Genomic DNA, 48,420 nt, shown 5'->3' on the forward strand with positions numbered 1-48,420 from the left:
CGGAAGTTAAGCTCTCTAGCGCCGATGGTAGTTGGGACCTTGTCCCTGTGAGAGTAGGACGTCGCCAAGCAACTAAAAACACAAGTCTTTTGACTTGTGTTTTTTTCTGTTTTCAAACAGTACGAAAAAAGAAGTAATGGTAATACAAACACGTTGCCCAAGGGTTAATCATATTATATAAGAGATGGATGTATATTTTTCTGTAAATTGTTAAGGAATAGAAGTATAAAATATGTCCATTTAAATAGGGAGGGAAGGTTATGAAAGCACAAAATGAAGTTTGTATTGTTTGTGAGACAGAAAGAAAAGAAGGGATATATGTTTATAATAATTTAATATGTTATGAATGTGAAAAGGATATGGTGAATACGGAGACAAATGATCCGAAGTATATATATTATTTAAAACAGCTTCGGAAATTAGAAGTATCATATTTTTAAATAGGCATATGCCTATTATTTTTTTTGTTCTGTATAATAGAGGAAGAATGAACTAATAAGGAAGAGATATAAATGAATCAAAATCGCATACCTTTATATGAGGCATTAACAGGGTTTAAAGAAAGAGAGCCGTTATCCTTTCATGTTCCAGGTCATAAAAATGGTTTAAACTTCCCTCAGGAAGCTGTAGGGGAGTTTAAAGATATACTATCTATCGATGTAACTGAGTTGTCAGGGTTAGATGATTTACATAGTCCGTTTGAATGTATAGATGAGGCACAACAGTTATTAGCTGATGTATATGGAGTGAACAAAAGTTATTTTTTAATTAATGGTTCAACGGTAGGGAACCTAGCAATGATTTTGTCTTGTTGTGGAGAACATGATATTGTTCTTGTACAAAGAAATTGTCATAAATCAATTATTAATGGTTTAAAATTAGCGGGCGCAAATCCAATTTTTTTAGATCCATGGATTGATGAAGCTTATAATGTACCAGTGGGAATTCATGATGAAATTATTAAGGAAGCAATTGAAAAATATCCAAATGCTAAAGCACTCATTTTAACGCATCCTAATTATTATGGTATGGGGATGGATCTAGAGGCAAGCATCGCTTATGCACATGCACATAAAATCCCTGTTTTAGTAGATGAAGCACATGGAGCCCATTTTTGTTTAGGGGGAGCATTTCCAAAGTCAGCATTAGCATATGGTGCAGATATTGTAGTTCATTCTGCACATAAAACATTACCCGCGATGACAATGGGGTCCTATTTACATATAAATAGTCGCTTAGTGAAAGAAGAAAAAGTTTCTACCTATTTAAGTATGCTACAATCTAGTAGTCCATCGTATCCAATTATGACTTCTCTTGATATTGCACGCTTTACAATAGCACGTATAAAAGAAAAGGGACATGATGAAATTGTCGAGTTTTTACGGGGATTTAAAGACGAATTGTGTTCTATTCCACAAATAGCTATTTTACAATATCCATTACAAGACGAGTTAAAGGTTACTGTACAGACACGTTGTCAGTTATCAGGATACGAATTACAGTCTGTATTTGAAAAGGTCGGTATATATACAGAAATGGCGGATCCATATAATGTCCTATTTATTTTGCCCTTGCAAGTAAATAAGGAGTATATGAAGGCTATAGAGATGATCCGAGAGGCATTGCAATATTATGAGGTGAAAGACAAGAAGGAATCTATTCGTTATACTTATAAAGGAGAATTTTCTCCTTTACCGTATACATATAAACAACTGGAAGGATATGAAACAAAAGTAGTATCTGTAGAAGAAGCAGTTGGGATGATAGCGGCAGAAATGGTAATTCCGTACCCACCTGGAATTCCATTGATTATGTATGGAGAAAGAATTACTTCAGAACATAAAGAGCAAATTATGTATTTAGAGCAATCAGGCGCTCGTTTTCAAGGTAACACGAAATATATGAAAGTGTATGATATAGAAAGTAGGTTTTAGAATGAAGGGATTATTTGTAACAATTGAAGGTCCAGAAGGTTCGGGTAAAACAACGTTAATTAAAAGTTTATTGCCATACTTTGAACAAAAAGAACAAAAGGTAATGGCGACGAGAGAACCAGGTGGCATTGCAATTTCAGAGGATATTAGAACAATTTTACATAAACAAGAATATACGATGATGGAGGCCCGTACAGAGGCGCTTCTGTATGCTGCTGCGCGTAGACAACATTTGGTGGAAAAGGTTATGCCGGCACTTAACGAGGACTACCTTGTATTATGTGATCGTTTTATAGATAGCTCTTTAGCGTATCAAGGATATGCAAGAGGATTAGGTATGGATAAAGTATTTGAAATAAATCGTTTCGCAACAGAGGACTGTATGCCTAGTTTAACGATTTACCTAGACATTGAACCAGAGATTGGTTTAGCTCGCATTGAAAAAGATGCAGGACGTGAAGTGAATCGATTAGATATGGAAGATATCTCTTTCCATAAACGTGTCCGTGAAGGATATTTACAAGTTGTAGAACGTTTCTCAGATCGTATTGTATTGGTAAATGCTGATCAACCAATGGAAAAACTTATAGAAGAAGTTGTTCAGATTATAGAAGATAAATTGTTATAATAGAAGGAAAGAATGAAATAAGTGAGGTATGCATTATGACGAAGACGTGGGAGCAGCTTTCTGCTATACAACCCATCGGTGTAAAAATGTTGATGAATAGCATTGCAAAAGAGCGTATATCCCACGCTTACTTGTTAGAGGGAGGGAAAGGGACTGGAAAGTTTGCAACGGCAATTCAAATGGCAAAGAGTTTCCTCTGTTCTGGGCGGAATGGGGTAGAGCCTTGTCACATATGTACAAATTGTAAGCGAATTGATTCAGGTAACCACCCTAACTTACATATTGTAAAACCAGACGGATTATCTATTAAGAAGCAGCAAATTCATGATTTACAAGAAGAGTTTTCAAAAACAGGATTAGAAGCAAATAAAAAAGTATATATTATTGAGCACGCAGATCGTATGACAGCAAATGCAGCGAATACACTTTTAAAATTTTTAGAAGAACCAAGTAGTGATACAACAGCTATTTTACTTACTGAACAAAGTCATCAAATTTTAAATACGATTTTATCTCGCTGTCAAGTTGTTACATTTAGACCGTTACCTACGGAATCTTTAATTAGAAGATTACAGGATGAAGGTATTACGGCATCTTTATCGACACTTGCTGCGCAACTCACGAATAGTTTTGATGAAGCTTTAGCTTTATGTAGTGATGAATGGTTTGCACAAGCACGAGCTTTAGTGATAAAATTATGTGAAGCGCTCGAAAAGGATAAAGCCTCTATTTTTTTTGTACAAGAAAAATGGGGGAAACACTTTAGAGAGAAAGAACAATTACAGCAAGGTTTAGATATGTTGCTCCTTATTTATAAGGATTTATTATATGTTCAACTTGGAGAAGAAGATCGTCTTGTTTTTCATGAGCAGAAAGAGATGTTTGAATCTTTCTCCTATGCTCAGAAGCGCATTGTATCAGCTCTCTTTAATATATTAGAGGCAAAAAATAGAATCAACGCTAATGTAAATGCGCAGCTTGTGTTCGAACAGTTAGTGTTGCGGTTGCAGGAGGGATGACCGTTTTGTATGATGTAGTAGGTGTTCGCTTTAAGAAGGCCGGAAAGGTGTATTACTTCGATCCGAATCAGTTCGATATCTCTGAAAATGAGTTTGTAATTGTAGAAACAGTAAGAGGTATTGAGTACGGAAAAGTAGTTATTACCAAAAAGCAAGTTGATGAAAACGACGTTGTATTACCGCTAAAAAAGGTTATTCGTATTGCAAATGAAAATGATCGTACCATTGTTGAAGAGAACAAACATGCTGCGAAAGAAGCATATCAAGTTTGTCAGCAAAAGGTAGTAGAGCATAATCTTGATATGAAACTTGTAGATGTAGAGTATACGTTCGATCGCAATAAGATTATTTTCTACTTTACTGCGGATGGTCGGATTGATTTCCGCGAACTAGTGAAGGACTTAGCGGCAATTTTTAGGACAAGAATTGAACTAAGACAAATTGGTGTTCGTGATGAAGCGAAGATGCTTGGTGGTATTGGTCCATGTGGTCGTATGCTTTGTTGTTCTACTTTTTTAGGAGATTTTGAACCTGTATCCATTAAGATGGCAAAGGATCAAAATTTATCATTAAATCCTGCAAAAATCTCTGGTTTATGTGGTCGCTTAATGTGTTGCTTAAAATATGAGAATGATGAATATGAGGCAGCAAAGGAACAACTTCCTGATTTAGATCAACGTATACAAACCCCGCATGGTACTGGCCGTGTTATCGGATTAAATATTTTAGAAAGATTAATTCAAGTGGAACTAGTAGACAAGGAACGGATAGTAGAATATACGTTAGATGAGTTAGTGAATAAAGGGGTCGTTTCGAGTCAAACCACAGATTAATGAGGTGGGTGCTTGTGGAGAAAAAAGATATTTTTGCATCGGTTTCTAGTATGGAAGAGCAAATTGGACATTTATACAAACAGTTGGGAGAATTAAAACAACATCTTGCAGAGTTGTTGGAAGAGAACCAACATATAAAAATGGAAAATGAAAATTTGCGACACCGCTTTGAAGAAGTGCAGATTAAGGAAAAACAAAAAACTCAAAAACGTAAAGAAGTGAAGCCGAAGACAACTGATATTGGCGAAGGCTACGATAATTTAGCAAGGCTATATCAAGAAGGTTTTCATATTTGTAATCTGCATTATGGAAGTGTACGTAAAGAGGGAGATTGTTTATTCTGCCTGTCATTTTTAAATAAAAAGTGAAATTACCTTTCCAATGATAATTGGAAAGGTAATTTTTTATACATGAGAGTAGAATGAAATATGTTTTTTTATTAGTAGAAGAAGAAATAGGGTAGGTTAAGTGTAAGAAAAGGAGTAACATATGAATTTATATGAAGATGAACGTTTAGATTACTTATTAGCGCAAGATATGAAGATTGTACAAAGCCCATCAGTATTCAATTTCTCGTTAGATGCTGTTTTACTTGCAGACTTTGCTTGGGTGCCGATTCAAAAAGGTAATGTACTTGATCTGTGTACAGGTAACGCAGTTGTCCCCCTTTTATTAAGTACAAGAACAAAGGGAAACATTACAGGTGTAGAAATTCAAGAACGTTTATATGATATGGGAATCAGAAGCGTTCAATACAATAAGTTAGAAGAAAGAATTCACTTAATACATGGGGATTTGAAAGATATGCCGGAGAAACTTGGACGTCATCAATATGATGTAGTTACATGTAATCCCCCTTATTTTCAAACACCTGCAACTTCTGAGAAAAATATGAATGAACATTTAGCGATAGCTCGTCATGAAATTATGTGTACATTAGAGGATGTTGTATCTGCAAGTAGTCAATTAGTAAAGCAAGGCGGGAAAGTAGCATTTGTACATCGTCCAGGTCGTTTGCTAGATATTGTTACATTAATGCGTAAATACAAAATTGAACCAAAGCGTGTACGATTTGTTTATCCTAAGGCAGGGAAAGAAGCGAATACATTGTTAATTGAAGGGATTAAGGATGGAAACGCAGATTTGAAAATATTGCCACCCCTTTTTGTATATGAAGAAAATAATGAATATACAAAGGAGATTCGTTCAATTTTATATGGAGAAGAATAAGCATTGTTTTTATGTAGTAGAGTGCTCTGACGGAAGTTATTATGCAGGATATACAAATCATATAGAGAAGCGGATTCAGACCCATAATAGTGGAAAAGGGGCTAGGTATACGCGTGCTAGACTTCCTGTTGTTTTAAAATACATAGAATTTCATGAAGATAAGCGTACAGCTATGCAAGCAGAGTATTATTTTAAGCAGTTAAATAGAAAACAAAAAGAAGAATATATGCAAAAAGGAGAACGCTATGTGGCAACAAAAAAGCTTTCAACAAAATGAAAAGGGAGTTTTATATTTAGTACCAACTCCTATTGGAAATTTAGAAGATATGACATTTCGTGCAATCCGAATTTTAAAAGAAGCTGATTTAATTGCTGCTGAAGATACGAGACAAACGAAAAAACTTTGTAATTATTTCGAAATTGAAACCCCCGTTATGAGTTACCATGAGCATAATAAGGAAGTAAGTGGTAAGAAAATATTAGGGAAGTTAGACGAAGGAAAGACTGTAGCACTTGTTAGTGATGCTGGTATGCCTTGTATTTCCGATCCAGGTTACGATATTGTTGTAGAGGCTGTAGCAGAACAGTATCATGTAATCCCGCTTCCTGGGGCAAATGCAGCCCTTACAGCATTAATTGCATCAGGTCTTGAAACAAAACAATTTTATTTCTATGGATTTTTACAAAGAAATAAAAAAGAAAGAAAAATGGAGTTAGAGAAGCTTCGTTATGTACAAACTACAATGATGTTTTATGAAGCGCCCCATCGTTTAGATGATACTTTAATCTCGATGCAAGAAGTGTTGGGAAATAGAGAAATTGTATTATGTCGAGAGTTAACGAAAAAATTTGAGGAATTTATTCGTGGAACAGTTGAGGAAGCAATTGAGTGGACGAAACAAAATGAAGTTCGTGGCGAGTTTTGTATTTTAGTAGCTGGTTCAACGGAAGAACCTACCCCAGAAGAACAATGGTGGGAATCTATTTCTGTATATGATCATATTGAACATTATATAAACGAAAAAGGTATGAATTCAAAAGAGGCAATAAAAACAGTCGCTAAAGATCGAGATTTGTCGAAACGCGATGTATATCAAATCTATCATGTCGATAAAAAATAAGCTTCTCATAATTGAGAAGCTTATTTTGCTGTTTCGATATAATCTTGAAGTTCGTTTAAGATTCGCTCAGCGCCTTCTTTGCTTAAGATAATTTTACCTTCAGCTAGAGATAGGTTACCATCAGATACTTCACCAGTTACTTGGCAAGTCATGTTTGGCTTATATTTTTTTAAGATGATTTTCTCGTCATCAACGTAGATTTCAAGAGCATCCTTTTCTGCAATACCTAAAGTACGGCGTAATTCGATTGGAATTACTACACGACCTAATTCATCAACTTTACGAACGATACCAGTAGATTTCATAATTCTTTTCCTCCTAAAGAAATAGTTTATAAGTTTCGAGTCTATTTTCTAGATTCGTCATTTTTCGACAAAATACCCTATGGACATATGATACCAATCATTTACATTTCCGTCAATTCTTTAATTCTATATTTTTTAAAAAGATTTATAGATTTCTTACTTCTTATATATAATAGAATGAGAGTAATTTCTACTATTATTTAACTTTATTTTCAGAAAAATTTATAGATTGTAAGTAAGGACTGTATATTTTCTTGAAATATGAGCAATAGATGATAAAGATATTAAGTATTAACTCATTTTTATCCCACTATTTTCCAAGCAGTAAGATTCTAAATTTAAAATTTGGGTGGAGCAAAGAAGTTAAGTTGGAGTCGGATTGCTCGTAAAAGCCTGATTGGTGTGGGCTAATAATCCGCAGGAGTGAACACCCCCACACAGATTAAAGTTTCACTTTATATATAAGTTTTTGATATACTATTTATAAATACATATGAGGTTATCCGGGAGGTCCAAAACAATGACAGAGGAAAATAAGTCCTTTTATATTACTACCCCAATTTATTATCCAAGTGGAAAATTACACATTGGACATGCTTATACAACAGTAGCAGGAGATGCGATGGCACGATATAAGCGTATGCAAGGATACAGTGTTCATTATTTAACAGGAACTGATGAGCATGGACAGAAGATCCAAAAGAAAGCAGAAGAATTAAATGTTACACCACAAGCATATGTGGATAACATTGTTGCAGGAATTAAAGAACTTTGGGAGAAAATGGATATATCTTATGATGATTTTATTCGTACAACTGAAGATCGTCATAAAGATGTTGTTGAAAAAATCTTCAAGCAACTAGTAGATCAAGGTGATATTTATCTTGATGAATATGAAGGTTGGTATTCTGTACAAGATGAGACATTCTATACAGAGCATCAATTAGTAGATCCAATTATGGAAGGTGAAAAAGTAGTTGGAGGAAAAAGCCCAGATAGTGGTCATGATGTAGAACTTGTTCGTGAAGAATCGTATTTCTTTAGAATGGGTAAATATGTCGACAGACTATTAAAATTCTATGAAGATAATCCACATTTCATTCAGCCTGAGTCTCGTAAGAATGAGATGATTAATAACTTCATTAAACCAGGCCTAGAAGATTTAGCTGTTTCTCGTACTTCATTTGACTGGGGAGTTCGTGTTCCAGGTAACCCGAAACACGTTATTTACGTATGGGTTGACGCATTATCTAACTACATTACAGCATTAGGTTATGGAACAGAAAATGAAGAGATGTATAAGAAATTCTGGCCAGCTGATGTACATTTAGTTGGAAAAGAAATCGTTCGTTTCCATACAATTTATTGGCCAATCATTTTAATGGCATTAGATTTACCTCTTCCGAAAAAAATCTTTGCTCATGGTTGGATTTTAATGAAGGATGGAAAGATGAGTAAGTCAAAAGGAAACGTAGTAGATCCAGTTACTTTAATCGATCGTTACGGATTAGATGCATTACGTTATTACTTACTTCGTGAAGTTCCATTCGGATCTGATGGCGTATTCACACCAGAAGGATTTGTGGAGCGCATTAATTTCGATTTAGCAAATGACTTAGGTAACTTATTAAATCGTACAGTAGCTATGATTGATAAGTACTTTAACGGAGAAATCCCTGCATTTAAAGAAAATGTAACGGAATTCGATGAAACGTTAGTAACGTTTGCAAAAGATACATTGAAAAAAGTAGAAGAGGCAATGGAGAATATGGAATTCTCTGTAGCGCTAAGCTCAATTTGGCAATTGGTTAGCCGTGCAAATAAATATATTGATGAAACACAACCGTGGGTATTAGCGAAAGATGAGAATGATCGTGAAAAATTAGCTTCTGTAATGGCTCACTTAGCAGAGGTGCTTCGTCAAACAGGTATTATGCTTATGCCGTTCCTAACAGTAGCACCAAGTAAGATGTTTGCTCAGCTTGGACTTACTGAAGAGGCACATAAATCTTGGGAAAGCCTATCTACAATTGGCTGTATTCCAGCTGGAACAAAAGTAGAAAAAGGAAACCCGATTTTCCCGCGTTTAGAAATGGAAGTAGAAGTAGGGTACATTAAAGAACAAATGAAAAGCTCTGCTCCTAAAGTAGAAGAGAAAAAAGAAGAAGAGCCGAAAGCAGAAGAAATTACAATTGATGATTTCTTTAAAGTAGAATTACGCGTAGCTGAAGTACTATCAGCTGAACCTGTGAAAAAAGCAGATAAGTTGTTAAAAATTCAGCTGGATTTAGGTACAGAAAAGCGTCAAGTTGTTTCAGGAATTGCAAAATTCTATTCGCCGGAAGACCTAAAAGGTAAAAAGGTTATTTGTGTAACAAACTTAAAACCTGTAAAATTACGCGGTGAATTATCACAAGGTATGATTTTAGCGGGTGAAGAGAATGGCGTATTGTCATTAGCATCAATCGACCAAAATCTACCAAATGGTACAAAAATCAAGTAATTAAGACAAGAAAAGAGATGTTTCACGTGTAACATGTGTGAAGCGTCTTTTTTCTTTTTACACTCTCTATTTTTGCATTAAAATTATAGTATTGTTATCGTTAAGTTATTAAAGAGCTTATTTTTTAGAATAAACTTGATTTCAATATAAAAGGAGTTATGTATTATGTTGTTTGATACACATTCACATTTGAATGCAGAGCAATTTGAAGAAGATTTGCAAGAGGTTATTGCACGAATGAAAGAAGCGGGAGTTACCTATACAGTTGTTGTTGGTTTTGATGAAGTAACGATAAAAAAGGCGATTGAATTAGCTGAAACTTATGATTTTATTTACGCTGCGGTTGGATGGCATCCAGTTGATGCAATTGACATGACAGAAGAACATCTAGCTTGGTTAGAAGAACTTGCTTCTCATCCTAAAGTCGTTGCACTTGGAGAGATGGGATTAGATTATCATTGGGATAAGTCTCCAAAAGAAATACAGAAGGAAGTATTCCGTAAACAAATTGCATTAGCTAAAAAAGTGAAATTGCCGATTATTATACATAACCGCGATGCAACTCAAGATATTGTTGATATTCTAGAAGAAGAGAATGCAGCTGAAGTGGGAGGCATTATGCATTGCTTTAGCGGCAGCGTAGAAGTAGCAGAGCGATGTGTTGATATGAACTTTTTAATTTCATTAGGCGGACCAGTTACATTTAAAAATGCTAAGAAGCCGAAAGAAGTTGCTGTGGAGATTCCATTAGAGAAATTGTTAATAGAGACAGATTGTCCATATTTAACACCACATCCATTTCGAGGAAAACGAAATGAACCGAGTTATGTAAAACTCGTAGCAGAAGAAATTGCGAATTTAAAAGGAATTTCTTATGAGGAAGTAGCAGAAATAACAACAAAAAATGCAAAAGCTTTATTTGTTGTTGAATAAAAAGGAGTGGGAGAACCCATTCTTTTTTATTTTTGTGAAAAAATAAGGGCGAATGAGGAAGTGTTACAATAAGGAGAGAGAACAAAGTTTTGGACATTCTATTTTTTAAAATGTAAGAATGGGGAAAATAATAATGGAAAAGTCGTCATTTTTTTGTTTTACTAAGTAGAGACGAAACGAGTGTGGAGGCAAGCATGAAAATTAAAGAGATTATCGTTGTAGAAGGTAAAGATGATACAGTTGCGATTAAGCGTGCTGTTGATGCGGATACAATTGAAACGAACGGTTCAGCAATCGGTGATCATGTTATTGAGCAAGTTAAATTAGCGCTGCAAAAACGGGGCGTTATTATTTTCACAGATCCGGATTATCCTGGAGAGCGTATTCGAAAAATTATTTCTGATAAGGTGCCTGGATGTAAACATGCTTTTTTACCGAAGGAAGAAGCACTTGCCAAAAGGAAAAAGGGTGTCGGGATTGAACATGCTTCTAATGAATCAATTCGCCGTGCTTTAGAGAATATACATGAAGAAATGGAAGCTTACACAAGTGAAATTAGTTGGAGCGATTTAGTCGATGCAGGCTTAGTGGGCGGAGAAATGGCAAAGAGTCGCAGAGAAAGAATGGGTAAGCTATTAAAGATTGGTTATACAAACGCAAAACAGTTACATAAACGTTTACAAATGTTTCAAGTTTCAAAAGAATCTTTTGCAGAAGCTTATAAGCAAGTCATACAGGAGGAAAGAAAATGAAGGATATCGCAACGCCAAATCGTACGAAAGACATTGTTGAAAAGTATGGATTTTCATTCAAAAAAAGTTTAGGACAAAATTTTTTAATTGATACGAATGTATTAAATCGTATTGTCGATCACGCTGAAATTGGTTCAGAAAGTGGTGCAATTGAAATTGGACCAGGTATCGGTGCGTTAACAGAACAATTAGCGAAGCGTGCTAAAAAAGTAGTAGCTTTTGAAATTGATCAGAGGTTATTACCGATTTTAGATGAGACGTTAGCTCCATATAGCAACGTTACAGTTATAAATAAAGACGTACTAAAGGCAGATGTACATGAGGTGTTTAGTGAGCAATTTGAGGAAGGGCAAGATGTAATGGTAGTAGCGAACTTACCGTACTATATTACAACGCCAATTTTATTTAAATTGTTGGAAGAGAAATTACCGGTTCGTGGATTTGTTGTTATGATGCAAAAAGAAGTTGGAGATCGTTTAGCTGCTAAACCTGGAACGAAAGAGTATGGTTCTTTATCCATTGCTATTCAGTATTATACAGAGGTGGAAACAGTTATGACTGTACCACGTACAGTGTTTGTGCCACAACCAAATGTTGATTCTGCGATTATTCGTCTCCTAAAGCGCCCGAAACCAGTTGTAGAAGTAACAGATGAGACATTCTTCTTTGAAGTAGTACGAGCAAGTTTTGCACAGCGTCGTAAAACTTTAATGAATAATTTATCAAATAATTTAAATGGTTTCCCGAAAGATAAAGAGCTGTTGGATCGAATTTTAACAGAAGTGGGAATTGATCCAAAACGAAGAGGCGAAACGCTATCTATCGAGGAGTTTGCAACATTAAGTAATGCATTAGTTCTTCATAAATTGTCATAAGAATAGAAAAGGGACAGTTCAACTTGAACTGTCCCTTTTGTCACCTTTCCTCTCCTACATTCATACTTTAAAAACAGGTAAGATGGCCTAACGAGTTTGGAGGTAGGAGAATGGCTTTACATGTTGGAGAATTAGTGGAACGATATTCTCATAATAGGGATATCCTTTTTCGTATTATAGAAATAAAAGGCGAGATAGCTATATTATTTGGAGAGGAAATTAGACTGGTGGCAGATGCGCCACTTGAAGATTTAATTAGTATAGATCAACGAGAGCATAAAAAAAGAGCGAAGCGTGAGAAAGAAACGATGGAGCGTACGTATCGTTTGTTTCAACAAGATTATGTATTAATGAAACAAAGGCATGAACACACTTCAACGGGTGGATATACAAGTGAGGTGAATTATTTTCAAATGCCAGGACGTGTATTGCATATAGATGGGGACCCGTTATATTTGCGCAAGTGCTTAGACTTATATAATAAAATTGGTGTTCCTGTACAAGGTATTCATTGTAAAGAAACAGAGATGCATGAAAAGGTAGTAGATTTAATAGATCATTTTCGTCCAGACATTTTAGTTATTACGGGGCACGATGCATATACAAAATCAAAAGGGGTAAAGGGAGATTTAGCAGCATATAGGCATTCAAGGCATTTTGTACAGGCTGTTCGAGAAGTGAGAAAAAAATATCCATCATTGGATCAACTCGTTATTTTTGCTGGGGCATGCCAATCACACTTTGAAGCATTAATTCGAGCGGGTGCTAACTTTGCTAGTTCACCATCTAGAATTAATATTCACGCACTAGATCCTGTATATGTGGTTGGTAAAATTAGTTTTACGTCATTTATGGAAAGAGTAAATGTATGGGATGTTGTACGTAATACGATTACCGGCGAAAAGGGACTTGGCGGGATTGAGACGAGGGGGATTTTACGAACTGGATTACCCTTTCAACATTATGAAGAATAAGCAAGGTACATATGTATCTTGCTTTTTTGTATGGGAAGGATTTAAATCAGCTTGGATAAAAAGAGACAAGAACGCGCAGACTACATAATGATACTTTTACAATATAGTATTTCTTCTATCTATTTGAACGCATGATGCTTTTATAATGATATTGTCTGTGAGTTGCGGTTAATAATTGGGATAGATATATCGTGTTTTAAGTGTTCAATCTAAATTACAGCGAGGTGTAACGAAGTATATGTCAAAACGTTTAGATGAAATTAAAAGCGAATTAGATCACCATCTTGGACAGAGACTGATGTTAAAGGCAAATAGTGGGAGAAGAAAAACAGTAGAACAATCAGGTGTACTTGCAGAAACGTACCGTTCTGTTTTTGTTGTACAATTGGATCAGCAAGAAGATGCGTTGCAACGTGTATCATATAGCTATGCGGATGTTTTAACAGAGACAGTAGAGTTAACGTTTTATGGTGAACCTCATAATGAAGTGATTTTATAATTCATGTATCGTTACATATATTCCCACAAATGAAAAGCTATATTATTTTGCATACTAATTATACCGTAGCAAAATAAGGAGGGACTCTGCATTGAGTAGACGAAGAGGTGTCATGTCAAATCAATTTAAAGAAGAGCTTGCAAAAGAGCTAGGCTTTTATGATGTTGTTCAGAAAGAAGGCTGGGGCGGAATTCGTGCGAAAGATGCTGGTAACATGGTGAAACGTGCTATAGAAATTGCAGAACAGCAATTAATGAAACAAAACCAGTAGTTGTAAGATACTTTCTATGCTACGGTAGCCGAGGAGTGATTCCTCGGCTTTTTGTACTCGAAAAGGTGCCATCATTTTACATAAGTAGTTTCATTCTGAATGCTTTTCGTTATAATTAGGGAAGTGTCATCGTCTTACTATAAATTTATGGTAAAATAAACGATAAAAGATTGAGTACATAGAGTGGGTGAATAGATTGAAGCTACTAGTGAAAGCACCAGCAAAGATTAATCTGTCGTTAGATGTACTGGGAAAAAGACAAGACGGATATCATGAAGTGAAAATGATTATGACAACAATTGATTTAGCGGATCGTTTAGAACTAATGGAATTAGCAGAAGACCGTATTGAAATTTTATCCCATAATCGGTATGTCCCAGACGACCAAAGAAACTTAGCTTATCAAGCAGCGAAATTATTAAAAGAGAAGTTTAATGTGAAAAAAGGCGTATCTATTACTATTGAAAAAACGATTCCAGTAGCAGCTGGATTAGCAGGTGGAAGTAGTGATGCAGCAGCGACATTACGTGGCCTTAATAAATTATGGAATTTAGGGCTTACAATTGATCAGTTAGCAGAGCTTGGCGCAAAAATCGGATCAGATGTATCGTTTTGTGTATATGGTGGGACAGCAATTGCCACTGGAAGAGGAGAGCAAATTGAGCACATAAAAACTCCACCTTCTTGTTGGGTTATTTTGGCAAAACCCCATATTGGTGTATCTACTGCTGATGTGTATGGAAATTTAAAGTTAAATCGAGTTACACATCCAAATGTAGATAAAATGGTTAACGTCATAAATGCTGGGGACTACAAAGGGATTTGTGATACTGTTGGTAATGTTTTAGAAGATGTAACGTTTGCGATGCATCCTGAAGTTGCACGTATTAAGGCACAGATGAAGCGATTTGGTGCGGATGCCGTATTAATGAGTGGAAGTGGCCCAACCGTATTTGGTCTTGTGCACCATGATTCGCGAATGCATCGTATATATAACGGATTAAAAGGATTTTGTGAACAAGTATACGCAGTACGTTTATTAGGAGAGCGAGAAACGCTTGAATAAAGACGTATAATACGTTATGATTTGTTTAGAATATTCGTGATTTGAGGTGAGAGTATGAAAATTAGACGAAGTACAAGATTAGTCGATATGACGTATTACTTGTTACAAAACCCTCGTCAGCTAGTTTCTCTCACTTTTTTTGCTGAAAGGTATCAATCAGCTAAGTCTTCCATTAGTGAAGATTTAGTTATTATTAAGCAAACGTTTGAACAACAAGGGGTCGGCACATTGCAAACGGTACCAGGAGCAGCAGGAGGAGTGAAATATATACCATATATAAGTGAGGAAGAGGCAGATCTAATTATTGGTGAGCTTTGTAGCTTATTTGAAAATCCAGATCGTATTTTGCCTGGTGGTTACTTATATATGACAGATCTTTTAAGTAATCCTCGCCATATTAATGGCGCAGGTCGTTTGTTTGCTTCTGTTTTTGCTAGGCAATCAATTGATGCGGTTATGACGGTGGCAACGAAGGGGATTCCACTTGCTTATGCGGTGGCAAATTACTTAGATGTACCGGTAGTAATTGCAAGGAAAGATAATAAGGTAACAGAAGGCCCAACTGTTAGTATTAACTATGTATCAGGTTCTTCTAAGCGAATTCAAACAATGACGTTAGCAAAGCGTAGCCTTCCAGAGGGATCAAATGTTTTAATTATTGATGACTTCATGAAAGCTGGCGGGACAATTCAAGGTATGATGAGTATGTTAGAAGAGTTTAAGGCTAATGTTGTTGGTATTGGTGTATTAGTAGAATCCACGGATATTGAAGAACGACTAATTAATAATTTTGTATCATTAATTCGTCTATCAGAAGTTGATGTGAAAGAAAAAGCGATTCAAGTGGAAAAGGGAAATTATTCACTGGCACCATTTGATGAAGGGCTTGTAGAGGCTGAGTAAAAAGGTAAAGCAGATCGCTTTATCTTTTTTTTATTCTATTTATAAATTATAAAATAGATGGACAAACTGCTTTTCGTGCACTATTTTTAAAGAGTAAAAATAAATAATAAAAGGGTGAAAAAATATGAAAGTTGTTCAAACAAGCAATGCACCACAAGCAATTGGACCATATTCACAAGGGATTATTGTAAATAATATGTTTTACAGTTCAGGACAAATTCCGTTAACTGCAAGTGGAGAGCTTGTAGCAGGAGACGTGACAGTACAAACAGAGCAAGTATTTCAAAATTTACAAGCGGTATTAGAAGAAGCAGGTGCTTCATTTGATACAGTAGTAAAAACAACAGTATTCTTAAAAGATATGGATGATTTTAATGCTGTTAATGAAGTATATGGCTCTTATTTCTCTACTCATAAGCCAGCTCGTTCTTGTGTACAAGTAGCAAAATTACCGAAAGATGTTTCAATTGAAATCGAAGTAATTGCCCTAGTTAAGTAATCCTTTGTAAGCGATAACCTCCACTAATCTCTATATTCAATTACATTAAAAATTTTTATCTTAAAAATTTTTAAAAAATTAAAGGGAAAATAGAAATTTTGTGGAATTTATACAAATATATCGCTTATTTAGAAAAGGGTGGTGAACACAAGATGGAAGTGACTGACGTAAGATTACGCCGCGTAAACACAGAAGGCCGCATGAGAGCAATTGCCTCTATTACTCTAGACCATGAATTTGTTGTTCATGATATTCGTGTAATTGATGGTAATAATGGATTATTTGTAGCAATGCCAAGTAAACGTACTCCAGATGGAGAATTCCGTGACATTGCACATCCAATTAATTCTAATACACGCTCTAAAATTCAAGATGCGGTTTTAACAGAGTATCATCGTTTAGGCGAGTTAGAAGAGGTTGAGTTTGAAGAAGCGGGTGCTTCGTAAAATTCGAATGAAAAGGGCTTTTTAAAGAAATCCCTATAATTTTGCAACAAACTCCTGTAAGCATTTACAGGAGTTTGTTTTTTTTTGTGTGGTTTTATCTATTTCGTACGGAAAATTCTGAATTTATTAAAGTGAAGAGGAAAACTTCTAATTTTTTCAAAATCATTTTAAATAGTATAGCTTATTTCTTAAAAAAGATACTAAAGAGTAAAACATCGTATAAGAATTATGGTAAAATTTAATAGTTAAAATGTGTTTCTTGAAATATATGATGATTTAGGATAATATCGTTAATGGATAAATAGGTTGCGATGGAGGGTCTATATGTCAAACAGATTTGCAGTGATTCTAGCTGCAGGCAAAGGCACACGTATGAAGTCTAAGCTATACAAAGTGCTTCATCCTGTATGTGGAAAACCTATGGTACAACATGTTGTCGATCAAGTAACGCAATTAGGATTGCAGAAACTTGTAACAGTCGTAGGACATGGTGCTGAAATGGTACAAGAACAGCTAGGAAACGTAAGTGAGTTTGCATTACAAGCAGAACAACTTGGTACAGCACACGCTGTCGATCAAGCTGCAAGTGTACTTGCAAATGAAGAAGGAACAACTTTAGTTATTTGTGGTGATACGCCGCTAATAACTGCTGAAACGATGGAAGCATTGCTTCAGCAACATAAAGAAGCAGGGGCAATGGCAACGGTGCTAACAGCTTACATAGAAGAACCTGCTGGATATGGTCGTATCGTTCGTAATGAGAATGGTCATGTTGAAAAGATTGTTGAGCATAAGGATGCAAATGAGAAAGAATTAGCTATTAAAGAAATCAATACAGGTACGTATTGTTTTGATAATAAAGCTTTATTCGCCTCACTTTCTAAAGTTTCAAATGATAACGTACAAGGTGAATATTACCTGCCAGATGTTATTGAGATTTTAAAAAATGAAGGTCATATCGTATCGGCTTATCAAACAGAGCACTTCGATGAAACGTTAGGTGTTAACGACAGAGTCGCTCTATCGCAAGCGGAAATTATTATGAAAAACCGTATCAACCGTAAAAACATGGTAAATGGTGTTACAATTATTGATCCAAGTAACACGTATATTTCTGCTGATGCAATTATCGGTAGTGATACAGTTCTTCATCCAGGAACAATTATTGAGGGGAATACTGTAATTGGTTCTGATTGTGAAATTGGACCGCACACAGTAATTCGCGATAGTGAAATTGGAGATCGTACGACAATTCGACAATCTACTGTACATGATAGTAAACTTGGTACAGAAGTATCGGTTGGTCCATTTGCACATATTCGCCCAGATTCAGTTATTGGAGATGAAGTACGCGTTGGAAACTTCGTGGAAATCAAAAAAACTGTTTTTGGTAATAGAAGTAAAGCTTCACACTTAAGTTATATCGGGGATGCACAAGTTGGAGAAGACGTGAATCTTGGTTGTGGTTCAATTACGGTGAACTATGACGGTAAGAATAAATTCAAAACTGTGATTGGTAACGGGGTATTTATTGGATGTAATTCAAACCTTGTCGCTCCTGTAACAGTTGAAGATGGTGCTTATGTGGCAGCAGGCTCTACAATTACAGAGAATGTTCCATCAAAAGCATTATCTGTAGCACGTGCACGTCAAGTTAACAAAGAAGACTATGTTGATCAATTGCTGAATAAGAAAAAATCATAATGTGGAGGGTTAATCTAGATGTCGACTCAATATCTAAATTCTAATTTGAAAGTATTCTCTTTAAACTCTAATAAGGAACTTGCTGAGCAAATTGCAAAGCACATTGGAGTAGGACTAGGAAAATGTTCTGTTGATCGTTTTAGTGATGGAGAAGTTCAAATTAACATTGAAGAAAGTATCCGTGGTTGCGATGTATTCATTATTCAATCTACAAGCTTCCCAGTAAACGAACATATCATGGAATTACTTATTATGATCGATGCATTAAAACGTGCATCTGCAAAAACAATTAATATTGTTATTCCTTACTATGGTTATGCGCGTCAAGACCGTAAAGCGCGTTCTCGTGAACCAATTACATCGAAACTTGTAGCAAACTTGCTTGAAACAGCAGGTGCAACTCGTGTAATCACTCTAGATTTACATGCTCCACAAATTCAAGGGTTCTTTGATATCCCAATCGACCACTTAATGGGTGTACCGATTCTTTCAGATTACTTTGAAACAAAAGGTCTTAAAGATATCGTAATCGTGTCACCAGACCACGGTGGGGTAACTCGTGCTAGAAAAATGGCAGATCGCCTAAAAGCACCAATCGCTATTATTGATAAGCGTCGTCCTCGTCCGAACGTATCAGAGGTAATGAACATTATCGGTAATATTGAAGGTAAAACAGCAATTTTAATTGATGACATCATTGATACAGCTGGTACAATCACATTAGCAGCAAACGCTCTTGTTGAGAACGGTGCTTCTGAAGTATATGCTTGCTGTACACACCCAGTATTATCTGGTCCAGCAATTGAGCGTATCCAAAACTCAAATATTAAAGAGTTAGTTGTAACGAACTCTATCGTATTACCAGAAGAGAAGAAAATCGACAAAGTACATGAACTTTCAGTTGCTCCACTAATCGGAGAAGCAATCATTCGTGTATACGAAGAAGAATCTGTAAGTGTATTATTCAATTAATTGGATAGAATGAGACGTAACCAAGATTGGTTACGTCTTTTCGTATCGAAAAAAGAAAGTAGTGGTACAAGAATGAAATTGATAGTAGGACTTGGGAACCCAGGTAGAGAATATGAATTAACAAGGCATAATATTGGATTTATGGCGATTGATGAACTTGCAAAGCGTTGGAATATTTCTTTGAATGAACAAAAATTTAAAGGAGTATTTGGTGCAGGATTTGTTAATGGAGAAAAAGTAATCTTATTAAAGCCACTTACATATATGAATTTATCTGGGGAAAGTATTCGACCACTCATGGATTACTATAAAATTGATGTTGAGGACTTCGTTGTTCTGTACGATGATTTAGACATCCCTGTAGGTAAATTACGCCTTCGTATGAAAGGTAGTGCTGGTGGACATAATGGTGTGAAATCAACAATTTCACATTTAGGAACACAAGAGTTTCAACGTATCCGCATGGGAATTGATCGTCCGAAAAATGGCATGAAGGTAGTAGATTACGTATTAGGACGTTTTACATCGGAAGAAATTCCTGATGTGAGTTATTCTATTGAAAAAGCAGCGGATGCATGTGAAGAATGGTTAAATAAACCTTTTCTTCAAATCATGAATACCTTCAATAGTTAAGGGTATGATTGGGAATATTTTGTCTTGTTTTTACCCATACTAGTAGTAATTGGATTTTTAGGAGGCTAGTATGGAAGGGTATTATTATTGCAGACATTGCGGGAGTAATGTAGGCTCCGTTACTGCAGAAAAAGTGTATAGCGACGTTTTATTTCAACTAACAGAGCAAGAAGTAGTAGAGATGATTCATTTTCATGAGAATGGAAATATATATATAAAAACGATTTGTGAATCGTGTCAAGAAACGCTCGCATCTTATCCTGAGTATTATGAATATGAAAAATTTCTGCAATAAAATGTTGTCGCTTTGGCATGTCCAAAGCATTTTTCTGTTTTCTTTTTCCAAAATATTTGCATAAAATATAGTGGCTTGCTCTTTATGTTGAGAGGGGTTTTGAAAATGATAGGTTTATTAGAGCAATTTTATAAAAATGAAGAGATCCAATCGGTTATTAATGGACTAGAAGATGGTTTAAAAGAACAACTTGTATCAGGTATGGCAACCTCTTCTCGTTCGTTATTAATGGCGGCCTTATATAAAAAAACAAAAAAATCACAACTTATTGTGACGCATAATTTATATCAAGCACAAAAAGTGCATGAAGATTTAGTGGCGTTACTTGGTGAAAAAGATGTGTGGTTATACCCAGTAAATGAATTGATAGCATCAGAAATTGGTGTTGCAAGCCCAGAATTGAAGGCGCAACGTATTGAAGTATTGAATCGTTTAGCGGCAGGAGAGAACGGGATTATTGTAGCGCCAGTTGCAGGACTACGCAGATTTTTACCAATGAAAGAGTTGTGGAAGCAAAGGCAAATCGAAATCAATCTAGGGCAAGAGATTGATTTAGATACATTCTTGCATACTTTACATCATATTGGTTATGAGCGTAAGTCGATGGTAGAAGCTCCTGGGGAATTCAGTTTGCGCGGGGGAATATTAGATATTTACCCATTAACTGAAGAGTTACCATTTCGTATTGAATTTTTCGATACAGAAGTTGATTCTATTCGATTATTTGATGTGGATGAACAGCGCTCTCAAGATAAAAAAGAAAGTGTTAGATTTGGTCCAGCAACAGAGTTTTTATTTTCACAGGAAGAATTGAAGTCGGGAATTGAGCATCTTGAGGAAGGCTTGACTAAGACGATGCAAAAACTTTCCGATGATAAATTGAAGACTACAGTGCTTGAAACGGTAAGTCATGAAATTGAGATGTTAAAAAACGGGCAAAGTATAGAACAGATGTTTAAATATTTATCTATTTTCTATAAAGAACCTGCTAGTCTGATAGATTATTTACCTGAAGATGGTATTGTGGTTTTGGATGAGATTTCTCGTATTCAAGAAACGGCATCACATCTTGAAACGGAAGAGGCGGAATGGTATATATCACTTCTTGGTGAGGGAACAATTATTCAAGATTTATCTTTCTCACACTCGTTTGAGGAATTTCTTCATCATAAAAAAAGAAGTTTTGTATATTTAACGTTATTCTTACGTCATATAGCACATACACATCCGCAAAATATTGTGAATGTGACATGTAAAACAATGCAAGATTTCCATGGGCAGATGCAGTTGTTGAAAACTGAAATTGATAGATGGAACGAAGGGCATTTTACGACTGTTGTGCTCGGCACAGATGATGAACGTGTAAAAAAACTACAACATATTTTAAGTGATTATGATATTGAGGCAGATATCGTAGAGGGCACAGATATATTATTGCCTGGAAGGTTGCAAATTGCTGTAGGTGATTTACATGCAGGATTTGAAATGCCGATGCAAAAGCTTGTTGTTATTACTGAAAAAGAGCTTTTTCATAAAAAAGTTAAAAAATCACAACGTAAGCAGAAGTTATCTAATGCTGAACGTATTAAAAGTTATTCGGAATTAAAAGTTGGAGATTATGTAGTTCATGTAAATCATGGTATAGGTAAATTCTTAGGTATCGAGACACTAGAAATTAATGGTGTTCATAAAGATTACTTGAATATTAAATATCAAGGTAATGATAAGTTATACGTTCCAATTGAACAAATTGACCAAGTGCAGAAATATGTAGGATCTGAAGGTAAGGATCCTAAAGTTTATAAATTGGGCGGAAATGATTGGAAAAAGGTCAAAACGAAAGTTGAAAAATCTGTACAAGACATTGCGGATGACCTAATTAAACTATATGCTGAGCGCGAAGCTTCAAAAGGTTATGCATATACACCAGATACGGCAGAACAACAAGAATTTGAATCTTCTTTCCCATATCAAGAGACAGAGGATCAATTACGTTCTATTGACGAGATTAAGAAAGATATGGAACGTGGACGTCCGATGGATAGGCTTCTTTGTGGTGATGTAGGATATGGAAAGACGGAAGTAGCTATCCGTGCGGCATTTAAGGCAATTATGGATGAAAAACAAGTTGCAATTTTAGTGCCGACAACGATCCTTGCACAACAACACTATGAAACAATTCGAGAGCGTTTTCAAGATTATCCAATCAATATAGGATTATTAAGTAGATTCCGTACGAGAAAACAGCAAAATGAAACAATTAAAGGCTTAAAAGATGGTACGGTAGATATCGTAATCGGAACGCATCGTATTTTATCTAAAGACGTTACTTATAAAGATTTAGGTCTTCTTATTATTGATGAAGAACAAAGGTTTGGTGTAACGCATAAAGAAAAAATTAAACAATTAAAAGCAAATGTTGACGTGTTAACATTAACGGCAACTCCGATTCCGCGTACACTCCATATGTCTATGCTTGGTGTGCGTGACTTATCTGTTATTGAGACACCACCAGAAAATCGTTTCCCAGTCCAAACGTATGTAGTAGAGTATAATCCAGCGTTAATGCGAGAAGCGATAGAACGAGAGCTTGCAAGAGGTGGGCAAATTTACTTCCTATATAATCGTGTGGAGGATATCGAAAGAAAAGCAGATGAAATTTCGATGTTAGTTCCAGACGCGCGTGTAACGTATGCACATGGGAAAATGAACGAAGGTGAATTAGAGTCTGTTATGCTATCGTTTTTAGAAGGGCAGCATGATGTTCTTGTAAGTACAACAATTATTGAGACGGGTGTAGATATTCCGAATGTAAATACGTTAATTGTATTTGATGCAGATCGTATGGGATTATCGCAGCTGTATCAGCTTCGTGGTCGTGTTGGACGTTCTAATCGTGTTGCATATGCATACTTTGCATACAAACGAGATAAAGTGTTATCAGAAGTTGCAGAGAAGCGTCTGCAAGCCATTAAAGAGTTCACAGAGCTTGGGTCAGGTTTCAAAATTGCGATGAGAGACTTATCCATTCGTGGTGCAGGTAACTTGTTAGGAGCCGAACAGCATGGATTTATTGATTCTGTCGGATTTGATCTATATTCTCAAATGTTAAAAGATGCAATTGAACAGCGTAGAGGAACAGATGGGGTTGAAAATACAGTTAATGTTGAAATTGATTTAGAAGTAGATGCATATTTACCAGATGCTTATATTTCAGATAGTAAACAAAAGATTATGATGTATAAACAGTTTAGAGGTGTTTCTGCAATTGAGGATATTGAAGAGTTGCAGGAAGAGATGATAGATAGATTTGGTGATTACCCGCAAGAAGTTGGTTACTTATTGCAAATTGCAAATATTAAAGTATTGGCAATGAAAGAACAAATTGAGTTAATTAAGCAAAATAAATTTGAAGTGACAATTCTGTTCTCAGAACAAGCAAGTCAAAATATTGATGGCGGAAAATTATTCATGCTTGGAAATAGTTTTGGACGTATGATTGGTCTAGGAATGGAAGGATCGCAATTGAAAATCGTTATGAAAACAAATGGTTTAGAGACATCGAAGTGGTTAACAATTGCTGAAAATTTATTAAAAGGCCTACCAGATGTAAAAAAAGAAGTCATAAATGCCTAATATAAGATAAAAAAATACAATTCGGCGTGCATAGAAGAACTAATGTGTAAAATACTATGTCTAACAGTTGGTGATTTTTACATGAACAGGTAAATTCACCACTTTGATCATCAGTAGAAAGTGAGGCAGCATTAGAATGAAAGCAACTGGAATCGTACGTCGAATTGATGATTTAGGTAGGGTAGTAATCCCGAAGGAAATTCGTAGAACTTTACGTATTCGAGAAGGAGACCCACTAGAAATATTTGTTGATCGCGATGGAGAAGTGATTTTGAAAAAATATTCTCCAATTAGTGAACTAGGTAATTTTGCAAAGGAATATACGGAAGCTTTATACGATAGCTTAGGACATAATGTGCTTGTATGCGATCGTGATTCTGTTATCGCAGTAGCAGGCGTATCTAAAAAAGAATACTTAAATAAAAGTGTTGGCGATTTAATTGAGAAGACAATGGAAGAGCGTAAGTCTGTAATTATGACAGATGAAAGCGAAATTTCAATTATTGATGGAGTAACAGAAAAAGTGAGTTCCTATACAATTGGCCCGATTGTTGCGAATGGGGATCCAATTGGAGCTGTTGTTATCTTCTCTAAAGAGGATATTATAAGTGAAGTAGAGCATAAGTCAGTAAATACAGCTGCAAGCTTTTTAGCGAAACAAATGGAGCAGTAAGGCTATATCGAATTTTAGAAGTAGCAATCTTTCCTAATTATGATATTTCTTTTTGAGAAATCAAATATTTGGAGATATATGTATATTGAATGAAGGTAGCGCTTTGCTACCTTTTTTCGTTGAACATTTCTAGCGTTGCACGAACGTATTATTACTCGTGTAGGCAAGGAAGCTTGTCCTTTTCTTTATGATATAATACGAGGGGTGAGAATAGAAAAAGGAGTTTTCTTGTATGGAATCGAAGAAGTATCAAGCCTTTTGGCGTGGGGCTATTATATTAACAATCGCAAGTTTTGTTACAAAGGTATTAAGCGCTTTTTACCGTATTCCATATCAAAATATAGCGGGTGATATTGGTTTTTATATTTACCAACAAATTTATCCGTTTTATGGATTTTGTTTAATTTTAGCTACTTATGGGTTCCCCATTATAATTTCAAAAATGGTTGCGGAACGATTAGAGCGAGGGAAACAACAAGAAGCAGAAGAAATTATCTGTGTATCTTTTTGGTTTTTATTAGGAATTGGTTTCGTAGGCTTTTTTACATTGTTTTTTGGTGCCGAAACAATTGCAGCAGCCATGGGTGATATACACTTAGATAAGTTATTACGTGTTATTTCATTTTCATTCATATTGATGCCGTTTTTATCTGTAGCAAGAGGATATTTTCAGGGGTTCAATAATATGATGCCAACAGCTGTTTCGCAAGTGATAGAACAAACAATTCGTGTTTCTATTATTGTATTTTTATCTCTATTCCTAATTGCTCGCGGATTTGATTTATATACAGTCGGTGCAGGTGCTATGTTAGGTTCAATCGCAGGCGGACTAATTGGGATTATCGTACTTGTACTTTATATGCGTCATGACTTTCGTTCTATATTTTTCAAGAGTGTAAAGAGAATTAAGGGAAAAAAGAGGATCATTAAAATTCTGTTTTGGCAGGGATTGGCGATTTGTGTTAGTAACTTAGTACTTATTTTTATACAAATGGCTGATTCCATTTCCTTCTATTCCTTACTTATTGGGGCAGGAGAGCAAGCTGAAAGTGCAAAGGTATTAAAAGGTGTTTACGACAGAAGTATCCCGCTTATGCAATTAGGTACTGTCGTGACAACTTCTTTCTCATTGTCACTTATTCCAATTATTACAGCGGCGAAGGAAAGAGGAGATCTTTCCTTTATTCGAGAAAAGGTAAAGTTAGCAATGAAAATAACATTTGTTATTGGATTTGCAGCTGCCATTGGATTAACTTGTATTATTCAGCCTACGAATATTATGTTGTTTGAAAATAGTGATGGGTCAGATGTTTTATCCATTTTATCTTTATCTATTTTATTTAGTTCATTGTCGATTACAACTGCTTCTATTTTGCAAGGGTTAGGACAAACATTAAAACCAGCAATATTCGTTATATTTGGGGGTTGTTTAAAGTTAGCTTTAAATTATACATTAATGCCGTATTTTGGTGTGAAGGGAGCTGCAATTGCAACACTAGTTGCGTTAATTGTAATTTCTGTGCTAAATAGTGCATTACTTATGCAAGCTGTATCCGAATCGCTTATCGATAAGCGTAATATGTTAGGTGTAGTTATTAGTGGTATCGGTATGGGGTTTGTATTAATAATATTTATACGTTTGATGCAAATGTCTGGATTAGTAATTGATACAAGGCATAGAGGAATTGCAACACTTGAGGCATTGTTAGGTGTAGCTATCGGTGGATTAACATATGTGTTTTTAATTTTAAAATTACGTGTATTTACAAAAGCGGAAATAGGAACCGTTATGAAAAGAGAGAAAAAAGAAGGTTCATTGAAGAAGAGTGGATAGAGGTGGCAGGTTGTGAGTGGAATCATTACTATTTTAGGATTAGGTGCTGGTGAGTTAGATCAGTTAACGATGGGTGTATATCGAAAAATAAAAGAAGCAGATCACATGTTTGTTAGAACGAAGGAACATCCCGTTATAGAAGAGTTGGAGAAAGAAGGTATACAATATACAGCCTTTGACAGTATATATGAAGCGCATGATACATTTGAAATTGTATATGAAACAATCGCGAATACATTGTTAGAACAAGCTGAAGGCACAGAAATCATCTATGCCGTGCCAGGGCATCCGCTTGTAGCGGAAAGAACGGTTCAGCTACTGTTGGAAAAAGGTGAAGTAGCGAATGTTGAAGTGCGCATTGAAGGTGGACAAAGTTTCCTTGATCCTATGTTTGCGAGTCTAAAGATTGATCCGATTGAAGGATTCCAATTAATTGACGCCACATCATTTGAAAGAGGACAATTAGAATTACGTCAACATTTAATCTTTTGCCAAGTATATGACGCATTCGTTGCATCTGATGTGAAATTAACATTAATGGAGATGCTACCAGATGATTATGAAGTGTATATCGTAACAGCTGCAGGGACTTCATTTGAACAAGTTAAAAAGGTGCCGTTGTACATGTTAGATCATGAAACAGAGTTGAATAATTTAACGAGTGTATATGTACCACCAGTTAAAGAACGTGCGTCCTTGTATCAACAGTTTGATGTGCTTAGAGAAATTATTGCGGACCTTCGTGGACCGAATGGTTGTCCGTGGGATAAAAAGCAAACACATCAATCTTTAAAGAAGTATTTAATTGAGGAAGCTTATGAAGTGTTGGAAGCAATTGATGAAGAGGATGATGATCACTTAGTAGAAGAACTGGGTGATATATTATTACAAGTTATGTTGCATGCTCAAATCGGGGAGGATGAAGGTTGGTTCTCTATAGATGATATTATTCGAACTTTATCTGAGAAAATGGTTCGCCGCCACCCGCATGTATTTGGGAATACGGATGTAAATAATGCCGATGAAGTAATTGCCAATTGGGAAGAAATTAAAAAACAAGAAAAAGGATTCGTGAAAGAATCTGTTTTAAATGGGGTTCCAAAAAGTTTGCCACAGTTACTACGCGCCTATGAAATCCAGAAAAAAGCTGGCAAAGTTGGTTTCGATTGGGTTGATGTACAACCGATGATAGAGAAAGTCTTAGAAGAATGGCAAGAGTTCCAACAAGAAGTTACAAATATGGATGAGGCGAAAATGTTAGGTGAATTTGGCGATTTACTATTTGCGTTTGTGAATATAGCTCGTCATTATAAAATAGATCCCGAAGAGGCGTTACGTTCAACGAATGAGAAATTCGTCGGTCGTTTCTTATACATGGAAGCAAAGGTAGCTGAAATGAATAAAGAGATGCAAGATTTATCATTAGAGCAGTTAGACGTTTTATGGGAAGAGGCAAAACAAACAGAGCGTTAATAGGGGGATTTGATATGCGTCTAGATAAGTTTTTGAAAGTATCACGTTTAATTAAAAGAAGAACATTAGCGAAAGAAGTAGCTGATCAAGGAAGAATATCAATTAATGGTCAAGTGGCAAAAGCGAGTTCAGATGTAAAAGTAGCTGATGAATTAACAATTCGTTTTGGTCAAAAAATAGTAACTGTAAAAATAAACGAATTGAAAGAAACGACTAAAAAAGAAGATGCAGCAAATATGTATAGTTTAGTTCGCGAAGAAAAAGTAAAGGCTGAAGAAGGCTTGTTCTAAAATCAATTATCCCTTCATACATTACTATTAGCTAGTATAAATCTATGGGGGGATTTACGTGGATAATGGTTACTCACCTATGTCTTCTAATCAACAAAATGTTTCGGTAGAGCATGATATTATTATGCGTGGCAGGCGTGTAATTGATATTACCGGTGTAAAGCAGGTAGAGAGTTTTGATAGCGAGGAGTTTTTACTTGAGACCGTAATGGGTTTTTTAACAATTCGTGGTCAAAATTTGCAAATGAAAAATTTAGATGTAGAAAAAGGTGTTGTATCGATTAAAGGGAAAGTTCATGAGATGCTGTATATTGATGAGAATCAAGGGGAGAAAACTAAAGGATTCTTTAGTAAGTTGTTTAAATGAGCCTAACAATTCAGTTGTATACGATGCTCTCAATGATCGGAATGGGTGCTTGGATTGGAGCGTCTTTAGATACATACCAACGATTTTTAAAGCGGCAAGAACGTAAACGTTGGCTTGTATTTATTCATGATATACTATTTTGGATTGTCCAAGCATTATTCGTTTTTTATGTACTGCTTCTTGTAAATGAAGCTGAACTACGTATATATGTATTTTTGGCATTATTATGTGGTTTTGCGGCATATCAAAGCTTATTGAAAGCAATATACATGAGACTGTTAAATTTTCTCATCTATATTTTTATGCAAACAACACACTTTTTTGTTCAAATTATAAAGCTACTCATGATAAAACCTGTTATTATTATAGCGCAGCTATTTATTGCATTTATATTATTCTTATTTCGTATACTGCTTTCAATTGGACATGTGTTATGGAAAATGGTGATTTGGATATTACTTTTCATATGGAAAGTTTTTTTCTGGCCTGTTCGATTTATTGCTTCGCTCATATGGAAACTTCTCCCTAATCGTGTTAAACTTTTTATAATGAAACATGTAGGGTTCCTGCAATATATAGCAAAATTGAAGGGACACATCTTCCAATTATGGGGGCGTATAAAAAAGAAGTTAGGGGGACCTCGGAAATGAGGGAACTGAGACAAAGAACAATCGAAAAACAGAGTCCAAATCCTGTTAAAGAGCATATAATACAAACGGATGAGAACAGGAAGCGACTTTATCGCCGTTTAGCGGTTTTTCTTGTCTTTGCTTTTACAATTATTGCGAGTATTAGTGTAACGTTTTATCAACAAAACAGTTCCATTAGAGCAAAAGAAGCAAAAGTTAAGGACATGAAAAAAGAACTGGATTCATTAACGAATAAAGAAAAGAGTCTAAAAGACGAAGTTCAAAAGTTGAATGATGAAGAGTACGTATTAAAGATTGCTAGAAGGGATTATTTCTTCTCTGGAAAAGGGGAGATAATTTTTCCTGTTTCTAAGTAGAGTATGTCTTATTGACACTATATTTTAGGATTATATATAATAAAGTAAAATTTGACTTTTTAACCACTAAGGAGGAGCATTTTTTTTATGTCAATCGAGGTAGGCAGCAAGTTACAGGGTAAAGTAACAGGTATTACAAATTTTGGGGCTTTTGTGGAGCTGCCAGAAGGCTTAACGGGTCTTGTTCATATTAGTGAAGTTGCTGATAATTATGTGAAAGATATTAACGATCACTTAAAAGTGGGCGACCAAGTAGAAGTAAAAGTTATTAACGTTGAAAAAGATGGTAAGATCGGTCTATCTATTAAAAAAGCGAAAGAGCGTGAAAAAACAGAAGGAGATCGTCCACGTGGTGAATACCAACGCGGTGGCGGTGGCGATCAACAACGTTCTGGACGTCCACAACGTAATCGTTCTTTCAACAGAGATAACCGTGGCGGCGGTAACGAACGAGCTCCAAAAGAAACATTCGAGCAAAAGATGGCACGTTTCTTAAAGGACAGTGAAGATCGTTTAACTTCTTTAAAGCGTAACACAGAATCTAAACGTGGTGGCCGTGGCGCACGTCGCGGATAATAAGAACGTTTAATTCTTAGCATATAGAGAGGTACCCAGGGCGATTGCTCGGGGTGCTTTTTTATATGTGAAAATATATTTTTAAAAAAGTTTTCAAGATGTGTTGACTTTAAAATATATCTGAGGTAAGATACTAATTGTCCGTTAAATAAGACGACATGGCGGTGTAGCTCAGCTGGCTAGAGCGTACGGTTCATACCCGTGAGGTCGGGGGTTCGATCCCCTCCGCCGCTATATTTAATTTAACGGCCCGTTGGTCAAGTGGTTAAGACACCGCCCTTTCACGGCGGTAACACGGGTTCGAATCCCGTACGGGTCATCCTAAAAAGATCATGCAAATTTGCATGATCTTTTTTTGTTAAATAAATTAAGACATACAACACTTCTACAAAATCACCCTATATTTTCTGAATGTTCAATTAAAATAGCGAGAATAAATTACATACCGTGTATATATGTAGAGTTATTTCGAATAAAAAGTCGAACGATTATAAAAGTGAAAACTGTTGTTTTGACAAAAATCCCAATAATCATCTTTTATAATGACAGTAATTAAACTATGCAGGTGGTGTTAAAAATATGCCTAAAGCAGGAAGGAATACTATGAATACAAGTGCATTGGCAATGAATGAGAGTCAGCTTGGAGCAGTAAAGTGGACGAGTAAGTTGCGAATGAAGTTTGAACAGGTTTTCTTTAGATGGGGATTTATTATTGTTGTTATTGGTTTTCTTTTGGGACGAGCATATATATTAACAAACATTTTACCGTTTGCACTGCCGTTTTTTGCTGCTGTTTATGTTATGAAGCGGGATAAAATGCCGCTCGCGTTCTTGGCTCTTATGGGGGGCGCACTTTCAGTTTCGATAGATAATTTATTCTTTACCTTTGCATCTATTTTTACTTTCTTCATTTATAATATCTTCTTTAGTCGGTTTACACGTAAAACTGTTGGACTTGTTCCATTCCAAGTATTTATCTCCGCATTAACCGCACATTTAGTTGTCGTATATTTCGCGCAACAAACTGTCACCATGTACGATTTACTCGTTAGTACGATTGAGGCAGGGCTTAGCTTCGTATTAACTATGATATTTTTACAAAGTGTTCCGCTTTTAGTAGAACGAAAAGGTAAACAACAAGCGCTAGAGACAGAAGAAATTGTTTGTTTAATTATATTACTAGCATCTGTTTTAACAGGGACAACAGATTGGTTTGTATATGACGCTTCTATTCAACATATTTTTACTAGGTATTTAGTGCTCGTGTTTGCATTTATTGCGGGGGCTGCTACAGGATCTACAGTGGGGGTCGTCACTGGATTAATATTAAGTTTAGCCAATGTCTCCAGTTTGTCTCAACTTAGTCTACTTGCTTTTTCTGGGTTGCTTGGTGGTTTGTTAAAAGAAGGGAAGCGTTTAGGTGTTAGTTTAGGTTTATTAATTGGGACGAGCTTGATTACGCTATATGTAGACAAGCAAACAAACATTGTGACAACTTTAATTGAATCTGGTATGGCGATTATGTTCTTCTTATTAACACCGAAACTTGTTATGGATCGTATTGCTAAATTCATGCCAGGCACACAGGAACATTCGCAAGATCAACAACAGTATTTAAGAAGGATGCGTGATGTTACAGCGAATAAAATTAATCAATTTGCCAATGTATTTGCTGCTTTATCTAATAGCTTTTCTGTATATGGATATGTGGAGGAGGAAGATAAAGAGACAGAAGCGGATTTGTTCTTAAGTACAATTACTGCAAAAACATGTCAAACATGCTTTAAAAAGGACCAATGCTGGGTAGTTAATTTCGACAAAACGTACGATTATATGAAACAAATAATGAGTGAAACGGAAGAGGGGACGTTGCAGCATAATCGGAAGTTAGTTCGTGAATGGGACAAGCATTGTGTGAGAGGGAAGAAAGTGACGGATTTAGTAGCGGGTGAATTAGATCACTTCTATGAAGGACAAAAATTACGAAAACAAATGAAAGAAAACCGTAGAATAGTAGCGGAGCAACTATTAGGTGTATCAAAAGTTATGGAGGATTTTGCTAAGGAGATCCAAAGAGAACGAGAAAATCATCAAGTGCAGGAAGAACAGATTATGCAAGCGTTTCGTGATTTTGGCGTAGAAGTAGAGCATGTTGATATATATTGTTTAGATAGAGGAAGTATTGATATTGAAATGTTGATTCCAGTTGCATCTAATGAACATGGAGAATGTGAAAAGTTAGTTGCGCCGATGCTTTCTGACATTCTAAAGGAAAATATTGTTGTTAAACATGAAGAAAAATCTTCTTATCCGAACGGCCACAGCTTAATATCATTTGGTTCGGCAAAAACGTATTCTCTTGATACTGGGTTGGCCACAGCTGCAAAAGGCGGTGGGTTTGTTTCTGGTGACTCTTATGCGATGATGGATTTAAGTGTTGGTAAATATGCGCTTGCAATTAGTGATGGTATGGGAAACGGGCAAAGAGCTCATATGGAGAGTAAAGAAACGGTAAAATTATTACAAAAAATACTTCAATCAGGCATTGATGAGGAAATAGCGATTAAATCTATCAATTCTATTCTTTCTTTAAGAACAACAGAAGAGATGTTTACGACGTTAGATTTAGCTATGGTGGATTTACGGGATGCGAGTGCGAAATTTTTAAAGATTGGATCGACGCCGAGTTTTGTTAAACGTGCGAACAATATTTTGAAAATTGAGGCAAGTAATTTGCCGATGGGCATTATTGAGGATGTTGAAGTTGATGTAGTAGGTGAACAATTAAAAACGGGCGATATCCTTATTATGATGAGCGATGGGATTTTCGAGGGAGCGCAACATGTAGAAAATCATGAACTATGGATGAAACGAAAAATTAAAGAATTACAAACCGAAGATCCGCAAGAAATTGCTGATATCATTATGGAAGAGGTGATTCGCTCTTGTGATGGTTATATAAATGATGATATGACTATCGTTGTGGCGAAAGTGAAGAAAAATATGCCGAAGTGGGCTACGATTCCAATTGTAGGAATGCAGGCACAATAAATTTTAAGTGTGATGTTTCTTTATCACTGTTTCTTTCTAAAAACCTAGGTGGATGCCTAGGTTTTTTTACTTTAAAAGATAATGTTATTACTTTTGTGAATATGTACGGATGATGTAAGATAAAAATGTAATTTTTGTATATCTTTTTTTTGCACAATGTTTGTAAAAGTTGTACCATTATAAACAAGGTAACTAACGTTGCTGTTCTTGTTTAATGAAAGGTGATTACGAAGTTGAAAGATACATTTGTTGAAAAGGTAGATGACTTTGTAAAGCAGCATGATGTATTAAAGGAACGTTCAACAATTGTTGTAGGGGTTTCTGGTGGTCCTGACTCTTTGGCTCTTCTATATTATTTGTTAGAAAAAAGAGCAGCAAAACAGTTCGAAATTGTAGTGGCACATGTGGACCATATGTTTAGAGGTGATGAATCTCATGAGGACCTACAGTTTGTGCAGGACCTTTGTAAAGGGCTGGGAGTTATTTGCGAAACGATAAGGATTAATGTGTCGCAATATCAACAGCAACACGGAATGAATGCACAGGTTGCTGCTAGAGAATGCAGATATGCATTTTTGGAAAGAATAATGAAGAAATATGATGCGAGATATGTAGCTCTTGGACATCATGGTGATGATCAAGTAGAGACGATTTTAATGCGCCTTGTACGAGGGAGTACTCCGAAAGGATATGCAGGAATTGCAGTGAAGCGTCCTTTTCATAATGGATATTTAATTAGGCCGTTACTTGGAGTAACGAAGGAAGAGATTGTTGATTACTGTAATAAGCTAAAAATAATTCCCCGTATAGATCCAAGTAATAAAAAGGAAGTATATACAAGGAATCGATTACGCAAATATGTTCTTCCTCATTTGAAAGAAGAAAATTCACAAGTGCATGAGAAATTCCAAAAATTTAGCATGCAGATGCAAGAGGATGAGGCGTATTTGCAGGAATTAGCTTTTGAGAAAATGAATAAAGTAATTACAAAAAAAAGTGATAAACAAATTAGCTTATCAATTCCTGCCTTTGAATCCATGTCTATGCCTTTACAAAGAAGAGGGATTCAACTAATATTAAACTATCTTTATGAATATAAGATTCCATCTTCTCTTTCCTCTATACATATTGACAAAGTGATCGAGTTTTTTAAGCGGACACAACCTTCGGGTTCACTTGATTTCCCAGGTGATTTAAAAATTGTTCGCGCATACGAGGAGTGCAGCTTTGGATTTAAACAAGAAATTGTTTCTCCTTTTTTACAAGATTTATCAGTGCCCGGGACAATTACGCTATCGAACGGGGATAAGCTTGTAACAGAGGTGAGCGAAGACATACCAAGTAACATGAATGAAACAGTATTTGTTGCTAAGTATAATGATATATCATATCCACTTCGTATTCGTTCTAGAGAAAATGGAGATCGCATGTCAATACAAGGTATGAATGGCACAAAAAAGATAAAAACTATTTTTATCGAAGCAAAAGTACCAAGAGAAAAAAGAGAAGAATGGCCGGTCGTTTGTGATGCAAGTGGGAATATTATTTGGGTACCCTTGTTGAAGCGATCTGCATTTGCTATCTCGAAAGAGGCGGCAAAGAAGGATAAATATATGATTATTCACTACAAAAGCAAGGAGTCTTCCGGGAGGATAATGAAATGATGAATCAAGATATCGAAAAAGTATTAATTTCTGAAGAACAAATACAAGAAAAGGTGCGCGAATTAGGTGCGGTTATTGCAGAGGATTATAAAAACACAATACCTCTTGCGATTGGTGTATTAAAGGGCGCAATGCCATTCATGGCAGATTTATTAAAGAGAACAGATACATATCTTGAAATGGATTTTATGGCTGTATCTAGTTACGGTCACTCTACTGTTTCAACAGGCGAAGTGAAAATTTTAAAAGACCTTGATACTTCTGTAGAGGGTCGCGATATTTTAATCGTTGAAGATATTATTGATAGCGGTCTTACGCTAAGTTACTTAGTAGACCTATTCAAATATCGTAAAGCGAAGTCTGTAAAAATTGTTACGTTATTAGATAAGCCGACAGGCCGTAAGGTAGATTTGAAAGCGGATTATGTTGGGTTTACTGTTCCACATGAATTTGTTGTAGGGTATGGATTAGATTATAAAGAGCAGTACCGTAATCTTCCTTATGTAGGAGTATTAAAACCAAGTGTTTACTCAAATTAATTAAATGCAGGCGTCACAATTGTATAGGAAAGTTTTTCTATGTTACGATTTACTATAGTGTTTATGCCGTGAGAGGAGGTTAGGAATGAATCGTATCTTCCGTAATACCATCTTTTATTTACTGATATTCCTAGTAGTAATTGGAATCGTGAGCTATTTTAATGGTTCGACACAAAAAACGACATCAGTTAGCTACGATAAATTCATTACTAAACTAGAAAAAGGTGAAGTGCGTAATGTGCAACTTCAACCGAAAAATGGTGTATTTGAGGTAAAAGGACAATTTAACAACTCTAGCCAAGGAGAACAATTTGTTACTTATGCACCAAATACTGAGGAATTACAAAAGAAAATTAATGACAAAGCGCAAGGTGCTGAAGTTAAGTATCAACCAGCAGAAGAAACAAGTGCTTGGGTAACGTTCTTTACTTCTATCATTCCGTTCGTCATTATCTTCATTTTATTCTTCTTCTTATTAAACCAGGCTCAGGGCGGCGGTAGCCGTGTTATGAACTTCGGGAAAAGTAAGGCGAAGTTATATAATGACGAAAAGAAAAAAGTTCGTTTCAGAGATGTTGCTGGAGCGGATGAAGAGAAACAAGAGCTTGTTGAGGTAGTTGAATTCTTGAAAGATCCTCGTAAGTTCGCTGAAGTTGGTGCTCGTATTCCGAAGGGTGTTCTATTAGTAGGACCTCCAGGTACAGGTAAAACTTTACTAGCACGTGCCGTTGCAGGTGAGGCAGGCGTTCCATTCTTCTCTATCAGTGGTTCTGATTTCGTAGAGATGTTCGTCGGTGTCGGTGCATCACGTGTACGTGATTTATTCGAAAATGCAAAGAAAAATGCTCCTTGTATCATTTTCATTGATGAAATTGATGCGGTAGGACGTCAACGTGGCGCAGGTCTTGGTGGTGGCCATGATGAGCGTGAGCAAACGTTGAACCAATTACTTGTTGAAATGGATGGATTCGGTGCAAACGAAGGTATTATTATCATCGCTGCAACAAACCGTCCTGATATTCTTGATCCAGCGTTATTACGTCCAGGTCGTTTTGACCGTCAAATTACAGTAGATCGTCCAGATGTAAATGGCCGTGAAGCTGTGCTGAAAGTACATGCTCGTAATAAACCGCTTGATGATCATATCAACTTAAGAGCAATTGCAACTCGTACACCAGGGTTCTCTGGTGCGGATCTTGAAAACTTATTAAACGAAGCTGCTTTAGTGGCTGCGCGTCAAGATAAGAAGAAAATTGATATGAGTGACATTGATGAAGCAACGGATCGTGTTATTGCAGGTCCAGCTAAGAAAAGTCGTGTCATCTCTGAAAAAGAACGTAATATCGTTGCATTCCATGAAGCTGGCCATACTGTAATTGGTGTTGTCCTTGATGAAGCAGATATCGTTCATAAAGTAACAATTGTCCCTCGTGGTCAAGCTGGTGGATATGCAGTAATGCTTCCGAAAGAAGATCGTTACTTCATGACAAAACCAGAGTTACTTGATAAAATCACTGGTTTACTTGGTGGTCGAGTAGCTGAAGAGATTGTGTTTGGTGAAGCAAGTACAGGTGCTCACAACGACTTCCAACGTGCGACTGGTATTGCAAGACGTATGGTTACGGAATTCGGTATGAGTGATAAGCTTGGACCGATGCAATTCGGTAGCTCACAAGGTGGTCAAGTGTTCTTAGGAAGAGACTTCCATTCAGAACAAAACTACAGTGATGCAATTGCACATGAAATCGATGTGGAAATGCAAACTATTATAAAAGAATGTTATGCTCGCGCGAAACAAATTCTTACTGAAAAACGTGATAAGCTAGATATTATTGCGAAAACGTTACTTGAAGTAGAAACGTTAGATGCAGAGCAAATCAATCATTTATATGATTACGGCAGATTGCCAGAGCGTCCAACATCTTCAGATGATGTGAAAGTAAACATCAATATGAAGAAGGACGATGAAGAATCAGAAGATAAGTAAGAGATGAAGGAGTGACGATGGTCACTCCTTTTTTTATTTGTGGAACGAAATGAAGTAGAAAAAATTTAAGTAAATCTGGTATTAAAAATTGAAATAGAGCGTAATCTTTTTGTAAAATGATGAGGATAGAAAAGCTGATTATATAAGTATGTGTGATATGATGTTTTTATAAGTTTTATACATACTGCACAAATATAGATTAAATAAGATAAGTGGTGAGAATATGATTTTTGTATTGGATGTAGGGAACACAAATGCTGTGCTAGGCGTGTTTGAAGAGGGGGAACTTCGTCAACATTGGCGCATGGAAACAGATCGTCATAAGACAGAAGATGAATATGGAATGCTTGTAAAGCAGTTGCTTGAGCATGAAGGTCTTTCGTTTGAAGATGTGAAAGGTATTATCGTGTCTTCAGTCGTACCACCAATTATGTTTGCATTAGAGCGCATGTGTGAAAAGTATTTTAAAATTAAACCGCTTGTAGTAGGTCCTGGAATAAAAACGGGGCTAAATATTAAATATGAAAATCCACGTGAAGTAGGCGCGGACCGAATTGTAAATGCGGTAGCAGGAATCCACTTGTATGGAAGTCCGCTTATTATTGTCGATTTCGGTACGGCTACTACATATTGTTATATTAACGAAGAAAAGCATTATATGGGTGGAGTTATTACGCCGGGAATTATGATTTCAGCAGAGGCTTTATATAGTAGAGCGGCAAAACTTCCTCGTATTGAAATTACAAAACCAAGCAGTGTTGTTGGAAAGAATACGGTAAGTGCAATGCAATCTGGTATTCTTTATGGTTATGTTGGACAAGTGGAAGGTATTGTTAAGCGTATGAAAGAGGAAGCTAAACAAGAACCGAAAGTTATTGCAACAGGTGGATTGGCGAAATTAATTTCAGAAGAATCGAATGTAATTGACGTTGTAGATCCATTTTTAACATTAAAAGGTTTGTATATGTTATACGAGCGTAATGCAAATTTACAGCATGAGAAAGGTGAATAAATGAGTATGAAAGATTATTTAGTAAAAGCGTTAGCATTTGATGGAGAAGTGCGTGCATATAGTGTGCGTACTACAAACACAGTAAGTGAGGCGCAAAGACGTCATGATACATGGAGAACAGCTTCGGCGGCACTTGGTCGTTCTTTAACTGCAGGTACAATGATGGGCGCGATGTTAAAAGGTGACCAAAAGTTAACGATTAAGGTAGAAGGTAATGGTCCGATTGGTCCTATCTTAGTAGATGCTCATGCAAATGGGGATGTACGTGGTTATGTAACGAATCCACATGTTGATTTTGAAGGAACGGAACAAGGGAAATTACGTGTATATCAAGCGGTAGGTACTGAGGGATTTGTAACAGTAATTAAAGATATTGGTATGCGTGAGCCGTTTATTGGTCAATCTCCAATTGTTTCAGGAGAATTAGGGGAAGACTTCACGTATTATTTTGCAGTTTCTGAGCAAACACCTTCTTCTGTAGGAGTTGGCGTTCTTGTAAATGGAGATGACAGCGTATTAGCGGCAGGTGGATTTATCCTTCAAATTATGCCAGGTGCACAGGAAGAAACAATTTCATTCATTGAAGATCGTTTGCAGAAGATTCCTCCTGTATCAACGTTAATTGAACAAGGGCTTTCTCCAGAAGAGTTACTGTATGCAGTTCTTGGAGAAGATAAAGTGAAAGTGTTAGAAACGATGGATGTTCAATTTAATTGCACATGCTCACGCGAACGTATTGAGAGTGTGTTAATTAGTTTAGGTAAAACAGAGTTAGAGCAAATTCGCGAAGAAGAAGAAGAGACAGAAGTTCATTGTCATTTCTGTAATGAGCGATACAAGTTCTCTAAAGAAGATATTACAAATTTAATTGAGAGTTTGTAATAAGGGAAGTGAGGGAATCCACCCTCTAAATAGATTGACAAACAGGGAATTTTCTGACAAAATCTAAATATAGATAAAACCAATAAAAATACTCGGTGTTAGGAGTGACAGGAATGCGAGTGGCACAATCAGTTTCAGAATTAATCGGGAAAACGCCGATCGTTAAGTTGAACCGCATCGTAGAATCAAACAGCGCAGATATATACTTAAAATTAGAATTTATGAATCCAGGGAGCAGTGTTAAAGATCGTATTGCATTAGCTATGATTGAAGATGCTGAAAAAAAAGGATTATTAAAAGAAGGCGATACAATCATTGAGCCAACAAGTGGTAACACAGGAATTGGTTTAGCGATGGTAGCGGCCGCTAAAGGATATAAGGCAATTTTAGTAATGCCAGAAACAATGAGTATTGAGCGTCGTAATTTATTACGTGCTTACGGTGCGGAATTAGTATTGACTCCAGGGCCTGAAGGAATGGGTGGAGCGATTCGTCAAGCGACTGAATTAGCAAAAGAGCATGGCTACTTTATACCACAACAGTTCAAAAACCAATCGAATCCAGAAATTCATCGTTTAACAACAGGGCCAGAAATTGTTGAACAAATGGGTGACCAATTAGATGCGTTTATTGCAGGTATTGGTACAGGTGGAACGATTACTGGTGCTGGTGAAGTGTTGAAGGAAGCGTATAAAGATATTAAAATTTATGCAGTAGAACCTGCGGATTCACCAGTACTATCTGGTGGGAAACCGGGTCCACATAAAATCCAAGGAATCGGTGCGGGATTCATCCCAGAGACATTGGATGTAGAGGTATATGATGAAATTATTCAAGTAAAAGCAGAGCAAGCATTTGAATATGCAAGAAGAGTGGCTAAAGAGGAAGGTATTTTGGTGGGTATCTCTTCTGGAGCAGTTATTTATGCAGCAACAGAAATTGCGAAAAAGTTAGGTAAAGGGAAAAAGGTACTTGTTATTATCCCAAGTAACGGTGAACGTTATTTAAGTACACCGCTTTATCAATTTGAGTCTTAATTATATGTGATTGAAAAAGCATCCTTGAAAAGGATGCTTTTTCTTTTTGGATTGGAAATAGGAAAAGAGTGAATGACTAGAAAACTTCATGTAAAATAAGAGGTAGTATAATTAATTTATTTTCACTAGCCTTCGAGTATAACCACTTTATATATATAACGAATGTAGTTTGAGGTGGTTAATCTAAGAGGGTGGGATAAAAGAAGACGGGGTGTTGATATGCAACGAAGAAAATCTTTAGCGCTTTCTATTCCATATCAGTTAGATTTCTTTAAGCAGTATAAATTTCTTTCTAAGGATAAACCGCAACATATTTTGTTAGAGAGTGGACGTGGCGGTCGTTATAACATTGTGGGGTTGAACCCAGTAGCGGTAATCCGAGGGAAGGGTGAAACGTTACATATAAGCGAAAGTGGTAAGGAAACAATAAAACAAGGAAACCCATTAGATTTAATGCAGGAATATATGGAGCGATGGAAAACGGACTATAATCCGGAATACCCTCCATTTCAAGGTGGTGCAATTGGTTACTTTAGTTATGATTGCATCCGTTATATTGAAAAACTCCCTTCCCATGCGGAGGATGACATTAATATACCTGATATATTCTTTTTATTATTTGATGATGTGTTTGTTTATGATCAAAAAGAAAAAGTATTATGGATTATTACACATTATGTAGATAAGCATGAAGAGGCAAAAGAGCGATTAAATGAATGGAAGATTCTTTGGGCGACAGAAGCGCCAGAAGTGAATATACCTTTTGCATGCCCTGAAGAGAAAAGTGAAACAGTTGCTTTTACAGAAGAAAGTTTTATGAAGGCAGTTGAATGTATTCAAGAATATATTGGGGCTGGTGATGTGTTCCAAGTAAACTTGTCGACAAGGCAAGAAAGAACGTTACAAACACACCCACTAGAAATCTATACAAGTCTTCGTGAGATTAATCCATCTCCATATATGGGTTACTTGGAGCTCGGGGATTTTCAAATTGTTAGTGGATCGCCAGAGTTGCTAATTAAGAAAGAGGGAACCGAAGTAAGTACAAGACCGATTGCTGGAACGAGATCTAGAGGGGCGAATGAGCAAGAGGATGAAGAATTAGCAAAAGAGTTAATTGAGAACGAAAAAGAAAGAGCAGAGCACGTCATGCTTGTGGATTTAGAACGAAATGATTTAGGGCGTGTTTGTAAATATGGCACTGTAGAAGTAGATGAATTTATGGTAATTGAGAAATACTCACATGTTATGCATATTGTTTCTAATGTGCGTGGTGAGGTGGAAGAAGATAAAGATGCTTTTGATTTAGTGAAGGCTGTATTCCCTGGGGGAACAATTACTGGTGCCCCGAAAATACGTACGATGGAAATTATTGAAGAATTAGAACCTGTTCGCCGAGGGATTTACACAGGTTCAATCGGGTGGATCGGTTATTCTGGAGATACAGAATTGAATATTGTAATTAGAACACTGCTTGCTAAAGATGGAAAAGCGCATGTACAAGCAGGAGCGGGAATTGTAATTGATTCGAATCCGGAAAATGAATATAAAGAGTCGTTAAAAAAGGCGATTGCTTTATGGCGTGCAAAAGAACGTAGCGAAGAAACGGTTAGGTGAGAGAAATGATATTAATGATTGATAATTATGATTCTTTTACATTTAATTTAGTGCAGTTTCTTGGAGAACTTGGACAAGAGCTTGTTGTTAAACGTAACGATGAAGTGACTATTTCAGATATTGAGAATATGAAACCAGACTTTTTAATGATTTCGCCAGGTCCGTGTAGTCCTAATGAAGCAGGTATTAGTATGGAGGTTATTCAATACTTTGCTGGAAAGATTCCGATTTTTGGGGTTTGTCTTGGACATCAATCCATTGCACAAGTGTTTGGCGGAGAGGTTATACGTGCGGAGCGCTTAATGCATGGGAAAACGTCGCTTATGCATCATGACGGAAAGACGATTTTTTCGGATATCCCTAATCCGTTTACTGCGACACGTTATCATTCCCTTATCGTTAAGAAAGAGACGTTACCTGATTGCTTAGAGGTAACATCTTGGACAGAAGAAGGGGAAATTATGGCGCTCCGTCATACAACATTACCGATTGAAGGTGTACAGTTCCATCCAGAATCAATTATGACTTCCCACGGGAAAGAGTTGTTGCAGAATTTCATTCGTAAATACAGCCCAAGTGTGACATCGTGTTAGTTTACGTAAATGGTGAGTATGTAGAAGCAAGTGAAGCGAGAATTTCTCCTTATGATCATGGTTATTTATATGGTCTTGGAGTTTTTGAGACATTTCGTATTTATAATGGTCATCCTTTCTTATTGGATGATCATTATGACCGTTTAATAGATGCACTGGATACATTGCAAATTAAATGGACAATGACGAAAGATGAAGTACTGCTTATTTTGAAGAATTTACTCGTTAAGAATGAATTAGAGCATGCATATGTACGCTTTAATGTATCAGCGGGTATAGATGAAATTGGATTGCAAACGGAAATGTATGAAGAGCCGTCTGTTATTGTTTTTATAAAACCTTTAGCAGCCCCCGAAGATGTAGTGGAAAAAGAAGGGGTTGTTTTAAAACAAGTGCGAAATACACCAGAGGGTGCGTCTCGCTTAAAGTCTCATCATTATTTAAATAACATTTTAGGAAAACGTGAAATTGGAAATGTTGTGAATAAGGAAGGTATTTTCCTTACTGAAACAGGTTATGTTGCAGAGGGTATTGTTTCGAATCTCTTTTTCGTGAAAGGTGATATTTTGTATACACCTTCGCTAAAAACAGGGATTTTAAATGGTATCACTCGTGCGTTTATTATAAAGGTTGCTGAAGAGCTGGGCATCGAAGTGAAGGAAGGTTTCTTTACAAAAGATGAATTACTTTCAGCTGATGAAGTCTTCGTAACAAACTCGATTCAAGAAATTGTCCCGCTTTATCATATAGAGGGACGAGATTTCCCGGGTAAAGTAGGTATGGTTACAAAAAGGTTTATGAGTCTTTATGAAATGCAGAGAGAGAAATTGTGGAGCAGAAATGAATTGTGAAGAGGAGATGTGTAGTTTGAAGTGGGATTATGATTTGCGCTGCGGCGAATATACATTGAACTTAAATGAAAAAACTTTAATTATGGGGATTTTAAATGTAACACCAGATTCGTTTTCTGATGGTGGGAGTTACAACGAGGTAGAGGCTGCGGTGCGCCATGCGAAAGAAATGCGAGATGAAGGTGCTCATATTATTGATATCGGCGGTGAATCTACTCGCCCGGGTTTTGCTAAAGTATCGATGGAAGAAGAAATAAAGCGAGTTGTTCCGATGATTCAGGCGGTTGCAAAAGAAGTGGAATTGCCTGTTTCTATCGACACGTATAAAGCTGAAGTTGCAAAACAAGCAATCGAAGCTGGCGCTCATATTATTAATGACGTTTGGGGAGCGAAGGCGGAACCAAAAATCGCTGAAGTTGCAGCTCATTATGATGTACCTATTATCTTGATGCATAATCGCGATAACATGAATTACCGCAATTTAATGGCTGATATGATTGCTGATTTATATGAAAGCATCAAAATTGCTAAAGATGCTGGCGTGCGAGATGAGAATATCATTTTAGACCCAGGCATCGGTTTTGCTAAAACACCTGAACAAAATTTAGAAGCGATGCGTAATTTAGAACAGTTAAACGTACTGGGTTATCCAGTTCTCTTAGGTACTTCAAGAAAGTCCTTTATTGGACATGTGTTAGATTTACCGGTAGAGGAACGTCTTGAGGGAACAGGAGCTACCGTTTGTCTCGGCATTGAAAAGGGTTGTGAGTTTGTTCGTGTTCATGATGTGAAGGAAATGGCACGTATGGCTAAGATGATGGATGCGATGATTGGTAAGGGGGTAAAGTAATTGGATAAAATTTATGTTCATGATATGGAGTTTTACGGTTATCATGGTGTATTCCCAGAGGAAAATAAATTGGGTCAGAGATTTAAAGTGGACTTAACGGTGGAGTTGGATTTGAAACAGGCAGGAGAAAGTGATGACTTAGAGCATTCTGTCAATTATGGAGAGCTTTTCGAGTTATGTAGAAAAGTTGTTGAAGATAGAACGTATAAGCTTGTAGAGAGTATCGCTGAAAATATTGCTGCAGATATATTAAAACAATATGAGAGTATTTTCCGTTGTACAATTAAAGTAATTAAACCAGATCCGCCGATACCTGGGCATTATCGTGCTGTAGCAGTGGAAATTACGAGAGAACGTCCATGAATAATATAGCTTACATTGCATTAGGTTCAAATATCGGAGAACGTTATACGTATTTAACTGAAGCGATTCAGTTTTTAAACAAAAACCCGTATATCCAAGTTAACGATATTTCATCTGTATATGAAACAGAGCCAGTTGGCTATACTGACCAAAGTTGCTTTTTAAATTTAGTTATAAAAATTTCTACCAATTTATCACCGCAAGAATTATTGAAAATTACACAAAGAGTAGAGAATGATTTAGGAAGAAAAAGGGAAATTAGATGGGGTCCGAGGACCATCGACCTTGACATTTTACTATATAATCAAGAAAATATTGAAGCAGAGAATCTTATTGTTCCGCATCCGCGGATGTTCGAAAGAGCTTTTGTTATCGTTCCGTTGTTAGAGATTAATCAAGATATAAAACAAAACATTTCACGTTCACAAGTAGAAGAAATGAAAAGGCGAGAGGGAGTAACGGTATGGAAGCAGAAAAATGGGGAAGACGCATTCGTGCTTTTCGAAAGCTAAAAGGTTATACACAAGAAGGTTTTGCGAAAGAGTTAGGGGTATCTGTATCTGTTTTAGGTGAAGTTGAGAGAGGGAATCGATCGCCTTCCCAAGATTTTGTAGTGGAAGTTGCTAAGGCATTAAAGGTTTCAGTGGAGGAATTAATGCCGAAGTGACTATGAAGGAAGGAGTAAGTCGAGTGTTAAAGATTGCAAATATTGAGATGAAAAACCCGGTTGTATTAGCACCGATGGCGGGAGTGTGTAACTCTGCATTCCGTTTAACAGTAAAAGAATTTGGTGCAGGTTTAGTTTGTGCTGAAATGGTAAGTGATAAAGCGATATTACTTAATAACAAAAGAACATTAGATATGTTATATATTGATGAAAGAGAAAAGCCATTAAGTTTACAAATTTTTGGTGGAGAGAAAGAAACTCTTGTAGATGCTGCGAAATACGTAGATAAATATACGACAGCAGACATTATTGATATTAATATGGGTTGCCCAGTACCGAAAATCATTAAGTGTGACGCGGGAGCAAAGTGGCTTTTAGACCCAAATAAAATATATGAAATGGTAGCGGCAGTTGTAGATGCTGTTGAAAGGCCGGTTACAGTTAAGATGCGTATTGGTTGGGATGCAGATCATATTTTTGCAATTGAGAATGCAAAAGCTGTTGAGCGTGCTGGCGGACAAGCGGTAGCGGTTCATGGACGTACACGAGTACAAATGTATGAAGGGAAAGCGGATTGGGATATTATTAAACAAGTAAAGCAAGCTGTAAATATCCCGGTTATCGGAAATGGTGATGTCGAAACGCCACAAGATGCAAAGCGTATGCTTGATGAAATTGGTGTAGACGGTGTTATGATTGGTCGCGCTGCCCTTGGGGACCCGTGGATGATTTATCGTACGGTAAAGTATTTGGAAACAGGTGAATTAATGCCGGAACCGACAGTGCGTGAGAAAATTGACGTATGTATGTTGCATCTAGATCGTCTTATCGATTTAAAGAACGAAAATGTCGCTGTAAGAGAGATGAGAAAGCATGCAGCTTGGTATTTAAAGGGTGTTCGTGGTAATGCAACTGTACGTAATGGTATCAATGCTTGTAATACGCGTGAGGACCTTGCGAATGTATTAGGTGCATTTGTAGAAGAAGTAGAAGCGAAACAACAAACAATTCACGTTGGTTAATAATAGATAGGGAAGATTGACATTCTTCTATACACTTCCTATAATTACGTGAAAGAAAGAAGAACTGCCAGCTAGTTGCTGGCAGTTTTTCTAGTTGAGTAGAAAATGCTATACTGTATATATTGTAAAAATTAATAGAGCTGGAGTGATATCAATACCATGGATAACATGAACCACGAAGAATTAAACGACCAATTGCTTGTTCGTCGTGAAAAGTTACATAACTTACGTGAGCAAGGAATCGATCCGTTTGGTAAACGATTTGAACGTACAAATGCAACAAATGACTTATTAAGCTTATATGGAGAGTTCTCTAAAGAAGAATTAGAAGAGAAAGAAATCTCTGTTTCTATCGCTGGTCGTATTATGACAAAACGCGGTAAAGGAAAAGCTGGATTTGCACATATTCAAGATTTACATGGACAAGTTCAAATTTATGTTCGTAAAGATGCTGTTGGAGATGAAGAGTATGAATTATTTAAAACAGCAGATTTAGGTGATTTAGTAGGTATTGAAGGTAAAGTGTTCAAAACGAACGTTGGAGAACTTTCGGTGAAGGCAACGGGCTTTACACTATTAACGAAATCTCTTCGTCCATTACCGGATAAATATCATGGATTAAAAGATGTTGAACAACGCTACCGTCAACGTTACTTAGACTTAATCACAAGTATGGAAAGCCGTGAAACATTCGTTACTCGCAGTAAAATCATTCGTGAAATGAGAAGATACTTAGATGACAATGGTTATCTTGAAGTGGAAACACCTATGATGCATGCAATTGCAGGTGGAGCTTCTGCGCGTCCTTTCATTACGCACCATAATGCGTTAGATATGGAATTATACATGCGTATCGCAATTGAACTTCATTTAAAACGCCTTATTGTGGGTGGATTAGAAAAAGTTTATGAAATCGGTCGTGTATTCCGTAATGAGGGTGTATCAACTCGTCATAATCCAGAGTTTACAATGATTGAATTATATGAAGCGTATGCTGATTATAAAGATATTATGAAACTAACAGAAAATATGGTTGCGCATATTGCGAAGCAAGTACTAGGTACAACAACAATCCAATATGGTGATTATGAAATTAATCTAGAACCAGAATGGACACGTCTTCATATGGTAGATGCAATCAAGGAACATTCTGGAGCAGATTTCTGGAATCCAATGAGTGTAGAAGAAGCGCGTGAACTTGCAAAAGAACATAATGTAGGTATTAAGGATACGATGGAAGTTGGTCATATTATAAACGAATTCTTCGAACAAAAAGTAGAAGATAAATTAATTCAACCAACATTTATTTACGGTCATCCGGTAGAAATTTCGCCACTTGCGAAAAAGAATGACGAAGATCCACGATTCACAGATCGTTTCGAATTATTTATCGTTGCACGTGAACATGCAAATGCATTCACTGAGCTAAATGATCCGATTGATCAAAAAGAACGCTTTGAAGCGCAATTAAAAGAGCGCGAACAAGGTAATGATGAAGCTCACATGATGGATGATGATTATATTGAAGCTCTTGAGTACGGTATGCCTCCTACAGGTGGGCTAGGAATTGGTATTGATCGTCTTGTTATGTTGTTAACGAATGCACCATCTATTCGTGATGTATTATTATTCCCTGCTATGCGTCATAAACAAGACTAAGCTTTGGAGATTTCTCCAAAGCTTTTTTTATTTGAGTATGAGCTACGTAGGGATAGTAGCTCTTGATGGTGCGAGAAATTATATTTATATAGAAGAAATGTGCTGTTTTTATACTTTTTTACTAAGTTAAAAATTTTATTAGAAAAACTATTGCATTTTAATAATCAAACTGGTATATTTATATTCGTTGCCACGAAAGGTAACAAGTAAAACAAACGAAAAACAACTTATTGAAAAAATTTGTTGACGAAAATATAACGAAATGTTATATTAATAAAGTCGCTTCTGAGCGGCAGATGAGTTCTTTGAAAACTGAACGAAACAAACAACGTGAAACGTCAATTTTTATTTTTAGATGCTAGACAAACTAACTTTA

At 36.3% G+C, this 48,420-nt stretch carries 50 protein-coding genes and 2 tRNA genes; 51 read left to right on the forward strand and 1 reads right to left on the reverse strand.

Annotation, left to right across the window (positions count from 1 at the left end):
* The first annotated feature begins 260 nt into the window (after window positions 1–260).
* The 9 genes from JDS99_RS22940 (at window position 261) to rsmI (ending at window position 6,765) form a co-directional block, all read left to right on the forward strand.
* Window positions 261–440 (forward strand): sigma factor G inhibitor Gin, encoded by a 180-nt coding sequence (locus JDS99_RS22940; protein WP_000647291.1) that lies wholly within the window; start codon window positions 261–263, stop codon window positions 438–440.
* 72 nt (window positions 441–512) lie between these two features.
* A complete protein-coding gene (locus tag JDS99_RS22945) occupies window positions 513–1,934 on the forward strand; it encodes an aminotransferase class I/II-fold pyridoxal phosphate-dependent enzyme (RefSeq protein WP_097891841.1) in 1,422 nt (473 codons plus the stop codon).
* A gap of 1 nt (window position 1,935) precedes the next feature.
* Window positions 1,936–2,562 carry a dTMP kinase gene (gene tmk, locus JDS99_RS22950; protein WP_000677225.1) on the forward strand — a complete coding sequence of 209 codons (627 nt, stop codon included), beginning with the start codon at window positions 1,936–1,938 and terminating at the stop codon, window positions 2,560–2,562.
* 35 nt (window positions 2,563–2,597) lie between these two features.
* Window positions 2,598–3,581, forward strand: coding sequence for a DNA polymerase III subunit delta' (holB, locus tag JDS99_RS22955; protein ID WP_088061451.1), 984 nt, complete (start codon window positions 2,598–2,600; stop codon window positions 3,579–3,581).
* 5 nt (window positions 3,582–3,586) lie between these two features.
* Window positions 3,587–4,414, forward strand: coding sequence for a PSP1 domain-containing protein (locus JDS99_RS22960; protein ID WP_000272429.1), 828 nt, complete (start codon window positions 3,587–3,589; stop codon window positions 4,412–4,414).
* A 14-nt stretch (window positions 4,415–4,428) separates the two neighbouring features.
* A complete protein-coding gene (yabA, locus tag JDS99_RS22965; RefSeq protein ID WP_000412057.1) occupies window positions 4,429–4,782 on the forward strand; it encodes a DNA replication initiation control protein YabA in 354 nt (117 codons plus the stop codon).
* Window positions 4,783–4,903: 121 nt separating this feature from the next.
* Window positions 4,904–5,644: a tRNA1(Val) (adenine(37)-N6)-methyltransferase gene (locus JDS99_RS22970; protein ID WP_060486369.1), complete on the forward strand. Its 741-nt coding sequence runs from the start codon at window positions 4,904–4,906 to the stop codon at window positions 5,642–5,644.
* Window positions 5,631–5,921 carry a GIY-YIG nuclease family protein gene (locus tag JDS99_RS22975; RefSeq protein ID WP_000414343.1) on the forward strand — a complete coding sequence of 97 codons (291 nt, stop codon included), beginning with the start codon at window positions 5,631–5,633 and terminating at the stop codon, window positions 5,919–5,921. The genes JDS99_RS22970 and JDS99_RS22975 overlap by 14 nt, the downstream gene beginning before the upstream one ends.
* Entirely contained in the window at window positions 5,890–6,765 is an 876-nt protein-coding gene (gene rsmI, locus JDS99_RS22980; protein WP_000267812.1) for a 16S rRNA (cytidine(1402)-2'-O)-methyltransferase, read from the forward strand. Before JDS99_RS22975 ends, rsmI begins: the two co-directional genes overlap by 32 nt.
* A gap of 20 nt (window positions 6,766–6,785) precedes the next feature.
* Here the strand turns inward: rsmI and JDS99_RS22985 are convergent, their stop codons facing one another.
* Entirely contained in the window at window positions 6,786–7,070 is a 285-nt protein-coding gene (locus tag JDS99_RS22985) for an AbrB/MazE/SpoVT family DNA-binding domain-containing protein (protein WP_000843039.1), read from the reverse strand.
* Window positions 7,071–7,590: 520 nt separating this feature from the next.
* Between JDS99_RS22985 and metG the strand changes: the two genes are divergently transcribed.
* From metG to lysS, 42 genes are all read left to right on the forward strand, one after another.
* Window positions 7,591–9,573: a methionine--tRNA ligase gene (gene metG, locus JDS99_RS22990; protein WP_098134979.1), complete on the forward strand. Its 1,983-nt coding sequence runs from the start codon at window positions 7,591–7,593 to the stop codon at window positions 9,571–9,573.
* A 165-nt stretch (window positions 9,574–9,738) separates the two neighbouring features.
* Entirely contained in the window at window positions 9,739–10,506 is a 768-nt protein-coding gene (locus JDS99_RS22995; RefSeq protein WP_199695789.1) for a TatD family hydrolase, read from the forward strand.
* 194 nt (window positions 10,507–10,700) lie between these two features.
* The gene (gene rnmV / locus JDS99_RS23000; RefSeq protein WP_000692830.1) at window positions 10,701–11,258 is read left to right on the forward strand and encodes a ribonuclease M5; all 558 of its coding nucleotides are present in this window, start codon (window positions 10,701–10,703) and stop codon (window positions 11,256–11,258) included.
* Window positions 11,255–12,133: a 16S rRNA (adenine(1518)-N(6)/adenine(1519)-N(6))-dimethyltransferase RsmA gene (gene rsmA, locus JDS99_RS23005; RefSeq protein ID WP_000651555.1), complete on the forward strand. Its 879-nt coding sequence runs from the start codon at window positions 11,255–11,257 to the stop codon at window positions 12,131–12,133. The genes rnmV and rsmA overlap by 4 nt, the downstream gene beginning before the upstream one ends.
* A 110-nt stretch (window positions 12,134–12,243) precedes the next feature.
* Entirely contained in the window at window positions 12,244–13,107 is an 864-nt protein-coding gene (gene yabG, locus JDS99_RS23010) for a sporulation peptidase YabG (RefSeq protein ID WP_001173738.1), read from the forward strand.
* Between the two features lie 238 nt (window positions 13,108–13,345).
* Window positions 13,346–13,606 (forward strand): biofilm formation stimulator Veg, encoded by a 261-nt coding sequence (gene veg / locus JDS99_RS23015; RefSeq protein WP_000044349.1) that lies wholly within the window; start codon window positions 13,346–13,348, stop codon window positions 13,604–13,606.
* 91 nt (window positions 13,607–13,697) lie between these two features.
* Entirely contained in the window at window positions 13,698–13,877 is a 180-nt protein-coding gene (gene sspF, locus JDS99_RS23020; protein WP_001985066.1) for an acid-soluble spore protein SspF, read from the forward strand.
* Window positions 13,878–14,073: 196 nt separating this feature from the next.
* Window positions 14,074–14,943: a 4-(cytidine 5'-diphospho)-2-C-methyl-D-erythritol kinase gene (gene ispE / locus JDS99_RS23025; protein WP_000772096.1), complete on the forward strand. Its 870-nt coding sequence runs from the start codon at window positions 14,074–14,076 to the stop codon at window positions 14,941–14,943.
* A gap of 54 nt (window positions 14,944–14,997) precedes the next feature.
* Window positions 14,998–15,846: a pur operon repressor gene (gene purR, locus JDS99_RS23030; RefSeq protein WP_046954525.1), complete on the forward strand. Its 849-nt coding sequence runs from the start codon at window positions 14,998–15,000 to the stop codon at window positions 15,844–15,846.
* 124 nt (window positions 15,847–15,970) lie between these two features.
* Window positions 15,971–16,345 carry a RidA family protein gene (locus tag JDS99_RS23035; RefSeq protein ID WP_000869826.1) on the forward strand — a complete coding sequence of 125 codons (375 nt, stop codon included), beginning with the start codon at window positions 15,971–15,973 and terminating at the stop codon, window positions 16,343–16,345.
* A 152-nt stretch (window positions 16,346–16,497) separates the two neighbouring features.
* Window positions 16,498–16,791, forward strand: a complete 294-nt coding sequence (spoVG, locus tag JDS99_RS23040) for a septation regulator SpoVG (RefSeq protein WP_000454042.1) — start codon at window positions 16,498–16,500, stop codon at window positions 16,789–16,791.
* Window positions 16,792–17,115: 324 nt separating this feature from the next.
* Window positions 17,116–18,495 (forward strand): bifunctional UDP-N-acetylglucosamine diphosphorylase/glucosamine-1-phosphate N-acetyltransferase GlmU, encoded by a 1,380-nt coding sequence (gene glmU, locus JDS99_RS23045; protein ID WP_000071045.1) that lies wholly within the window; start codon window positions 17,116–17,118, stop codon window positions 18,493–18,495.
* A gap of 18 nt (window positions 18,496–18,513) precedes the next feature.
* On the forward strand, window positions 18,514–19,467 hold the full coding sequence (locus JDS99_RS23050) for a ribose-phosphate diphosphokinase (RefSeq protein ID WP_000107420.1): 954 nt from the start codon (window positions 18,514–18,516) through the stop codon (window positions 19,465–19,467).
* A 72-nt stretch (window positions 19,468–19,539) separates the two neighbouring features.
* Complete coding sequence (gene pth, locus JDS99_RS23055; protein ID WP_279433269.1) at window positions 19,540–20,100, forward strand: aminoacyl-tRNA hydrolase; 561 nt, start codon at window positions 19,540–19,542, stop codon at window positions 20,098–20,100.
* A 70-nt stretch (window positions 20,101–20,170) separates the two neighbouring features.
* Window positions 20,171–20,395 carry an anti-sigma-F factor Fin family protein gene (locus tag JDS99_RS23060; RefSeq protein WP_000399441.1) on the forward strand — a complete coding sequence of 75 codons (225 nt, stop codon included), beginning with the start codon at window positions 20,171–20,173 and terminating at the stop codon, window positions 20,393–20,395.
* Window positions 20,396–20,500: 105 nt separating this feature from the next.
* On the forward strand, window positions 20,501–24,031 hold the full coding sequence (gene mfd / locus JDS99_RS23065; RefSeq protein ID WP_000579706.1) for a transcription-repair coupling factor: 3,531 nt from the start codon (window positions 20,501–20,503) through the stop codon (window positions 24,029–24,031).
* A gap of 136 nt (window positions 24,032–24,167) precedes the next feature.
* Entirely contained in the window at window positions 24,168–24,704 is a 537-nt protein-coding gene (gene spoVT, locus JDS99_RS23070) for a stage V sporulation protein T (protein WP_088061461.1), read from the forward strand.
* A gap of 232 nt (window positions 24,705–24,936) precedes the next feature.
* Entirely contained in the window at window positions 24,937–26,538 is a 1,602-nt protein-coding gene (locus tag JDS99_RS23075) for a putative polysaccharide biosynthesis protein (protein WP_199695790.1), read from the forward strand.
* Window positions 26,539–26,550: 12 nt separating this feature from the next.
* The gene (gene yabN, locus JDS99_RS23080) at window positions 26,551–28,011 is read left to right on the forward strand and encodes a bifunctional methyltransferase/pyrophosphohydrolase YabN (protein WP_199695791.1); all 1,461 of its coding nucleotides are present in this window, start codon (window positions 26,551–26,553) and stop codon (window positions 28,009–28,011) included.
* A gap of 14 nt (window positions 28,012–28,025) precedes the next feature.
* Complete coding sequence (locus JDS99_RS23085) at window positions 28,026–28,301, forward strand: RNA-binding S4 domain-containing protein (protein WP_001234876.1); 276 nt, start codon at window positions 28,026–28,028, stop codon at window positions 28,299–28,301.
* 58 nt (window positions 28,302–28,359) lie between these two features.
* Window positions 28,360–28,668: a sporulation protein YabP gene (gene yabP, locus JDS99_RS23090; protein WP_000368630.1), complete on the forward strand. Its 309-nt coding sequence runs from the start codon at window positions 28,360–28,362 to the stop codon at window positions 28,666–28,668.
* Window positions 28,665–29,318 carry a spore cortex biosynthesis protein YabQ gene (gene yabQ / locus JDS99_RS23095; protein WP_000059764.1) on the forward strand — a complete coding sequence of 218 codons (654 nt, stop codon included), beginning with the start codon at window positions 28,665–28,667 and terminating at the stop codon, window positions 29,316–29,318. The genes yabP and yabQ overlap by 4 nt, the downstream gene beginning before the upstream one ends.
* On the forward strand, window positions 29,315–29,674 hold the full coding sequence (gene divIC, locus JDS99_RS23100) for a cell division protein DivIC (protein WP_001208737.1): 360 nt from the start codon (window positions 29,315–29,317) through the stop codon (window positions 29,672–29,674). Before yabQ ends, divIC begins: the two co-directional genes overlap by 4 nt.
* Before the next feature lie 87 nt (window positions 29,675–29,761).
* A complete protein-coding gene (locus JDS99_RS23105) occupies window positions 29,762–30,250 on the forward strand; it encodes a S1 domain-containing RNA-binding protein (protein WP_000021454.1) in 489 nt (162 codons plus the stop codon).
* 160 nt (window positions 30,251–30,410) lie between these two features.
* Window positions 30,411–30,484 (forward strand) — tRNA-Met (locus JDS99_RS23110).
* A 13-nt stretch (window positions 30,485–30,497) separates the two neighbouring features.
* A tRNA-Glu gene (locus JDS99_RS23115) sits at window positions 30,498–30,569 on the forward strand.
* 260 nt (window positions 30,570–30,829) lie between these two features.
* Window positions 30,830–33,301: a stage II sporulation protein E gene (gene spoIIE / locus JDS99_RS23120; protein WP_199695792.1), complete on the forward strand. Its 2,472-nt coding sequence runs from the start codon at window positions 30,830–30,832 to the stop codon at window positions 33,299–33,301.
* 233 nt (window positions 33,302–33,534) lie between these two features.
* Window positions 33,535–34,965, forward strand: a complete 1,431-nt coding sequence (gene tilS, locus JDS99_RS23125) for a tRNA lysidine(34) synthetase TilS (RefSeq protein ID WP_000655443.1) — start codon at window positions 33,535–33,537, stop codon at window positions 34,963–34,965.
* Window positions 34,962–35,504 carry a hypoxanthine phosphoribosyltransferase gene (gene hpt, locus JDS99_RS23130; RefSeq protein WP_000981845.1) on the forward strand — a complete coding sequence of 181 codons (543 nt, stop codon included), beginning with the start codon at window positions 34,962–34,964 and terminating at the stop codon, window positions 35,502–35,504. Before tilS ends, hpt begins: the two co-directional genes overlap by 4 nt.
* Before the next feature lie 85 nt (window positions 35,505–35,589).
* Window positions 35,590–37,491, forward strand: coding sequence for an ATP-dependent zinc metalloprotease FtsH (gene ftsH / locus JDS99_RS23135; RefSeq protein WP_001079657.1), 1,902 nt, complete (start codon window positions 35,590–35,592; stop codon window positions 37,489–37,491).
* A gap of 223 nt (window positions 37,492–37,714) precedes the next feature.
* Window positions 37,715–38,503 (forward strand): type III pantothenate kinase, encoded by a 789-nt coding sequence (locus JDS99_RS23140; protein ID WP_000578367.1) that lies wholly within the window; start codon window positions 37,715–37,717, stop codon window positions 38,501–38,503.
* Window positions 38,504–38,509: 6 nt separating this feature from the next.
* On the forward strand, window positions 38,510–39,385 hold the full coding sequence (hslO, locus tag JDS99_RS23145) for a redox-regulated molecular chaperone HslO (RefSeq protein WP_075313525.1): 876 nt from the start codon (window positions 38,510–38,512) through the stop codon (window positions 39,383–39,385).
* Window positions 39,386–39,498: 113 nt separating this feature from the next.
* On the forward strand, window positions 39,499–40,422 hold the full coding sequence (cysK, locus tag JDS99_RS23150; protein WP_087983740.1) for a cysteine synthase A: 924 nt from the start codon (window positions 39,499–39,501) through the stop codon (window positions 40,420–40,422).
* 219 nt (window positions 40,423–40,641) lie between these two features.
* Window positions 40,642–42,039: an aminodeoxychorismate synthase component I gene (pabB, locus tag JDS99_RS23155; RefSeq protein ID WP_001189683.1), complete on the forward strand. Its 1,398-nt coding sequence runs from the start codon at window positions 40,642–40,644 to the stop codon at window positions 42,037–42,039.
* Between the two features lie 5 nt (window positions 42,040–42,044).
* Window positions 42,045–42,632 (forward strand): aminodeoxychorismate/anthranilate synthase component II, encoded by a 588-nt coding sequence (gene pabA, locus JDS99_RS23160; RefSeq protein ID WP_000602298.1) that lies wholly within the window; start codon window positions 42,045–42,047, stop codon window positions 42,630–42,632.
* The gene (gene pabC / locus JDS99_RS23165; RefSeq protein ID WP_088610213.1) at window positions 42,626–43,483 is read left to right on the forward strand and encodes an aminodeoxychorismate lyase; all 858 of its coding nucleotides are present in this window, start codon (window positions 42,626–42,628) and stop codon (window positions 43,481–43,483) included. Before pabA ends, pabC begins: the two co-directional genes overlap by 7 nt.
* Window positions 43,473–44,333, forward strand: coding sequence for a dihydropteroate synthase (gene folP, locus JDS99_RS23170; RefSeq protein ID WP_199695793.1), 861 nt, complete (start codon window positions 43,473–43,475; stop codon window positions 44,331–44,333). The genes pabC and folP overlap by 11 nt, the downstream gene beginning before the upstream one ends.
* Window positions 44,334–44,696 carry a dihydroneopterin aldolase gene (gene folB, locus JDS99_RS23175; RefSeq protein ID WP_000358076.1) on the forward strand — a complete coding sequence of 121 codons (363 nt, stop codon included), beginning with the start codon at window positions 44,334–44,336 and terminating at the stop codon, window positions 44,694–44,696. It begins immediately after the preceding gene.
* The gene (gene folK, locus JDS99_RS23180) at window positions 44,693–45,208 is read left to right on the forward strand and encodes a 2-amino-4-hydroxy-6-hydroxymethyldihydropteridine diphosphokinase (RefSeq protein WP_001059453.1); all 516 of its coding nucleotides are present in this window, start codon (window positions 44,693–44,695) and stop codon (window positions 45,206–45,208) included. Before folB ends, folK begins: the two co-directional genes overlap by 4 nt.
* Window positions 45,160–45,363, forward strand: coding sequence for a helix-turn-helix domain-containing protein (locus JDS99_RS23185; RefSeq protein WP_000387029.1), 204 nt, complete (start codon window positions 45,160–45,162; stop codon window positions 45,361–45,363). Before folK ends, JDS99_RS23185 begins: the two co-directional genes overlap by 49 nt.
* 23 nt (window positions 45,364–45,386) lie before the next feature.
* Window positions 45,387–46,385, forward strand: a complete 999-nt coding sequence (gene dusB / locus JDS99_RS23190; protein WP_199695794.1) for a tRNA dihydrouridine synthase DusB — start codon at window positions 45,387–45,389, stop codon at window positions 46,383–46,385.
* Window positions 46,386–46,544: 159 nt separating this feature from the next.
* Complete coding sequence (gene lysS / locus JDS99_RS23195; protein ID WP_000369672.1) at window positions 46,545–48,044, forward strand: lysine--tRNA ligase; 1,500 nt, start codon at window positions 46,545–46,547, stop codon at window positions 48,042–48,044.
* Window positions 48,045–48,420: the final 376 nt, after the last annotated feature.

It is taken from the genome of Bacillus cereus group sp. N6, assembly GCF_016483705.1.
Taxonomy (GTDB): domain Bacteria; phylum Bacillota; class Bacilli; order Bacillales; family Bacillaceae_G; genus Bacillus_A; species Bacillus_A wiedmannii.

Excerpts from the sequence above, each read along its gene's own strand:
- spoIIE (WP_199695792.1), top strand. The coding sequence starts at position 30,830 with ATGCCTAAAGCAGGAAGGAATACTATGAATACAAGTGCATTGGCAATG.
- ftsH (WP_001079657.1), top strand. The coding sequence starts at position 35,590 with ATGAATCGTATCTTCCGTAATACCATCTTTTATTTACTGATATTCCTA.
- JDS99_RS23035 (WP_000869826.1), top strand. The coding sequence starts at position 15,971 with ATGAAAGTTGTTCAAACAAGCAATGCACCACAAGCAATTGGACCATAT.
- pabB (WP_001189683.1), top strand. The coding sequence starts at position 40,642 with ATGCAACGAAGAAAATCTTTAGCGCTTTCTATTCCATATCAGTTAGAT.
- hslO (WP_075313525.1), top strand. The coding sequence starts at position 38,510 with ATGAAAGATTATTTAGTAAAAGCGTTAGCATTTGATGGAGAAGTGCGT.
- folK (WP_001059453.1), top strand. The coding sequence starts at position 44,693 with ATGAATAATATAGCTTACATTGCATTAGGTTCAAATATCGGAGAACGT.
- spoVT (WP_088061461.1), top strand. The coding sequence starts at position 24,168 with ATGAAAGCAACTGGAATCGTACGTCGAATTGATGATTTAGGTAGGGTA.
- JDS99_RS22945 (WP_097891841.1), top strand. The coding sequence starts at position 513 with ATGAATCAAAATCGCATACCTTTATATGAGGCATTAACAGGGTTTAAA.
- JDS99_RS23105 (WP_000021454.1), top strand. The coding sequence starts at position 29,762 with ATGTCAATCGAGGTAGGCAGCAAGTTACAGGGTAAAGTAACAGGTATT.
- JDS99_RS23085 (WP_001234876.1), top strand. The coding sequence starts at position 28,026 with ATGCGTCTAGATAAGTTTTTGAAAGTATCACGTTTAATTAAAAGAAGA.
- cysK (WP_087983740.1), top strand. The coding sequence starts at position 39,499 with ATGCGAGTGGCACAATCAGTTTCAGAATTAATCGGGAAAACGCCGATC.
- JDS99_RS23075 (WP_199695790.1), top strand. The coding sequence starts at position 24,937 with ATGGAATCGAAGAAGTATCAAGCCTTTTGGCGTGGGGCTATTATATTA.
- glmU (WP_000071045.1), top strand. The coding sequence starts at position 17,116 with ATGTCAAACAGATTTGCAGTGATTCTAGCTGCAGGCAAAGGCACACGT.
- metG (WP_098134979.1), top strand. The coding sequence starts at position 7,591 with ATGACAGAGGAAAATAAGTCCTTTTATATTACTACCCCAATTTATTAT.
- JDS99_RS22985 (WP_000843039.1), bottom strand. The coding sequence starts at position 7,070 with ATGAAATCTACTGGTATCGTTCGTAAAGTTGATGAATTAGGTCGTGTA.
- lysS (WP_000369672.1), top strand. The coding sequence starts at position 46,545 with ATGGATAACATGAACCACGAAGAATTAAACGACCAATTGCTTGTTCGT.
- pth (WP_279433269.1), top strand. The coding sequence starts at position 19,540 with ATGAAATTGATAGTAGGACTTGGGAACCCAGGTAGAGAATATGAATTA.
- JDS99_RS23185 (WP_000387029.1), top strand. The coding sequence starts at position 45,160 with ATGGAAGCAGAAAAATGGGGAAGACGCATTCGTGCTTTTCGAAAGCTA.
- spoVG (WP_000454042.1), top strand. The coding sequence starts at position 16,498 with ATGGAAGTGACTGACGTAAGATTACGCCGCGTAAACACAGAAGGCCGC.
- yabQ (WP_000059764.1), top strand. The coding sequence starts at position 28,665 with ATGAGCCTAACAATTCAGTTGTATACGATGCTCTCAATGATCGGAATG.
- folP (WP_199695793.1), top strand. The coding sequence starts at position 43,473 with ATGAATTGTGAAGAGGAGATGTGTAGTTTGAAGTGGGATTATGATTTG.
- JDS99_RS22940 (WP_000647291.1), top strand. The coding sequence starts at position 261 with ATGAAAGCACAAAATGAAGTTTGTATTGTTTGTGAGACAGAAAGAAAA.
- JDS99_RS22970 (WP_060486369.1), top strand. The coding sequence starts at position 4,904 with ATGAATTTATATGAAGATGAACGTTTAGATTACTTATTAGCGCAAGAT.
- rsmI (WP_000267812.1), top strand. The coding sequence starts at position 5,890 with ATGTGGCAACAAAAAAGCTTTCAACAAAATGAAAAGGGAGTTTTATAT.
- JDS99_RS23050 (WP_000107420.1), top strand. The coding sequence starts at position 18,514 with ATGTCGACTCAATATCTAAATTCTAATTTGAAAGTATTCTCTTTAAAC.
- hpt (WP_000981845.1), top strand. The coding sequence starts at position 34,962 with ATGATGAATCAAGATATCGAAAAAGTATTAATTTCTGAAGAACAAATA.
- holB (WP_088061451.1), top strand. The coding sequence starts at position 2,598 with ATGACGAAGACGTGGGAGCAGCTTTCTGCTATACAACCCATCGGTGTA.
- mfd (WP_000579706.1), top strand. The coding sequence starts at position 20,501 with ATGATAGGTTTATTAGAGCAATTTTATAAAAATGAAGAGATCCAATCG.
- pabA (WP_000602298.1), top strand. The coding sequence starts at position 42,045 with ATGATATTAATGATTGATAATTATGATTCTTTTACATTTAATTTAGTG.
- rsmA (WP_000651555.1), top strand. The coding sequence starts at position 11,255 with ATGAAGGATATCGCAACGCCAAATCGTACGAAAGACATTGTTGAAAAG.
- JDS99_RS22995 (WP_199695789.1), top strand. The coding sequence starts at position 9,739 with ATGTTGTTTGATACACATTCACATTTGAATGCAGAGCAATTTGAAGAA.
- tmk (WP_000677225.1), top strand. The coding sequence starts at position 1,936 with ATGAAGGGATTATTTGTAACAATTGAAGGTCCAGAAGGTTCGGGTAAA.
- rnmV (WP_000692830.1), top strand. The coding sequence starts at position 10,701 with ATGAAAATTAAAGAGATTATCGTTGTAGAAGGTAAAGATGATACAGTT.
- divIC (WP_001208737.1), top strand. The coding sequence starts at position 29,315 with ATGAGGGAACTGAGACAAAGAACAATCGAAAAACAGAGTCCAAATCCT.
- yabG (WP_001173738.1), top strand. The coding sequence starts at position 12,244 with ATGGCTTTACATGTTGGAGAATTAGTGGAACGATATTCTCATAATAGG.
- JDS99_RS23140 (WP_000578367.1), top strand. The coding sequence starts at position 37,715 with ATGATTTTTGTATTGGATGTAGGGAACACAAATGCTGTGCTAGGCGTG.
- JDS99_RS23060 (WP_000399441.1), top strand. The coding sequence starts at position 20,171 with ATGGAAGGGTATTATTATTGCAGACATTGCGGGAGTAATGTAGGCTCC.
- veg (WP_000044349.1), top strand. The coding sequence starts at position 13,346 with ATGTCAAAACGTTTAGATGAAATTAAAAGCGAATTAGATCACCATCTT.
- JDS99_RS22975 (WP_000414343.1), top strand. The coding sequence starts at position 5,631 with ATGGAGAAGAATAAGCATTGTTTTTATGTAGTAGAGTGCTCTGACGGA.
- purR (WP_046954525.1), top strand. The coding sequence starts at position 14,998 with ATGAAAATTAGACGAAGTACAAGATTAGTCGATATGACGTATTACTTG.